Annotated in this window: 57 protein-coding genes (2 of these 57 running past the window's edge); 30 read left to right on the top strand and 27 right to left on the bottom strand. The window is 72.1% G+C overall.

What is annotated here, in order from left to right; all coding sequences use genetic code 11:
* The 3 genes from scpB to AB0B66_RS26580 form a co-directional block, all read left to right on the top strand.
* Positions 1-922: the 3' portion of an SMC-Scp complex subunit ScpB gene (scpB, locus tag AB0B66_RS26590; RefSeq protein WP_360534986.1), read on the top strand. It extends 227 nt beyond the left edge of the window; only the last 922 of its 1,149 coding nucleotides appear in the window; its start codon lies off the left edge, out of view; its stop codon occupies positions 920-922.
* On the top strand, positions 909-1,715 hold the full coding sequence (locus tag AB0B66_RS26585; protein ID WP_360534984.1) for a pseudouridine synthase: 807 nt from the start codon (positions 909-911) through the stop codon (positions 1,713-1,715). Before scpB ends, AB0B66_RS26585 begins: the two co-directional genes overlap by 14 nt.
* A gap of 79 nt (positions 1,716-1,794) precedes the next feature.
* On the top strand, positions 1,795-2,568 hold the full coding sequence (locus AB0B66_RS26580; RefSeq protein ID WP_360534982.1) for a TIGR03089 family protein: 774 nt from the start codon (positions 1,795-1,797) through the stop codon (positions 2,566-2,568).
* 4 nt (positions 2,569-2,572) lie between these two features.
* On the opposite strand, the gene AB0B66_RS26575 is transcribed toward AB0B66_RS26580, so the two are convergent.
* Positions 2,573-2,938: a nuclear transport factor 2 family protein gene (locus tag AB0B66_RS26575; RefSeq protein ID WP_360534980.1), complete on the bottom strand. Its 366-nt coding sequence runs from the start codon at positions 2,936-2,938 to the stop codon at positions 2,573-2,575.
* Between the two features lie 133 nt (positions 2,939-3,071).
* On the bottom strand, positions 3,072-3,932 hold the full coding sequence (locus tag AB0B66_RS26570) for a hypothetical protein (RefSeq protein ID WP_360534978.1): 861 nt from the start codon (positions 3,930-3,932) through the stop codon (positions 3,072-3,074).
* A gap of 207 nt (positions 3,933-4,139) precedes the next feature.
* On the opposite strand from AB0B66_RS26570, the gene AB0B66_RS26565 reads away from it, so the two are divergent.
* From AB0B66_RS26565 to mscL, 8 genes are all read left to right on the top strand, one after another.
* On the top strand, positions 4,140-4,682 hold the full coding sequence (locus AB0B66_RS26565; protein WP_360534976.1) for an NUDIX domain-containing protein: 543 nt from the start codon (positions 4,140-4,142) through the stop codon (positions 4,680-4,682).
* A gap of 68 nt (positions 4,683-4,750) precedes the next feature.
* Positions 4,751-5,371 (top strand): endonuclease V, encoded by a 621-nt coding sequence (locus tag AB0B66_RS26560; RefSeq protein WP_360535020.1) that lies wholly within the window; start codon positions 4,751-4,753, stop codon positions 5,369-5,371.
* 212 nt (positions 5,372-5,583) lie between these two features.
* A complete protein-coding gene (cmk, locus tag AB0B66_RS26555; protein ID WP_360534974.1) occupies positions 5,584-6,252 on the top strand; it encodes a (d)CMP kinase in 669 nt (222 codons plus the stop codon).
* A complete protein-coding gene (gene der / locus AB0B66_RS26550; protein ID WP_360534972.1) occupies positions 6,249-7,673 on the top strand; it encodes a ribosome biogenesis GTPase Der in 1,425 nt (474 codons plus the stop codon). Before cmk ends, der begins: the two co-directional genes overlap by 4 nt.
* A gap of 170 nt (positions 7,674-7,843) precedes the next feature.
* A complete protein-coding gene (locus AB0B66_RS26545) occupies positions 7,844-8,926 on the top strand; it encodes a type III polyketide synthase (RefSeq protein WP_360534970.1) in 1,083 nt (360 codons plus the stop codon).
* Positions 8,927-8,930: 4 nt separating this feature from the next.
* The gene (locus AB0B66_RS26540) at positions 8,931-9,443 is read left to right on the top strand and encodes an isoprenylcysteine carboxyl methyltransferase family protein (protein WP_360534968.1); all 513 of its coding nucleotides are present in this window, start codon (positions 8,931-8,933) and stop codon (positions 9,441-9,443) included.
* A gap of 87 nt (positions 9,444-9,530) precedes the next feature.
* The gene (locus AB0B66_RS26535) at positions 9,531-10,562 is read left to right on the top strand and encodes an NAD(P)/FAD-dependent oxidoreductase (RefSeq protein ID WP_360534966.1); all 1,032 of its coding nucleotides are present in this window, start codon (positions 9,531-9,533) and stop codon (positions 10,560-10,562) included.
* Between the two features lie 60 nt (positions 10,563-10,622).
* Positions 10,623-11,057: a large conductance mechanosensitive channel protein MscL gene (gene mscL, locus AB0B66_RS26530; RefSeq protein WP_360534964.1), complete on the top strand. Its 435-nt coding sequence runs from the start codon at positions 10,623-10,625 to the stop codon at positions 11,055-11,057.
* Positions 11,058-11,099: 42 nt separating this feature from the next.
* Here the strand turns inward: mscL and AB0B66_RS26525 are convergent, their stop codons facing one another.
* Positions 11,100-13,247 carry a protein kinase gene (locus AB0B66_RS26525; protein ID WP_360534962.1) on the bottom strand — a complete coding sequence of 716 codons (2,148 nt, stop codon included), beginning with the start codon at positions 13,245-13,247 and terminating at the stop codon, positions 11,100-11,102.
* A gap of 221 nt (positions 13,248-13,468) precedes the next feature.
* On the opposite strand from AB0B66_RS26525, the gene AB0B66_RS26520 reads away from it, so the two are divergent.
* On the top strand, positions 13,469-14,101 hold the full coding sequence (locus tag AB0B66_RS26520; protein ID WP_360534960.1) for an alpha-ketoglutarate-dependent dioxygenase AlkB: 633 nt from the start codon (positions 13,469-13,471) through the stop codon (positions 14,099-14,101).
* A 14-nt stretch (positions 14,102-14,115) separates the two neighbouring features.
* On the opposite strand, the gene AB0B66_RS26515 is transcribed toward AB0B66_RS26520, so the two are convergent.
* The gene (locus tag AB0B66_RS26515) at positions 14,116-14,355 is read right to left on the bottom strand and encodes a hypothetical protein (protein ID WP_360534958.1); all 240 of its coding nucleotides are present in this window, start codon (positions 14,353-14,355) and stop codon (positions 14,116-14,118) included.
* Positions 14,356-14,651: 296 nt separating this feature from the next.
* On the bottom strand, positions 14,652-15,443 hold the full coding sequence (locus AB0B66_RS26510) for an alpha/beta hydrolase (RefSeq protein ID WP_360534956.1): 792 nt from the start codon (positions 15,441-15,443) through the stop codon (positions 14,652-14,654).
* Between the two features lie 75 nt (positions 15,444-15,518).
* Between AB0B66_RS26510 and AB0B66_RS26505 the strand changes: the two genes are divergently transcribed.
* Together AB0B66_RS26505 and AB0B66_RS26500 are read left to right on the top strand one after the other, a co-directional pair.
* The gene (locus tag AB0B66_RS26505) at positions 15,519-16,748 is read left to right on the top strand and encodes a threonine/serine exporter family protein (RefSeq protein ID WP_360535018.1); all 1,230 of its coding nucleotides are present in this window, start codon (positions 15,519-15,521) and stop codon (positions 16,746-16,748) included.
* 30 nt (positions 16,749-16,778) lie between these two features.
* The gene (locus AB0B66_RS26500) at positions 16,779-17,174 is read left to right on the top strand and encodes a RidA family protein (protein WP_360534954.1); all 396 of its coding nucleotides are present in this window, start codon (positions 16,779-16,781) and stop codon (positions 17,172-17,174) included.
* Positions 17,175-17,237: 63 nt separating this feature from the next.
* Here the strand turns inward: AB0B66_RS26500 and AB0B66_RS26495 are convergent, their stop codons facing one another.
* The 5 genes from AB0B66_RS26495 to AB0B66_RS26475 all read right to left on the bottom strand — a co-directional run bounded on the left by AB0B66_RS26495 (position 17,238) and on the right by AB0B66_RS26475 (position 24,710).
* Positions 17,238-19,718, bottom strand: coding sequence for a DUF3516 domain-containing protein (locus AB0B66_RS26495; protein ID WP_360534952.1), 2,481 nt, complete (start codon positions 19,716-19,718; stop codon positions 17,238-17,240).
* A 225-nt stretch (positions 19,719-19,943) separates the two neighbouring features.
* Positions 19,944-20,204 (bottom strand): hypothetical protein, encoded by a 261-nt coding sequence (locus AB0B66_RS26490; protein ID WP_360534950.1) that lies wholly within the window; start codon positions 20,202-20,204, stop codon positions 19,944-19,946.
* 123 nt (positions 20,205-20,327) lie between these two features.
* Positions 20,328-20,900, bottom strand: a complete 573-nt coding sequence (locus tag AB0B66_RS26485) for a TIGR03086 family metal-binding protein (RefSeq protein WP_360534948.1) — start codon at positions 20,898-20,900, stop codon at positions 20,328-20,330.
* 29 nt (positions 20,901-20,929) lie between these two features.
* Positions 20,930-22,945 (bottom strand): PIG-L family deacetylase, encoded by a 2,016-nt coding sequence (locus tag AB0B66_RS26480; protein ID WP_360534946.1) that lies wholly within the window; start codon positions 22,943-22,945, stop codon positions 20,930-20,932.
* Position 22,946: 1 nt separating this feature from the next.
* The gene (locus AB0B66_RS26475; RefSeq protein ID WP_360534944.1) at positions 22,947-24,710 is read right to left on the bottom strand and encodes a stealth family protein; all 1,764 of its coding nucleotides are present in this window, start codon (positions 24,708-24,710) and stop codon (positions 22,947-22,949) included.
* Between the two features lie 25 nt (positions 24,711-24,735).
* Between AB0B66_RS26475 and AB0B66_RS26470 the strand changes: the two genes are divergently transcribed.
* Positions 24,736-25,566 carry an inositol monophosphatase gene (locus AB0B66_RS26470; RefSeq protein WP_360534942.1) on the top strand — a complete coding sequence of 277 codons (831 nt, stop codon included), beginning with the start codon at positions 24,736-24,738 and terminating at the stop codon, positions 25,564-25,566.
* Positions 25,567-25,572: 6 nt separating this feature from the next.
* Here the strand turns inward: AB0B66_RS26470 and AB0B66_RS26465 are convergent, their stop codons facing one another.
* Positions 25,573-26,742, bottom strand: coding sequence for a nucleoside 2-deoxyribosyltransferase domain-containing protein (locus tag AB0B66_RS26465; RefSeq protein WP_360534940.1), 1,170 nt, complete (start codon positions 26,740-26,742; stop codon positions 25,573-25,575).
* Positions 26,743-26,799: 57 nt separating this feature from the next.
* On the opposite strand from AB0B66_RS26465, the gene AB0B66_RS26460 reads away from it, so the two are divergent.
* Positions 26,800-27,432: a uridine kinase gene (locus tag AB0B66_RS26460; RefSeq protein WP_360534938.1), complete on the top strand. Its 633-nt coding sequence runs from the start codon at positions 26,800-26,802 to the stop codon at positions 27,430-27,432.
* Between the two features lie 64 nt (positions 27,433-27,496).
* On the top strand, positions 27,497-27,928 hold the full coding sequence (locus tag AB0B66_RS26455) for a CBS domain-containing protein (RefSeq protein WP_360534936.1): 432 nt from the start codon (positions 27,497-27,499) through the stop codon (positions 27,926-27,928).
* 51 nt (positions 27,929-27,979) lie between these two features.
* Here the strand turns inward: AB0B66_RS26455 and AB0B66_RS26450 are convergent, their stop codons facing one another.
* From AB0B66_RS26450 to AB0B66_RS26440, 3 genes are all read right to left on the bottom strand, one after another.
* The gene (locus AB0B66_RS26450) at positions 27,980-29,623 is read right to left on the bottom strand and encodes a cation acetate symporter (protein ID WP_360534934.1); all 1,644 of its coding nucleotides are present in this window, start codon (positions 29,621-29,623) and stop codon (positions 27,980-27,982) included.
* Between the two features lie 67 nt (positions 29,624-29,690).
* Entirely contained in the window at positions 29,691-30,047 is a 357-nt protein-coding gene (locus tag AB0B66_RS26445) for a DUF485 domain-containing protein (protein WP_203699202.1), read from the bottom strand.
* A 231-nt stretch (positions 30,048-30,278) separates the two neighbouring features.
* Entirely contained in the window at positions 30,279-31,160 is an 882-nt protein-coding gene (locus tag AB0B66_RS26440) for a LysR family transcriptional regulator (protein WP_360534932.1), read from the bottom strand.
* Positions 31,161-31,349: 189 nt separating this feature from the next.
* Between AB0B66_RS26440 and AB0B66_RS26435 the strand changes: the two genes are divergently transcribed.
* The 4 genes from AB0B66_RS26435 to AB0B66_RS26420 all read left to right on the top strand — a co-directional run bounded on the left by AB0B66_RS26435 (position 31,350) and on the right by AB0B66_RS26420 (position 34,479).
* Positions 31,350-32,153, top strand: a complete 804-nt coding sequence (locus AB0B66_RS26435) for a GNAT family N-acetyltransferase (protein WP_360534930.1) — start codon at positions 31,350-31,352, stop codon at positions 32,151-32,153.
* Positions 32,154-32,366: 213 nt separating this feature from the next.
* Positions 32,367-32,795, top strand: coding sequence for a hypothetical protein (locus tag AB0B66_RS26430; RefSeq protein WP_360534928.1), 429 nt, complete (start codon positions 32,367-32,369; stop codon positions 32,793-32,795).
* The gene (locus AB0B66_RS26425; protein WP_360534926.1) at positions 32,792-33,733 is read left to right on the top strand and encodes an ATP-binding cassette domain-containing protein; all 942 of its coding nucleotides are present in this window, start codon (positions 32,792-32,794) and stop codon (positions 33,731-33,733) included. Before AB0B66_RS26430 ends, AB0B66_RS26425 begins: the two co-directional genes overlap by 4 nt.
* Positions 33,730-34,479 carry an ABC transporter permease gene (locus AB0B66_RS26420; protein WP_360534924.1) on the top strand — a complete coding sequence of 250 codons (750 nt, stop codon included), beginning with the start codon at positions 33,730-33,732 and terminating at the stop codon, positions 34,477-34,479. Before AB0B66_RS26425 ends, AB0B66_RS26420 begins: the two co-directional genes overlap by 4 nt.
* 91 nt (positions 34,480-34,570) lie before the next feature.
* Here the strand turns inward: AB0B66_RS26420 and AB0B66_RS26415 are convergent, their stop codons facing one another.
* The 8 genes from AB0B66_RS26415 to AB0B66_RS26380 all read right to left on the bottom strand — a co-directional run bounded on the left by AB0B66_RS26415 (position 34,571) and on the right by AB0B66_RS26380 (position 42,598).
* On the bottom strand, positions 34,571-34,876 hold the full coding sequence (locus AB0B66_RS26415; RefSeq protein ID WP_360534922.1) for a hypothetical protein: 306 nt from the start codon (positions 34,874-34,876) through the stop codon (positions 34,571-34,573).
* Positions 34,877-34,973: 97 nt separating this feature from the next.
* Entirely contained in the window at positions 34,974-35,546 is a 573-nt protein-coding gene (locus tag AB0B66_RS26410; RefSeq protein ID WP_360534920.1) for a hypothetical protein, read from the bottom strand.
* Positions 35,543-37,354 carry a M91 family zinc metallopeptidase gene (locus tag AB0B66_RS26405; protein ID WP_360534918.1) on the bottom strand — a complete coding sequence of 604 codons (1,812 nt, stop codon included), beginning with the start codon at positions 37,352-37,354 and terminating at the stop codon, positions 35,543-35,545. Before AB0B66_RS26405 ends, AB0B66_RS26410 begins: the two co-directional genes overlap by 4 nt.
* Before the next feature lie 17 nt (positions 37,355-37,371).
* Entirely contained in the window at positions 37,372-37,701 is a 330-nt protein-coding gene (locus AB0B66_RS26400; protein WP_360534916.1) for a hypothetical protein, read from the bottom strand.
* Between the two features lie 114 nt (positions 37,702-37,815).
* Positions 37,816-39,180: a hypothetical protein gene (locus AB0B66_RS26395; protein WP_360534914.1), complete on the bottom strand. Its 1,365-nt coding sequence runs from the start codon at positions 39,178-39,180 to the stop codon at positions 37,816-37,818.
* Between the two features lie 25 nt (positions 39,181-39,205).
* Positions 39,206-40,561 carry a TerB family tellurite resistance protein gene (locus AB0B66_RS26390; protein ID WP_360534912.1) on the bottom strand — a complete coding sequence of 452 codons (1,356 nt, stop codon included), beginning with the start codon at positions 40,559-40,561 and terminating at the stop codon, positions 39,206-39,208.
* A gap of 22 nt (positions 40,562-40,583) precedes the next feature.
* Complete coding sequence (locus AB0B66_RS26385; protein WP_360534910.1) at positions 40,584-41,366, bottom strand: LytTR family DNA-binding domain-containing protein; 783 nt, start codon at positions 41,364-41,366, stop codon at positions 40,584-40,586.
* Positions 41,363-42,598, bottom strand: a complete 1,236-nt coding sequence (locus AB0B66_RS26380; protein WP_360534908.1) for a histidine kinase — start codon at positions 42,596-42,598, stop codon at positions 41,363-41,365. Before AB0B66_RS26380 ends, AB0B66_RS26385 begins: the two co-directional genes overlap by 4 nt.
* Positions 42,599-42,704: 106 nt before the next feature.
* Between AB0B66_RS26380 and AB0B66_RS26375 the strand changes: the two genes are divergently transcribed.
* The 6 genes from AB0B66_RS26375 (at position 42,705) to AB0B66_RS26350 (ending at position 49,642) form a co-directional block, all read left to right on the top strand.
* Positions 42,705-43,349, top strand: a complete 645-nt coding sequence (locus AB0B66_RS26375) for a hypothetical protein (protein WP_360534906.1) — start codon at positions 42,705-42,707, stop codon at positions 43,347-43,349.
* A 99-nt stretch (positions 43,350-43,448) separates the two neighbouring features.
* Complete coding sequence (locus AB0B66_RS26370) at positions 43,449-44,393, top strand: aminoglycoside phosphotransferase family protein (protein WP_360534904.1); 945 nt, start codon at positions 43,449-43,451, stop codon at positions 44,391-44,393.
* A gap of 123 nt (positions 44,394-44,516) precedes the next feature.
* Complete coding sequence (locus AB0B66_RS26365) at positions 44,517-46,028, top strand: cation acetate symporter (protein WP_360534902.1); 1,512 nt, start codon at positions 44,517-44,519, stop codon at positions 46,026-46,028.
* A 10-nt stretch (positions 46,029-46,038) separates the two neighbouring features.
* Positions 46,039-46,434, top strand: coding sequence for a hypothetical protein (locus AB0B66_RS26360; RefSeq protein WP_360534900.1), 396 nt, complete (start codon positions 46,039-46,041; stop codon positions 46,432-46,434).
* A gap of 74 nt (positions 46,435-46,508) precedes the next feature.
* Complete coding sequence (locus AB0B66_RS26355; RefSeq protein WP_360534898.1) at positions 46,509-48,071, top strand: AMP-binding protein; 1,563 nt, start codon at positions 46,509-46,511, stop codon at positions 48,069-48,071.
* The gene (locus AB0B66_RS26350) at positions 48,068-49,642 is read left to right on the top strand and encodes an MFS transporter (RefSeq protein WP_360534896.1); all 1,575 of its coding nucleotides are present in this window, start codon (positions 48,068-48,070) and stop codon (positions 49,640-49,642) included. Before AB0B66_RS26355 ends, AB0B66_RS26350 begins: the two co-directional genes overlap by 4 nt.
* Here the strand turns inward: AB0B66_RS26350 and AB0B66_RS26345 are convergent.
* Complete coding sequence (locus AB0B66_RS26345) at positions 49,605-49,835, bottom strand: hypothetical protein (protein WP_360534894.1); 231 nt, start codon at positions 49,833-49,835, stop codon at positions 49,605-49,607. The genes AB0B66_RS26350 and AB0B66_RS26345 overlap by 38 nt on opposite strands.
* Before the next feature lie 295 nt (positions 49,836-50,130).
* Here AB0B66_RS26345 and AB0B66_RS26340 point away from each other — a divergent pair, with 295 nt between their 5' ends.
* Both AB0B66_RS26340 and AB0B66_RS26335 read left to right on the top strand, forming a co-directional pair.
* Positions 50,131-50,352 carry a hypothetical protein gene (locus tag AB0B66_RS26340; RefSeq protein ID WP_360534892.1) on the top strand — a complete coding sequence of 74 codons (222 nt, stop codon included), beginning with the start codon at positions 50,131-50,133 and terminating at the stop codon, positions 50,350-50,352.
* A 99-nt stretch (positions 50,353-50,451) separates the two neighbouring features.
* Positions 50,452-51,705, top strand: coding sequence for a Clp protease N-terminal domain-containing protein (locus AB0B66_RS26335; protein ID WP_360534890.1), 1,254 nt, complete (start codon positions 50,452-50,454; stop codon positions 51,703-51,705).
* Positions 51,706-51,729: 24 nt separating this feature from the next.
* Here the strand turns inward: AB0B66_RS26335 and AB0B66_RS26330 are convergent, their stop codons facing one another.
* On the bottom strand, positions 51,730-52,047 hold the full coding sequence (locus tag AB0B66_RS26330; RefSeq protein ID WP_360534888.1) for a hypothetical protein: 318 nt from the start codon (positions 52,045-52,047) through the stop codon (positions 51,730-51,732).
* A 92-nt stretch (positions 52,048-52,139) separates the two neighbouring features.
* On the bottom strand, positions 52,140-52,292 hold the full coding sequence (locus AB0B66_RS26325) for an SHOCT domain-containing protein (protein WP_360534886.1): 153 nt from the start codon (positions 52,290-52,292) through the stop codon (positions 52,140-52,142).
* Positions 52,293-52,462: 170 nt separating this feature from the next.
* Between AB0B66_RS26325 and AB0B66_RS26320 the strand changes: the two genes are divergently transcribed.
* Positions 52,463-53,629, top strand: coding sequence for an endonuclease (locus tag AB0B66_RS26320; RefSeq protein WP_360534884.1), 1,167 nt, complete (start codon positions 52,463-52,465; stop codon positions 53,627-53,629).
* A gap of 12 nt (positions 53,630-53,641) precedes the next feature.
* Here the strand turns inward: AB0B66_RS26320 and AB0B66_RS26315 are convergent, their stop codons facing one another.
* Together AB0B66_RS26315 and AB0B66_RS26310 are read right to left on the bottom strand one after the other, a co-directional pair.
* A complete protein-coding gene (locus tag AB0B66_RS26315; RefSeq protein ID WP_360534882.1) occupies positions 53,642-54,322 on the bottom strand; it encodes a DUF1345 domain-containing protein in 681 nt (226 codons plus the stop codon).
* Positions 54,323-54,358: 36 nt separating this feature from the next.
* Positions 54,359-55,762: the 3' portion of a GGDEF domain-containing protein gene (locus tag AB0B66_RS26310; RefSeq protein ID WP_360534880.1), read on the bottom strand. 54 nt of this gene lie beyond the right edge of the window; only the last 1,404 of its 1,458 coding nucleotides appear in the window; the start codon falls outside the window, past its right edge; it ends in the stop codon at positions 54,359-54,361.

Here is a 55,762-nt window from a genome sequence, read left to right as displayed (position 1 = left end):
CATCGAGGCGGAGGACGCGGTCGAGCCGGAGGACGCCTTCGAGACGCGCGACGCGGTCGAGGCGTTGGACGCTGTCGAGGACGTCCCGGAGCACGAGGCGGCGGACACCGGGGGGCAGGCCGACGCGTTCGACGCGCAGCCCGCAGACCCGGCCGAAGAGGCGGCCACTGCCGCGGACGAACCGGTGGCGCAGCCGGCACCGGACGCGCCGGACGAGGACGACGTGGCGGAGATCGTCGCCGTCGACGACCTCGCCGCGGCCCTTGGCCTGGACGAGCCGACCATGCCGCGCTTCGACGTGGACGGGCCGGACGACAGCGGCGAGGCCGCCGTCGGGTACGCCGGAGCCAAGCTCGCCACCCCGCCGCCCGGCCTGGCCGAGGCCGACCTCGTGCCGACCCTGGAGGCGATCCTGCTGGTCGTCGACGAGCCGGTCAGCGAGCTGACCCTCGCCGAGGTGCTGGAGGTGCCCGCCGAGCTGATCGCGGGCACGCTGATCGACCTGTCGGCGTCGTACACCCGCCAGAACCGCGGCTTCGACCTGCGCCGCGCCGCCGGCGGCTGGCGGCTGTACACCCGGGCCGAGTACGCGCCCTACGTGGAGCGCTTCGTGCTCGACGGGCAGCAGCTGCGGCTCACCCAGGCGTCCCTGGAGACCCTGGCCGTTGTCGCGTACAAGCAGCCGGTGACCCGCTCGCGGATCTCGGCGATCCGCGGCGTCAACTGCGACGGCGTCATCCGTACCCTGGTGACCCGAGGCATGATCGAAGAGTGCGGCACCGAGCCCGAGTCGGGCGCCTTCCTCTACCGCACCACCAGCCTGTTCCTGGAGAAGCTGGGCCTCGACTCCGTCGACCAGCTCCCGCCGCTGGCCCCGTTCCTACCTGACAACGTCGAGGAGATCGCTGATGAGCAGCGCTGAAGTACGAACTGAAGGCGCTGAGAGGCTGCAGAAGATCCTGGCCCAGGCCGGTGTCGCCTCCCGCAGAGCCAGCGAGGACCTGATCGCCGCGCGGCGGGTCACCGTCAACGGCAAGGTCGCCAAGCTCGGCGACAAGGCCGACCCGATCGCCGACGTCATCCACGTCGACGGCCAGCGCATCGTCACCGACGCGAACCTGGTCTACCTGGCGATGAACAAGCCGCGCGGCGTGGTCTCGACGATGGCCGACGACAAGGGCCGCGAGGCCGTCGCCGACTACATCGGCAACATCTCGACCCGGGTGTACCACGTGGGCCGGCTCGACGCCGACTCCGAGGGCCTGCTGCTGCTCACCAACGACGGCACCCTCGCGCACAAGCTGATGCACCCGTCGTACGAGGTGCCCAAGACGTACCTGGTCGAGGTCGTCGGGCCGCTGCCGCGGGTGGTCGGCCGGGAGCTGATGGCGGGCGTGGAACTGGAGGACGGCCCGGCGCGGCTGGACGACTACCGCCTCAAGCAGGCCATCGACAAGCAGGCGCTGATCGAGGTGGTGCTGCACGAGGGCCGCAATCGTATCGTGCGGCGCATGTTCGACCACGTCGGCTTCCCGGTGCAGCGGCTGGTGCGTACGGCGATCGGCCCGATCAAGCTCGGCGACCTGAAGGCCGGCCGGCACCGCCGCCTCAACGCCGGCGAGGTGGCCGCGCTTTTCAAGATCACGGACCGCAAGGGCCGCGGCGCGGCGCAGGAGGAGACGATCCGCGAGATCCCCGAGGTGTACGAGGACTAGGCCGCGTCGCCGGTCCGGGTCCCCCCGCGTGGGTATGGTGGTCGGGATCGCCGCACGCCAACCGCCAGGGAGCCGCCTGATGCAGCCGACGACCGTCACCGACCTGCCTGCCCTGCTCGCGGGGGACGCGGTGGTCGGCGCCGACCGGCCGCTGCTGACCTATTGCGACGACGCCACCGGCGAACGCGTCGAACTCACCGCGGTCGAACTGGGCGGCCTGGCCGCGCGTACGGCCGGGCTGCTGCGCGAGGACTGCGGGCTCGACACCGGTTCCCGGGTCGCGGTGCTGCTGCCGCCGCACTGGCAGACGGCCGCCGTGCTGCTGGGCGCGTGGTCGATCGGGGCCGCCGTGTCGTTCCGGCCCTGGGCCACCGCGGGGCTCGCCCCGGTCGGCCAGGGCGAGAACGATCCACTGGACGCGCTGTTCGTCAGCCGTCAGCGGCTGGACAGCTGGCTGGAGCAGGTCCCGCAGGCGCGGCACCGCTACGTGCTCGGTCTCGCGCCCGGCGGTGCACCGCTAGACGAGGTGCCGGACGGCTACCGGGACTTCGCCGCCGACGCCTCCCGCCACCCGGCGAACCTGCCCGCGTACGGGTCGTTCGGCAGCACGGACGCCGCGAGCCCCGACGGCACCACCTACCGGCAGTGGGGCGGCCTGGCGCAGGGCGTCGCCGACCAGCTCGGCCTGCGCGCGGGCGACAGGCTGCTGGTAGACGTCGCAAAGCACGAGCAGCCCGTGATGTGGCTGCTGACCCCGCTGGCGGCGGGCGCGTCGGTGGTGCTGTGCGCGAACCTCGACCGGGCCAACCTCGACGCCCGGATCGCCGCCGAGGGCGTCACCCGGGTCATCTGAGCGGTCAGGCGTCCTGGCGCAGGTAGGTGGCGTGGCCTTCGCGGACGAGGCCGCCGTCGAAGACGAGGACCTCGTTGACCAGCTGGCCGCGGTGGTTGCGGTAGTTGATGACGACGGTGTCGATGCCGGCGTACACGGCCTCCACCGTGAAATGAAGGCCCGGCAGCCGCTTCAGGCCTTCGCCCCAGTACTCCCGCAGCGCGTCCTTGCCGCGCACGACCCCGCCGGTCTCCGGGAACAGCTGGGCCGCCAGCGGTGAGGAGAACACGACGTCGTCGTGGAAGTGCTCCAGCACCGCCGCCACGTCACGCGCGTTCCACGCCGCGACCCAGCGCCGGCTGTACTCCGTCGCATCCAGCTCGTTCGGCATCGGCGTCCCCGTCCACGCAGTGGGCCCCGCCCGCCGGGACCCGACGCCTGAAACTAACCCGAACCGCCGGCCGGACCCGGGCCGTGTCCGCTCCGTGGAACAGGCCGCGCGGCGGCCCGGTGATCCGCCGGGTTCAGTTCAGCAGCGCGTTGACGATCAGGGTCGCGTTGTCCTCGTGCTTGGCGTACGCGTCGGGGAACGCCGAGATCTGCACCGACTGCGCGGCGCGGGTCAGCGACATGTCCTCCCAGCCGTCGATCTGCACGAGGCGGCGGTAGAACGCGCCGGCCGCGTACGACGGCTGCATGATCTCCTCGACGGAGCCCCAGCTGCCGCTGGCGCGCTGCTGGAACAGGCCGATCGAGTCGTGGTCGGAACCGGTGCCCTGGTGCGGGTAGTTCAGCGACTCGGGCACCACGTGGCTGGCCACGTTGTAGAGGCGGCTCTCCTGCATGGCGGTGGCCACGCCGACGATCATCGCCCACTTGGTCAGGCCCATGGACTGGGCCTTCTTGACGATCGCGGCGGCGTTGTCCATCTGCTGGCGGTCCATGCCGGCGACCAGCTTCACGACCCGTACGACAGGCTTGGGTTTCGGCTTGGGCTTGGGTTTCGGCTTGGGCTTCGGCTTGACCGCGGGCGTGCCTGGCTTGGCGGCCCGCAGCTGCGGCAGACGGTGCAGCAGCGCGCTGCTGGTCACGTCGCCGGCGGCGAGCATGGCGGGGGAGGCCACGGCGTTGCCGGGCAGCAGCCCGGCGGCGGTCGGCGGCTCGACGACGGCGGGGCGGCCGGCGCCGGAAAGGATGGCGACGGCGCCGACTCCGGCGAGCGCGGCGGTGGTGAGCAGGGGAGCGAGCAGGCGTTGCGCCCGGGACCGCTCGCGGCGGTGCCGAGCTTGCCAGCCGTCGTCACGGCGGTGCCGGCCGGAGGCGGGGGAGCCTTCGGTGTTGGCGGTGCGGCGGTCTTGCTGATCACGGGGGGTATGCGGGGGCATTGGCCGATATTAAGAAGGCATAAGCCCAGGTAAAAGGGGGTGCTATCAGATTTCTCCCAGGGTGGTGCTGATTTAGCCCGAATTGCTCGGACTTGTTCTCAAGATTGTTTCTGAACAGGGGTTTTGCGAAGCCCTCTCGCGCTTCGAGCGCCCGTCGACCGCGAGCCTGCGCCCGCGCCGGGAGCGCCGGGCACTAGCATCGGGCGGGTGACACAGACCCTGCATGCCGACGCCGTACGCCTGCTGACCGGCTGGCGCCCGCCCGCCGACGCGGCGGCCGACTGGACCGAGACGATGGCACTGCTGGAGCAGGGTCCCCGGGTGATGGGCAAGCCGCACCCCGACGGCCACGTCACCGCCAGCGCGATCATCGTCTCCCACGACCGCACCCGCATCCTGCTCTGCCTGCACGGCAGGCACGACATCTGGTGCCAGCTCGGCGGGCACCTCGAACCCGAGGACGGCGACCTCGCCGCGGCCGCCCTGCGCGAGGCCACCGAGGAGAGCGGCATCGCGGGCCTGGTCGTCGACCCGGTGCCGGTCGACGTGGACGTGCACCACGTGAACTGCGCGGGCAGCCCCAACCGGCACCACGACGTGATCTTCCTGGTGCACGCGCCCGCGGACGCGGTGGCGCAGGTCAGCGAGGAGTCGCACGAGCTCGGCTGGTTCTCCCCGGACGCGCTGCCCAGCCCGCTGGGCACCGACACCGCCCGCGTGGTGCGCAACGCCATGGCCCGGCTGGGCTGAGCCACGTGAGGGTGCCGCACGAGCCCTGGCCGGCCGACGAGGCCGAGGCGCTGCGCCAGCAGCTCGCCCTGCGCGAGCGGGTCGAGCCGGCCGCGCCGCTGCCCCTCGTGCGGACCGCGGCCGGGCTGGACGTGTCGTACGACAGGGAGACCGGGCGGGCCGTGGCCGCCGTCGTCGTGCTGGACCTGGCCACGCTGACCGTCGTCGAGGCGGCCACCGCGGCCGGCGAGGTGAGCTTCCCGTACGTGCCGGGCCTGCTGGCGTTCCGGGAGCTGCCCGTGCTGGTCGACGCGCTGGAGCGGCTCACGGTCACCCCGGACGTGCTGGTGTGCGACGGCTACGGGGTCGCCCATCCGCGCCGCTTCGGGCTGGCCTGCCACGTCGGCGTGCTCACCGGGCTGCCCGCGTTCGGGGTGGCGAAGACGCCGTTCACGGCGGCGCACGCCGAACCGGGGCCGGGTCGGGGCGACTGGTCGCCGCTGACCGAGGACGGTGAGGTGCTCGGCCGGGTGCTGCGTACCCAGCCGAAGGTCAAGCCGGTGTTCGTCTCCGTCGGGCACCGCGTCGACCTCGACACCGCCACGGCCCTCACGCTGGCGCTGTCGCCGCGCTTCCGGCTCCCGGAGACCACCCGGCACGCCGACCAGCTGTCCCGCCGCCTGCTCGGCGGGCTGCCCGCCGCCCGGTGACGGCCGCCGGGGCGTGACACGGCTCACCAGGCGCTGGGATGAGCACGTCGGCGCAGCAGAGCAGGCCAGGTTAGGCCAGGTCAGGGTGGGAGAGGCGGGCCGGATGGGGCCCGTGGGACGTGTTCTGCGCCGCCTGGAGCCCCTCTGCCTGATCGGCGTCCGGACGGACCGGGCAGAATGGGAGCATCAAACCTAGGGGCGGAGGATGGGTCGTGGCTGAGTTGCGCTGCGTGGTCGCGGTGGACGGGCCCTCGGGCTCGGGCAAGTCGACGGTGTCGCGCCGGCTGGCGCAGCGCCTGGACGCACGCTACCTCGACACCGGCGCGATGTACCGGGCGCTGACCTGGGCCGTGCTGCAGGCCGGGGTGGACCTCACCGACCCCGACGGCATCGCCAAGGTTGCCGTCGACTGCGAGCTGATCATCACGACCGACCCCGAGCGGCCCTCGATCAGCGTGAACGGCGAGAACGTGGACGGCCCGATCCGCGGCGGCGAGGTCACCTCCGCCGTCTCCGCGGTCTCGGCGGTGCCGTTCGTCCGCCAGGTGCTCACCTCCCGCCAGCGCGCGATCATCGAAGAGTCGGCCCGGATCGTCGTCGAGGGCCGTGACATCGGCACCGTCGTCGCCCCCGACGCCGACCTGAAGGTCTTCCTGACCGCCTCCTCCGCCGAGCGGGCGCGCCGGCGCAGTGCCGAGAACGCCGTCGACCACGCTGCGACCGAGGCCGACCTGGCCCGTCGCGATCACCTGGACTCCACCCGCAAGGTCAACCCGTTGCAGCAGGCCGCCGACGCGGTCGTGCTCGACTCGACCGAGCTGGGCATCGATGAGGTCGTCAGCGAGCTGCACCGGCTGCTGACGGCAAGGAAGGCAGTATGAGTAACACGGAATGGACCGAGCTGGAGGTCGTCGACCAGCCGAAGCCGGAGGAAGCTCCGGTCACGCCTGTCGTCACGCCGCAGCCGGTCCTTGCGGTGGTGGGTCGCCCCAACGTGGGCAAGTCCACCCTCGTCAACCGCATCATCGGCCGCCGCCAGGCGGTGGTCGAGGACATCCCCGGCGTGACCCGCGACCGGGTGGCGTACGACGCGACGTGGTCGGGCCGCAAGTTCACCGTCGTGGACACCGGCGGCTGGGAGCCCGACGCCAAGGACCGCGCCGCGGCCATCGCCGCGCAGGCCGAGGCCGCCATCGCCGCCGCCGACGTGGTGCTGTTCGTGGTCGACTCGTCCATCGGCGCGACCGACGAGGACGCGGCCGCGGTGAAGATGCTGCGCCGCAGCTCCAAGCCCGTGCTGCTGGTGGCGAACAAGGCCGACAACCAGAACATGGAGTACGAGACGCACGCCCTGTGGTCGCTCGGGCTGGGCCAGCCGTGGCCCGTGTCGGCGCTGCACGGCCGCGGCTCCGGCGACCTGCTCGACGCGGTGCTGGAGGCGTTCCCGGAGCAGGCCCCGCTGGAGGACCACGTGCCGGGTCCGCGCGGCCCGCGCCGCGTGGCGCTGGTCGGCCGCCCCAACGTCGGCAAGTCCAGCCTGCTCAACCGGCTCGCCCGGGAGGAGCGCTCGGTCGTCGACTCGGTCGCCGGCACCACCGTCGACCCGGTCGACTCCCTGGTCGTCATCGGCGGCCAGACCTGGCAGTTCGTCGACACGGCGGGCCTGCGCAAGCGCGTCGGCAAGGCCAGCGGCACCGAGTACTTCGCCTCGCTGCGCACCGCCGCCGCGATCGAGACCTCCGAGGTAACGGTCGTGCTGCTGGACGCCAGCGAGGTCATCAGCGAGCAGGACCAGCGCCTGCTGTCGATGGTGTCGGAGGCCGGCCGCGGCGTGGTGCTCGCCTTCAACAAGTGGGACCTCGTCGACGCCGACCGGCGGCACTACCTGGACAAGGAGATCGACCGGGAGCTCAAGCGCATCCCGTGGGCGCTGCGCGTCAACATCTCCGCGCTGACCGGCCGCGCCGTGGAGAAGCTCGCCCCGGCGTTGCGCACCGCGCTGGCCAGCTGGGAGAAGCGCATCCCGACCGGGCAGCTCAACCAGTGGCTGACCGCGCTGGTGCAGGCGACCCCGCACCCGGTGCGCGGCGGCCGGGCCCCGCGCATCCTGTTCGCGACCCAGCCCAGCGTCTCGCCGCCGAAGTTCGTGCTGTTCACGACGCAGCCGCTGGACCCGGGTTACGTCCGGTTCGTGGAGCGCAAGCTGCGCGAGGAGTTCGGCTTCGAGGGCAGCCCGATCGACATCGCGGTCAAGCCCCGCAAGGAGAAGGGCCCCGGCGGTCGGGGCCGGACCCACGGCTGACCGTCCACGAAGCTCCGCCCGCCTTCCCGGCGCGCGGAGCTTCGTCGTATCCGGCCCCGCGGCTGATCGCGACCGTGGTCAATCGGCAGTGCCGGATCCATTCCGGACGGCGACGGCGCGGCCTCGCGGCGTTCGTGGGCAGACGGAGCTGCGACCGGTACTGTCGGTACATGATTCACATCGATGCGTCGGTGCCGCAGGTGGCGGCGGTGCGGCTGGCGTTCCCGGCGCATCGGTACCGCCAGGAGGAGATCGTCGCCGAGTTCACCGCGATGTGCCTGCCCGGCGAGCATCCCGGGCGGGAGGTGTTCGCCCGGTTCGGACGGACGACCGGGGTGCAGACCCGCCACCTGGCGCTACCGCTGGACCAGTACGCCGGGCTGACCGGGTTCACCCAGGCCAACGACGCGTTCATCGAGGTGGCCCAGGAACTGGGCGAGGCCGCCCTGCGCGCGGCGCTGGACGCCGCCGGAGTGCGGCCCGACGAGGTCGATCTCGTCGCGACCACCAGTGTCACCGGGTTGGCCGTGCCGTCATTGGACGCGCGCCTGGCGGCGCGGGTGGGTCTGCGACCGGACGTGAAGCGGCTGCCGCTGTTCGGCCTGGGCTGCGTCGCCGGCGCGGCGGGCGTGGCCCGGCTGCACGACTACCTGCGCTCGTTCCCGGACCAGGTCGCGGTGCTGCTGGCGGTCGAACTGTGCTCGCTGACCGTGCAGCAGGAGGACACCACGCCCGCCAACCTGGTCGCGTCCAGCCTGTTCGGCGACGGCGCGGCCGCGGTGGTGATGGTCGGCGGGCAGCGGGCCGAGCCGGTGCCGGGCCGGCCCCGGGTGCTGGCCACCCGCAGCCGCCTCTACCCGGACACCGAACAGGTGATGGGCTGGCGGATCGGCTCCAGCGGCTTCCGGATCGTGCTGTCCAACGAGGTCGCCCCGATCGCCGAGCGTTTCCTCGGCGGTGACGTGCGCGGCTTCCTGAGCGACCACGGCCTGGACTCCACCGACGTCGCGACGTGGATCTGCCATCCCGGCGGGCCGAAGGTCATCGACACCATCGAGAAGGTGCTCGGCCTGCCCGGCGACGCGCTGACGCCGACCCGCCGGTCGCTGGCCGGCCGGGGCAACCTGTCGTCGGTGTCGGTGCTGGACGTGCTGCACGCGGCGATGGCCGGCCCGCCGCCCGAAGACCAGCCCGGACTCATGATCGCCATGGGGCCGGGGTTCTGCTCCGAACTCGTCCTGCTGAGGTGGTGACAGCGTGCTCGCGTACACCCTGCTGATCCTGGCGGTGGCCGCCGAACGGCTGGTGGAACTGGTGGTGTCCAAGCGCCACGCGGCCTGGGCGCTGGCCAACGGCGGCCGCGAGTACGGCCGTGCCCACTACCCGTACATGGTCGCCCTGCACACCGCCCTGCTGGTCGGCTGCCTGGCCGAGGTGTGGCTGCTGGACCGCCCGTTCCTGCCCGCGCTCGGCTGGACCATGCTCGCCCTGGTCGCGGCGAGCCAGGCCCTGCGCTGGTGGTGCGTGACGACCCTGGGCCGCCGCTGGAACACCCTGGTCATCGTGGTCCCCGGCCTACCCCTGGTGGACCGCGGCCCTTACCGCTGGCTCAAACACCCCAACTACCTGGCCGTCGTCATCGAAGGCTTCGCCCTCCCCCTGGTCCACACCGCCTGGCTCACCGCCCTCACCTTCACCCTGCTCAACCTCGCCCTCCTGGCCGTCCGCATCCGCGTCGAAAACACCGCCCTCGCGGAGGCCACCGCGTGAGCCCCGTCGATCATGAACTTACGGACGTGTTCACCGGCGTGTCCCTACCCTGCGGCCGTGATCATCCGATGAGGCCGGGGCGGCGGCGTGGGGTTTGACGCCGACCTTCTGATCGCGGGCGGGGGGCCGGCGGGGCTGGCGACCGCGCTGCTGGCGCGGCGGGCGGGCATGTCGGTGGTGGTGGTCGAACCGCGCGCCGACCCGATCGACAAGGCTTGCGGCGAAGGGCTGATGCCCGGCGGGCTGGCGCGGCTGCTGGCGCTCGGCGTCGACCCGGCGGGGGTGCCGTTCCACGGCATCGCCTACCGGGCGGGGCGGCGGCAGGCCCACGCCCGCTTCGCGGCCGGGCCGGGCCGCGGGGTCCGGCGCACCACGCTGCAGGCGGCGCTGCGCGAGCGCGCCGCGCAGACCGGGGTCGAGTGGTCGCGCGGGCGCGTCGCCGGGTTGCGGCAGGACTCCCACGGCGTCGAGGCGGCGGGGATACGCGCGCGCTGGCTGGTCGGCGCCGACGGACTGCACTCGCGGGTACGCCGGGAGGCGGGTATCGCCTCGGCGGCGGGCGCCCCGGCGCGGTTCGGGCAGCGCCGGCACTACGCCGTCGCGCCCTGGTCGGACCTGGTCGAGGTGTGGTGGTCGGCGCACGCCGAGGCGTACGTGACCCCGGTCGCGCCCGACCTGGTGGGGATCGCGATCCTGCACCGGCGGGCCGGGCTGGGCTACGAGCCGCTGCTCGACGGGTTCCCCGAGCTGAGGGCACGCCTGCGCGGCGCGGAGCCGGCCGGTCCGGTGCGCGGGGCGGGCCCGCTGCGCCGCACCGTGCGGGCCCGGGTCCGGGGCCGGGTGCTGCTCGTCGGCGACGCCGCCGGGTACGAGGACGCGCTGACCGGCGAAGGTGTCAGCCTGGCCCTCGACCAGGCCGAGGCCGCGGTGTCCGCGCTGGCCGGCGACGACCTCGCCGGGTACGAGGCGCAGTGGCGACGCCGCACCCGCACCTACCGCCTGCTCACCCGGGGACTGGTGCTGCTCACCGCCGCCCGGCCGGTGCGCGGCGCGGTCGTGCCGCTGTGCGTCGCGGTCCCGCCGCTGTTCCGCGGAGCGGTGAACGTGCTGGCGGGATAGGGGTCAGATCACGGTGTCGCGTCCGTGGCGCGGGCCGCGCCCTCGGATACGGTGTGGGACATGCTGAACGGCTTCAAGAACTTCATCATGCGCGGCAACGTCGTCGACCTGGCGGTCGGTGTGGTCATCGGCGCGGCTTTCACCACCCTGGTCAACCAGTTCACCAAGTCCTTCCTGGAGCCGGTGATCAAAATGGTCGGCGCGGGCGAGGGCAAGATCGGCGGCCGGACGAAGATCGGCACCGAGAACTTCATCGACTGGGGCGCGTTCATCAACGCGACAATCACGTTCGTGCTCACCGCCGCGGTGCTGTACTTCCTGGTCGTGCTGCCGATGAACAAGCTGGCCGAGCGGCGCAACAAGGGCAAGGAGCCCGAGCCCGCACCGGTGACCGAGGACATCCGCCTGCTCACCGAGATCCGCGACGCACTGGTCGCCGCCCGGGTGCCGGCCCAGGCCACCCGCCAGGAGACCGAGCACTCGACCGAGCGCTGAGCCTCGCGGCCGCCGCGCCGGCCGCCGTCACCGAGTCAGGCCCTATCGCGGCCCGGCGGTGAGCGCGATCGCGAGCACGTCGGGCACCTCGGTGTCCTGGAACGGCGGCGGCCGCAACATGATGAACGCGGTCGGGTGCCGCACCACCAGCCCGCTGACGTTCTCCTCCCGCGCGACCGGCGGCAGCGCCTTGGACCAGGCACTGCCGCCGGTCACCGGATCGATCGCGGCGAAGTTCTGCTGGGCGACGGCGTAGCAGTGCTTGCCGTCCGGCGACGCCGCCAGGCGCGCACCGCGCGCGGGGACCTTCCATTTCTCCACGCCCGTGTCGATACGGAACCCGTAGATGCCGTCGGCGGCCATCACCACGGTGTCGCCGATCATCTCGATGGCGGAGACCGGCTTCTGCCAGGGCTTGTACCATCGCCTACTGCCATTCGACAGTCGGAGCAGGCGCAACTCGCCACCCTCGCGCAGCAGCAGATGCTCGGTGCTCAGCCGGGCCTCGACCGCCTCCCAGGCGTTGTCGGGCGGGCCGCCGCCGGGTCCGCCGGGGCCTCCTCCCGGTGGAGGTCCGCCGCGTCCCTGATCGGCGGGTGGCGGGGCGAGCTGGTGCGACACCTGCCACTGCTGTTCACCGGTGGCCGCATCACGCAGCGTGATCCGCACCGTGCCGTTGCGCTCCTGCCTGGTGACCAGCCAGGTCATGTCGGCGATCAGCGGAGACTCGATCACTTCCTGCCGCCACACCAGTGCGCCGACCCGGTTGAACGCGCGCACCGAGGACGGCAGCCCGACGAACGCCCGGTCGGTGGCCAGCGCGACATCGCCGACCGTGCCGCCGGTGTCGACGCCCTCGAAGCCGACCCGACCGGTCGCGTTCTCCACCCGCCACAGGCGGCTGTCCGCGGTGACCAGCACGGCCGGGCCCCAGTCGCGGACGGCGAGCGGCTCGGCGTCGATGCGTACGCTCCAGGCCTGGTTCTGGCCCGGGCCGGGCGGGTCGGTGGCGAACACACGCCGCCCGTCGGTGCCGATCAGCCGCCCACTGTCGCCCACTACGAGGTTCATGGGGCCCGGGACGGTCTGCGAGTTGATCTGCCAGCGCACCGACCCGGGCTGCGCAGGGCCGGTCGGGCTCGGCGAGGCGGTCGGTTCCGCGGTGGCCGGCGCCGGCCGGCCGGGCGGGGTGGCGCTGCCGCCGCCGCGGGTCGCCGCCCACACGCCGCCCGCCGTGAGGCCGAGCGCGCCCAGCACGGCGCCGGCCAGGACCGGCCGCCGCTGCCACAGCTTCGGGGTGCCCCAGGTCGGTGCCGGGGGCTCGAGCGGCTGCGCTTCGCCGCTGGGCAGCGCGATCAGCGGCTGGAACCAACCCGGCGACGGCGTCGACACTCCGGTGCCGATGAGGATGCGCGACAGCTCCTTGGCGGTGGGCCGGTCGTGCGGGCGCAGGCTGATGCACCGCACCACGAACGGGCGCAGCTGGATCGGCAGGATGCTCAGGTCGAACCGGCCCTGCGTCACCTGGTTGATCTGCTCGAACATGCTGCCGCCGCTGATCAGCGTGCGGCCGGTCGCGGCGAAGTACAGGGTGGCGCCGAGGGCGAAGATGTCGCCCGGCGCACCGGCGTCCTCGCCCTGGATGCGTTCGGGAGCCATGTACGACGGGGTGCCGACGTTGACGCCGGTGGTCATGCGCTCGGCGTCGGTGGCCAGCGCGATGCCGAAGTCGATGATGTGCGGGCCGGTGTCGTCGAGCAGGATGTTGGCCGGTTTGAGGTCGCGGTGCACCAGCCCGGCCCGGTGGATCGAGGCCAGCGCCTCGGCCAGCCCGGTGGCCAGGGTCAGCGCGGCGGTCACCGACAACGGGCCGCTGGAGCGCACCCGCTGCTCCACGCTCGGTCCCTCGATGTAGGTGGTGGCCAGCCACGGCGACTCGGTCTCGGTGTCGGCGTCGACGACCGCTGCCGTGAAGAGCGGGTTCACCAGGCGCGCCGCGGCCACCTCACGGGTGAACCTGCGGCGGAACATGGGGTCGGCGGCCAGCTCCGGGCGGATCACCTTGATCGCGACGTAGCGTCCGCTCGGTGACTGTCCGAGGTAGACCCGCCCCATGCCGCCGCCACCGAGCACGCCGACCAGGCGGTACGTTGCTACGGAGTGCGGGTCGGTGGTTCCCAGCGGCCTCATACGACACCCTCAGTCGGCTCCCAGTTGCGCTCCCGCGCGGCATACTAGCTCGTCCATCCGCGACGGGCGGTTCGACACCACATACAACAGTCGTGATTGGATGTGCCGTCTGGGAGCGCTTCGGCAGTCATCATGCCCTGCCGTCCGGTTGGCTGCCCACCCAGGGTAGCGAGTCCCATGGATTGGTACCCCTGTTCGAAGCGGGTATAGAATCCCTGCTCATGGCGCACGCACACCAACCATCGATGTTCGATCTTGATGAGCGGGCGGCCCTGGGCCCGCTGGCCGGGGCGGTGAACCGGCACCCGCTCACCCGCGGCGCCTGGGTCGACCACCTGCCCGGCTGGGTGCACGGCTCCGAGCAGATCCTCGACGTGCTGCTGGAACAGGTCGACTGGCGGGCCGAACGGCGCGAGATGTACGAGCGCGAGGTCGATGTGCCCCGCCTGCTGCGCTGGTACGGCCCCGACGAGGCGCTGCCGCACCCGGTGCTCGACCAGGCCCGCGCCGCACTGTCGGATTTCTATGCCGAAGAGCTGGGTGAGCCGTTCGTGTCGGCGGGCATGTGCCTCTACCGCGACGGCCGCGACAGCGTGGCCTGGCACGGCGACACCATCGGCCGCGGCAGGCACACCGACACCATGGTCGCCATCGTGTCGTTCGGCGAGCCCCGGCCGCTGCTGCTGCGCCCGCGCGGCGGCGGCGAGCCGAGCATCCGGTTCCCGCTCGGCCACGGCGACCTGGTGGTCATGGGCGGCTCCTGCCAGCGCACCTGGGAGCACGCCATCCCGAAGACGACCCGCCATGTCGGGCCACGGGTGAGCGTGCAGTTCCGCCCGGTCAACGTGGCTTGAGCGCCTGGGGCCGGCTAGCCCTCCGTGCCCAGGCCGAGGCGTTCGCGGAGCTTGCCACGCCGGTCCTCCAGCACTGCGACCAGCGCTTCCTGCTCCTCCGCGCTGCTGATCAGCAGGGTGGTGTCGCCGGGATCGCCGGGACCGTCCTCGCGGTTGCCTACCTCCTGCCGGATCTGGTCCGCCTGGCTGCGCAACTCGGCGATCATCGCATCGACCTGCTCCAGCTCGCGCTGCATCGCATGCTCGTCCGTCATGGGTACATTGTCGGCTTCGTCGCGCCCGGCTCGTCCGAGTTCCGCCCAACAGGCGACATGGCGTGCGGCTTCGCCTCGCCTCGCCTCGCCTCGCGAGGGTAGGACCGAGCCGGTATACATCTATTTTGATGTGGCCACATCAAAATAGACGTAGGACCGGCGGACAGGCGTGCCGCCAAGCCGGCCATCTCGCACCAATGCGACGACGGGCCGACCGCGACGACGGGCTGACCGCGACGACGGGCTGACCGCGACCACGACCGGGACGGCGACTGGGCCGGGTGCCGGGCCGCGGACTACGCGATGGGCGTCCGGCCGTCCAGGTAGGCGCTGATCGCCGCCGCCGTCGCCGCAGGCTGGTCCAGGTGCACGTCGTGGCCCGCGTCGAGCACGGTCACCAGGGTGGTGTCCGGGCGCGCCGCCATTCGGGCCACCTCCACGTCGGTCATGATGCCCCGCTCGCCGCGCACCACCAGCACCGGCCCGGTGAGGCTCTCCCAGGCGGTCCACGAGGGCGCGCCGACGAGCGTGGCGATCGTGTCCACCATGGCGTCGCGAGCGAATCTCGGCCACAACCCGCCGTCGCGCTCGACCAGCCCGCCGGCCCAGCCCGCGCCGACCGGTCCGCCGCCGAAGAACGCCGCGGCCTGCTCCCGGGACGCGAACGGGACCGGCCAGGAGTCCAGCCAGCCGCCGATCTCCGCGGGCAGGTCGGGGCCGTCGGCCTCCGGACCGGCCTCGATCATCACGAGGCCGCGGACCAGGTCCGGGCGGGCGGCGGCGGCCAGCATCGCGGTGTGCCCGCCCAGGGACTGCCCGACCAGCACTACGGGTGCCAGGCCCAGGTGCTCGACCAGGAACACGACGTCCTGCGCGTACGCCGCCCGCGACAGGTCCGTGGGCACCGGCTCGCCGGGCACGTGCGCGCGCTGGTCCACCGCCACGCACCGCAGGCCGGCCGGCAGCGAGCGCCGCAGCTCGGTGAACTCCCCGGCGTGGCCCGCCAGGCCGTGCAGCAGCACGATCGCGGGGCCGTCGCCACCCGAGTCGTGGCAGTCGATCCGGACTCCGTCGCGTACCACCCGCATGTTTCTTCCCCCGTCCCACGGTCCGCAACAGGCCTTCTCCCGCGCGCCGCGGTGATCCATACTGCCGCAGTGACCATGCCGCCCGACAACCTGCTCGAGTTCCTCCGCAAGTGCGGGGTCGCCCTGTGCCTGGCTGGGGAGACCGCCAACCGCATCCCGGACGAGCTGGTCGCCATCGCCGACGCGTACGGCGTGGGCGATGTGGAGTTCCTGGTCGTGCCGACCGGGGTGTTCGTCCGGGCCGGTGCGGAGGGCGGTGTCACCGTCGACTTCGCCAACGCCGACGGGCCGCCGCTGCGCCTGGACCAGGTCGATCGGCTGTACAAGCTGTTCGAGCAGGTCAAGGCCGACCCGATCCCGCCCGCCGAGGGCATCGAGCGGGTGCAGGACATCCTCGATGCGCCGCCGCGTTTCGGCGCGGTGGTCACGGTGCTCGGCCACGGCGTGCTGACCGTCGGCATCGGGCTGCTGTTCGTCCGCGACGGCCGGGCGCTGCTCAGCCTGGCCCTGCTCGGGCTGCTGGTCGGCGTGCTGCGGCTGCTGGCCGAGCGGGTGCAGGTGCTGTCGCTGGCGCTGCCGGTGGCGGCGGCGATGCTGGTCACGGTGCTGGCCTACCGGTACAGCCCGGAACTGGGCGCGGATCCGGCGAGCCTGCTGATTCCGCCGCTGGCCACGTTCCTGCCCGGGGCGGCGCTGACGCTGGGCGCGCAGGAGATGGTCACCCGGTCCATCATCAGCGGCGCGAGCCGCCTGGTCTCCAGCGTGTACGTGCTGCTCCTGCTCACCTTCGGCATCTATGCCGGGATGCAGATCGCCGGGCCCGCGCAGGCGGTCGCGCCGAGCGAGCCGCTGGGCGTGTGGGCGCCTTGGGTCGGCGTGCTGGTGTTCGGCTTCGGCATCTACCTCAACAGCTCCGCTCCGTCGCGCTCGCTGCCGTGGCTGCTGGTCACGCTCCTGCTGGCGTACGGGGGCCAGTACCTGGCCGGGCAGGTCGGCGGCGGCGTCTTCGCGGCGTTCGTCGGCGGGCTGCTGATCGTGCCGCTGGCCAACGCGGTGCAGCGGCTGCACGGCCCGCCCGCGCAGGTCGTGTTCCTGCCGTCGTTCTGGTTGCTGGTGCCCGGCGCGCTCAGCCTGGTCGGGGTGACCGGCCTGACCGGGCTGGTCGAGCTGTCCGGCACCGGCCGGTCCAACCTGGTCACCGCGTTCCTGACCGTGGTCGCGGTGTCCCTGGGCGTGCTGGTCGGCTCCAGCCTGCTGTCCAACGTCACCGCGAGCTCCCGCCTGCTGACCTCCCGCTCCGCCTGAATCCGGCCGGGCCGCGGTTAGGATGCGGCGGTGACGGTGCGGCGGGTGATTCTCAGCGGGTCGACCTTCGAGGAGCAGATCGGGTACGCCCGGGCCGTGGTCGACGGCGACCGGGTGTATGTGTCCGGGACCACCGGATTCGACTACGCCACGATGACGATCTCCGACGACGTGGTGGAGCAGGCCGAGCAGTGCCTGCGCAACATCGAGGCGGCGCTGGCCGAGGCCGGCTGCGGCTTCGCCGACGTGGTGCGGGTGCGTTACCTGCTGCCCGACCGCGCGGACTTCGAACCGTGCTGGCCGGTGCTGCGCCGCCGCTTCGCCGACGTCCGCCCAGCCGCGACCATGCTCGTCTGCGGCCTCGCCGACCCTCGCATGAAGATCGAAATCGAGGTCGACGCCCACCTCCCTCGCCGCGTCTCTTAAAAAGTCGCGGCCCCGGCGGGTGCCGGTGGCCGCGACTCCTTAAGAGTTGCGCAAGGGGGAGGGTCAGGAGCCGAGCTGGCCGACGTCGGTGATGGTGATGACGGCCTGGCCGTGTTCGTCGGAGGCGGCCAGGTCGACCTCGGCGGAGATGCCCCAGTCGTGGTGGCCGTCGGGGTCGTCGAGGATCTGGCGCACCTTCCAGACGTCCTTGCCCTGCTCGATGATGATCCGGGCGGGGCCACGGGCGTCGGGGCCGATGCCGATCTCGTCGTACAGCTCGAAGTACGGCTCCAGCGCGTCGCGCCACGCCTCGCTGTCCCAGCCGTCGGCGGCGTCCAGCTCGCCGAGCGCCTCCCAGCGCCTGCGGGCGGCCAGCTCGACGCGGCGGAACAGGGCGTTGCGCACCTGCACCCGGAACGCGCGCACGTTGCGGGTGACAGCGGGCGGGGCGGCCTCGACCGGGGCGTCGCCGGGGTTGCTGAGCTGCTCCCACTCGTCGAGCAGGCTGGAGTCGACCTGGCGGACCAGCTCGCCGAGCCACTCGATGACGTCGTGCAGCTCCTCGGTCTTGCTGTCCTCGGGCACCGTCTGGCGCAGCGTGCGGTACGCGTCGGCGAGGTAGCGCAGGACGAGGCCCTCGGACCGGGTCAGACCGTAGAAGCTGATGTACTCGGTGAAGGTCATGCCCTGCTCGAACATGTCCCGGACCACGGACTTCGGGGACAGCCGCTGGTCGTCGACCCACGGGTGGCCCTTGCGGTAGGACTCGAACGCGACCTCCAGCAGCTCCTCCAGCGGCTTGGGCCAGGTGACGCCTTCGAGCAGCGCCATGCGCTCCTCGTATTCGATGCCGTCGGCCTTCATCTGCGCGACGGCCTCGCCCTTGGCCCGGTCCTGCTGCGCGTAGAGGATCTGCCGCGGGTCCTCCAGCACCGCCTCGATGATCGACACCACGTCCAGCGCGTACCCGGGGGACTGCGCGTCGAGCAGTTCGATCGCGGCGACGGCGAACGGCGACAGCGGCTGGTTGAGCGCGAAGCCGAGCTGCAGCTCGTCGGTGACCCGGATGCGGCCGTCGTCGGTCTGCTCGACGATGCCCGCCGTACGCAGCGCCCGGTAGATCATGACGGCGCGGCGGATGTGCTTGCGGCGCGCGGCCGGGGTCTCATGGTTGTCGGTGAGCAGGTGGCGCATGTTGGCGAAGGCGTTGCCGCCGCGCTCGATCACGTTGAGCACCATGGCGTGGCTGACGTTGAAGCTGGAGGTCAGCGGCTCGGGCTCGGCGGAGACCAGGCGTTCGAAGGTCGGCTGCGCCCAGCCGACGAAACCCTCCGGCGGCTTCTTGCGCACCAGCTTCTTCAGCTTCTTCGGGTCGCCCGCGGCCTTCGCGACGGCCTTCTCGTTCTCGACCACGTGCTCGGGGGCCTGCACGATCACGGTGCCGAGGGTGTCGTACCCGGCCCGGCCCGCGCGCCCGGCGATCTGGTGGAACTCGCGCGCCTTGAGCAGGCGCATGCGCTGCCCGTCGAACTTGTTCAGGCCGGTGAACAGCACCGTGCGGATCGGCAGGTTGATGCCGACGCCCAGGGTGTCCGTGCCGCAGATGACCTTCAGCAGGCCGGCCTGGGCGAGCTGCTCGACCAGGCGGCGGTACTTGGGCAGCATGCCCGCGTGGTGCACGCCGATGCCGTGGCGGACCAGCCGGGACAGGGTCTTGCCGAAGCCCGCGGTGAACCGGAACGTGCCGATCAGCTCGGCGATGGCGTCCTTCTCCGCGCGCGTGCACATGTTGATGCTCATCAGCGCGCTGGCCTGCTCCAGGGCCGCGGCCTGGGTGAAGTGCACGATGTAGATCGGGGCCTGCTTGGTGGACAGCAGCTCTTCGATGGTCTCGTGCAGCGGCGTGGTGACGTACGAGTGGATCAGCGGGACGGGCCGCTCGCCGGAGCTGACCACGGCGGTGGCCCGCCCGGTGCGCCGGGTCAGGTCGTCGACGAACCGGGTGACGTCGCCCAAAGTGGCCGACATGAGCACGAACTGCACGTCGGGCAGCTCGATGATCGGGACCTGCCAGGCCCAGCCCCGGTCGGGCTCGCTGTAGAAGTGGAACTCGTCCATGACGACCTGGCCGACGTCGGCGTCCGCGCCGTCGCGCAGGGCCAGGTTGGCCAGGATCTCGGCGGTGCAGCAGATGATGGGCGCGTCCGGGTTGACCGCGGCGTCGCCGGTCATCATGCCGACGTTGTCCGGCCCGAACGCCGCGCACAGGGCGAAGAACTTCTCCGACACCAGCGCCTTGATCGGCGCGGTGTAGAAGGTGCGCCGGTTGTCGGCCATCGCGGCGAAGTGCGCGCCGAGCGCGACCATGCTCTTGCCGGAGCCGGTCGGGGTGCTCAGGATCAGGTTCGCCCCGGAGACGATCTCGATGAGCGCTTCCTGCTGCGCCGGGTACAGCGAGAAGCCCTGCTCGGCGACCCAGCCGGAGAAGGCGTCGAAGAGGGAGTCGGGATCGGTGTCGCGGGGGAGGTGATCAGTGAGCGTCATGGTCCGTAAATAGTCTCACGTCGCCGACCCGCGGCCCGCCTGCCGGGCCCGCGGCCCCTCCCGCGCGTGGCGCACCCCACATCCGCCCGCGATCAAGAGCACCGCCCGGCGCGACGATCATGAAGTTAGGGCAGCGACACGCCGTCGAACCCTGCCATAAGTTCATGATCAACGCGAAAAGCGGCGGCGGGCCGCTGGTGTGGCGGCCCGCCGTCGTGCCCAGGGCTAGCGCTTGGGCTGGTTGTGCTTGGGCTGGTTGCCCTTCTTGGACTTCATGGAGGTCGGCGAGTTGCCCGCCTGCTCCTTCTTTTGCTGCTGCTGCTGCATGGTCGCCGTGGACGCCGCATGTTCATGGTCGGCCTCGGCGTGGTTCGTGGAATGCGCGTTCATGCCGCCGGCCGCGTGGTTCTGCTGGCTGCCCGCGTGCTGGGCGTCCTCGTGTCGGGGTGCGCGCGGGTCGCGGTCGGGTCGGTTGTTCTTCGCCATGCTGACGTGCCTCCTCGGGCCTGGGTTTCAGCTACCTGCTGACACCCACGGCCCACGCTAGAAGAGCGGCGGTCGGCCCTGCGGCAGAATGGACAATCTAGGCGTACCGGCCGGTAACGAAGGTCAACCTGCATCCCGCCCCAGGTACGCGGCCAGCCGGTCGGCCTCGGTCGCGCTCGCCGGGGCGGGCCGCTCGGGGCCGAACGGTTCGCCGTCGCGGGGTAGACCGTCCAGAAAGGAACGCCAGCTCGCCAGCACTCGCGGGGCCAGGCCGGGTGCGACGTCGGTGCTCGTGCCGAGCGCGCGGGCCAGGTCCCAGCCGTGCGTGGTCAGCTCGTTGACGACGTGCTGCACGGTGACCGCGCCCGGCTGCGGGCCGATCGGCGTCGGCGCGACCTCGGTCAGGTAACCCGGTCGGCCGAACGCGGCCCGGGCCCGCGCCGCGTGCTCGCCGAACGCGGCCACCGGGTCGGCGTAGCCGGGCTCGTCCTCGGGTATCGGCGCGCCCTCGGCCAGGGTGGCGTAGCGGTCGTTGATGAACGCGAGGTGGCACAGCAGCCGCCGCACCGTCCAGCCCTCGCACGGGGTCGCGCCGCCCAGCCGCTGCGGGGTGACCGTGCGCGCCAGCGTCGCGACCTCGGCGGTGATCGTGTCGTACGCGGCCAGGGGGTCGTCCAGCGTCAGATAGCCGTCCATGCCCCGATCCTGCCCGCTCCCGGTGACATTCACGCCTGAGCGGAGCGCAGCGTGGTCGGGGCGGGCGCGTTCTGCCAGCGGGTCTCCTTGGCGGTGCCGTCCAGGGCGCACGCCCACAGCCGGCCGTCCGCGCCGACGACCGCCGCGTACGCCCGCCCGCGCGCGTCCACGGCCACCGCGGGCGCGCCGGTGAACAGCGCCCCCGACGCCGTCCACACCGGAGTCTCGCCGGGTGGGTGCGCGCCGGTGATGCCGACCCGGCCCGCGTCGTCGCGGCGCAGCAGCTGCAGGCGCCCGTCGCGGAACAGCCCGGCCAACGCGCCGGTGCCACCGCCCGCCGGGACCGTGGTCGCGACCCCGTCCAGCAGCACCGTCATTGTCGCCCCGTCGGCATGCCCGACCAGCACCGGTCCCTGGCCGCCCCCGACGGTGCGGGCGGCCGACAGGGTGCCGTCCATCGCCTCGCGCAGCAGCGACCGCGGCTCGCCGAAGCGGCCCGCCGGGCTGTCCCGGCTCCAGCACAGCAGCTCGTCGTCGGTCACCGCGTACAGGTCGGTGCGCGGGCCGGTCGACACCGCGACCAGCGCGTCGCGGATGCCCTTGCCGCCCAGGCGGATCCACGGCCCCCAGTGTCCGCCCGCGGGACGGGTGCGCATCGCGGCCCCGCGGTCGAAGTCGCGGGTGAACACGCTCAGCCCGCCGTCGGCGTCGGCGACCGCGACCGGCATGCCGAGTTCGCGGGCCCGCAGCGGGTCGCCGCCCGCGTCCGGGTTGCCCAGCTCCGCCCACGTGACCGGGCCGCCGGGCACGGCCTGCTCGCCGTGCACCACGGCCAGGCGCGGACCGGCGACCGCCAGATCCTGGCGTACACCGAACAGGTGCACCCGCCCGTCCGGCGTGGACACCACCGACAGGCACGGCAGCAGGTTCTCGCCGCCGACCGGCTCCGGAGCCGACCACGCGCCGGGGTCCGTGCCCCGCCGCCACCTCAGCGCGGTGCCGCCGAACACCGCGTACGCGGCCAGCCCGGTCGCGTGCGGGATCAGCCACGTGGTGCCGCCCGGGTGCCGGTGGGTCTGGCTGCGGCCGTAGCGTTTGGCCCGCGCGCGGGTGCCGACCTGCAGGTCGCCGCAGCCGTAGGGGACCGCGCAGGCGTGCCCGTCGGCCCAGCCGTAGATGTCCAGGTAGGAGAACTTGCGCTCGTACACGGCGGGGCTGAGGTTGCGCGGCCAGTACTTGTTGAAGTAGCCGCGGTAGCTCTGCACCTGCACCGCCTCGCCGGCCCGCCGGTGGCGGCGCACCGCCTCGAACGCGAACCACGCCGCGTACAGATGGTCGGTGTGGTCGGAGTACTCGACGTCGCCCTCGGCGTATTTCAGGTGCTCCGGGGCGGGATCCAGGGTGCGGACCACCGTCGGCTCGGCGGTGTCCAGCAGCGACGCAAGGATGCCGAGCACCTCGTCGCGGGTCAGCCGGCCGGCCGCGGGCAGGGGGCTGTCGGTGGGCCGCAGGTAGGGCTGGGCGTCGCGGCGGCCGTCCCAGAGCCACTCCAGCCGGTTGGCGCCGGGGCCGTCGACCGGTGCGCGCAGGTTGAGGAACGCCAGCGTGACGTGCGGGGCGGCGGCGAGCGTGGCGGTCTCGTACACCGCGTCGCCGAGGTGGCGGACCTCGCGCCGCCACGCGCTGTCGGGGTCGCCGGTCGCCATCGCCGCGTACGCCGAGCGGATGCCGTACTGCCGCGCCGCGGCGTACCCCTCGAAGTCAGGTTTCGGTTTGCGGCCCCCGCCGAGCTGCGCGTTGACGCCGTTGGCCTCCCCGGCGGTGAGGTAGACGCTGGTCACCGCGTTGCCGCCGTCGAGGGCCTGCATCACGTCGGGGTTGAGGAAGTACAGGTCGTCGTCGGGGTGCGCGCAGATGTTGAGGAACGCCGCGGCGCGCGGCGGCGCGCCCGCCGACCAGACCCGTTCCCAGGGCCGGGTCAGGCCAAGTCCGACCACCCCGCCGCCGGCCAGCAGCAGGGCGCGCAGCGCCGTGCGCCGGTGCAAGTCAGCCGTCCTGTCGCGCGGCGTCCGGCCCCGGCAGCTCCCACGGCGCCGCCACCGGGAAGTACGCCGACAGGAAGTCCCGCAGCAGCTCTTGCCGGCCCTGCCGCTGCTCGGGTGTCCCGTCCTCGTCGTTGACGCAGAACACGTCCTGGTCACGGCGGGCGAGCACCCCCGCGAGCTGCCGTTTCGTGTCGGACGCGGCCAGGCTCACATACGTGCTGGTGATCCGGTCGATGGCGGCCCGTCCGGTGGACAGCGCGTAGTAGTGGTACGCCGAGGACACCAGCGAGACGTCCGACGGGTCCCGGAACGGGTTGCCGGCGGTGCGCTCCAGCTCCTGGGCGTACCGGTCGGACATCTCGGCGAGCACGTCGCGGCGCAGCGCGTGCGGGACGTGCTTCATCTTGTAGGTCAGGTGGCGGCCGAAGTCGCGGGCGATCAGCGCGCGGTTGTTCTTGCCCGCCGCGGTCGGCGCCAGGTCGGCGGCGTCCGCCGGGCCCAGGGCGACCTTGCCCTTCGACGGGAACGACTTCGACAGCCCGTTGGGCTGGAAGAACTTCAGCGCGTTGATCGGCCGGCCGACGAACACGTCGTCGTTGAAGTAGACGAAGTGCTCGCTGAGCCCGTCGATGTGGTGCAGGCGGCTCTCGATGGCGTGGGAGTTGAAGGTCGGCAGGCGGCCGTGGTCGCCGAACAGCTCCTTGTGCGTGACCACCCGCACCCGGTCGTGGCAGGTGTCCAGCCACGACGGCACCTGGTCGTCGGTGACCAGCCAGATCCGGCGCACCCACGGCGCGTACAGGTGCAGCGAGCGCATCGAGTAGCGCAGCTCGTCGTGGTTGGCGAAGCGCGACGTCCCCGTGGCGTGGGCTGCCGGCGGCCGGTCCTGTGCGGCCAGCGCGGCGTCGCGGCGGGCCTGCCAGGCCGGGTCCTCGTCGTCGACCCAGGTGTAGACGACGTCGACGGGGAAGGTGATGTCGTCGAGCAGGGTGCCGGCGAACTCCGGCCGGGTGGGGCGCTGCGCCTGGCCGGGCACGTGCGCCGACGTCATCCGGGTGAAGACCGCCTCGTCGAGCTGAACCGCCGGGCCGGTGGCCGGGACCAGGTCGGCGGCCCGGTTGGGCCGGGGCGCGTGCAGCGGCCCCTGCGGGGTGCGCGACCACACCTCCAGGTCGCAGCCGTGCGCGGTGCCGAGCAGCAGCGAGCCCGACGGGTCGCAGACGTACTGGATCAGCCGGATAACCCGGTGTCCGGCCAGCGTGCGCCAGGCGTGGTGGGAGGTGGCCGGCATCGGCGTCTGCACGCCCTGGTCGGTGACGGCCGCGACGAACAGCGGCCGCCGCAGCGCCTCGCGCCGCAGCGCCTTCCACGCCTCACGCCGCCCGCCGGACCCGATGGCGACCGCCGACGCCTTGTCGTCGTAACCCCGCACGCAGAAGTGGTCGACTCCCGCGTCGCGCAGCACCGTCAGCACCGTCTCCAGGTTGAGCCGCCGCGCGGCCAGCGGCGTCGCCTCGGTCAGCGGCCGGGCCAGCGCCGGGCCGTGCGCCGTCGGCACCAGCCGCAGCTCGCTCGTGTCGTACCGGCTGGTCAGATGCCACCGCACCGCCGAACGCGCCCACCGCTCGGCCGGCCCCCCGGCCCGTCTGACACGCGGCAGAAGCAGGTCCACCGACCTGCGGGACAGCGCGGCCATCGCAGCGGAGCGGCCCGGCACCTGGAAGATCACGCCGTAATAACGATCCAGCCCCGGAAAAGGCGACACCTCGGTGTGGTGGCAGGCTGGGTGGGTGCTGGACGCGACAGATGTGGCCGAGGTCGAGCGCGCGGTCCGCCGCGTCGCCGAGGAGCAGATCCTGCCCAGGTTCGGCCGCCTTGCCGCGGCCGACATCGGCTACAAGTCCTCCGAGACCGACTACGTGACCGTCGCCGACCGGGCCGCCGAGGAGGAGCTGGCAAAGCACCTGACCGCGCTGGTGCCCGGCTCGGTCATGGTCGGCGAGGAGGCGGTCGCGGCCGACCCGGGACTGCTCACCGCGGTCGACGGCGACGCCCCGGTGTGGATCGTCGACCCGATCGACGGCACGCACAACTTCGTCAGCGGCAGCCCTCGGTTCACCACCCTGGTGGCGCTGGCCCACCGCGGGCGGCTGCTCGCGTCGTGGACGTACGCCCCGATGATGGACCTGATGGCGGTGGCCACCGCGGGCGGTGGGGCGTACGTCGACGGGCAGCGGGTGCGGGTGCGGCCCGTCGAGCCGACCCTGCGCCACCTCGACGTCAGCGTCTCGCCGCCGATCTGGTGGAAGCCCTCGGAGCGCGCCGGGTTCCACGAGCTCAGCAGGCACGGGGTGGCACTGTCGTTCTTCGACACCTCGGGCCTGGAGTACATCCAGCTCGCCAGCGGGCGGCGCACCGCGATGGTGCTGACCTGGGAGCTGCCCTGGGACCACGCGGCCGGGCTGCTGCTGCACGCCGAGGCCGGGGGAGTGGCCATGGCCGCCGACGGCAGCCCGTTCCGCATCGGCGGCGGCAACCCGATGCCCTTCCTGGTCGCCCCGGACGCCGACACCGCCCGGCTGGTCCTCTCGGCCCTCCAGCCGACCCCCGACAAGCCCTGACGCCCGTCAGCCGGCCGACAGGGCCGCGGTGATCAGGCCGACGGTGGTCCAGTCGACGTCAGGGTCGGCCAGCAGGCGGGAGTAGGTGGTGAACTCCAGGGTCGTCTGCTCGCCGTCGGTGGCGACGCCGTGGCGCTGGGGGCCGGTCTCCAGCGCGTCCAGCTCGGCTTCGGTCAGTTCGAGGCTGAACAGGTGCACCCGGTGCGCCGACACGGTCGCGGCAGGCTGGCGTACGCCGTGCGAGCGCAGTCGGGCCGCGTCGACCTCCAGGCCGGTCTCCTCGGCCAGCTCCGCGAGTGCTACCAGGCGCGGGTCGGCCGCCCCCGGCTGGGAGCCGCCGGGCAGCTCGTGCACGTACCCGTCGGTGGTGACGGCGCTGGAGCGGAACTCGCGCACCAGCACGATCCGGGTCTCGGGCAGGCTGCCGCCGGGCAGGTAGGCCACCACCGCGCTGACGTCCGGGCGGCCGATGACGACCTCGTTGTCCTTGACCCGGCCCTCGGCGGCGACCTCCACGCCGACGTGCGCGGCCCACCAGAACGCCCGCCCGTCGGGGCCGGGCCAGGTCCAGGCGACCCGCGCCGAGCGCAGCCGGTTGCCGGCCGCCTCCTGCCCGGCCAGCCACGTCCGCACGCCTTCGACGTGCCACAGCGCCAGAGGCAGCTCGCGGTGCGCGCCCGCCCGGTGGGACCCGCCGCCGAGCAGCGCCAGCGCCGCGGACAGGGTGTCGTCGAGGGTGTCGGCGACCGGCGCGCCGTGCAGCTGCGCGTAGTGGGACAGGTAGCGCAGCCCCGGGGCGTCCGGCGGCGCGCCGAGCACCACCCGGCCGCTGGACTCCCAGCGCCCCCACTCGACGTTGGTGGTGAACCCGGGCAGGGTGGCCAGGTCGCGCGGCACCCAGAAGACGACCGCGTCCGACAGGTGCAGGCAGGTGTCCTCCCACTGGACCTGGCGCAGCCAGCCGTGCGGCATGCCGCCCTCGGGCCGCTCGGGCACGAACACCACCAGCCGGCCCGGTCCGGTCCAGAGCTGTGCGAGCAGGTCCAGGGCCTGCGGCCGCCAGGACAAGACGTCGGGCGTACGGGGCGTCGGCCCGGCCAGGAACAGGGCCGCGTCCCAGGAGTCCGGGGGCTGCTCGCCGGCGTACACGGTGACGACCTCGCGCGGGCTCTCCATGCCGATGATCGTCGCACGCGTGGCCGCGACCACGGCGGCCGTCGGTAGGGTGGGTGGATGCGAGTGCGGCCGGTGACGCCCGAGGGACTGGTGAGCGAGCTGGTCGAGCGGATCGGCAAGGTCGCCGACCCGGACGGGTGGACCCGGGTGGCGTTGGACGGCGCGCCCGCCGCCGGGCCGGACCGGCTCGCGCAGGCGCTGGTGGACCCGCTGCGCGAACTCGGCCACGAGGTGCTGCACGTGCGCACCGCCGACTTTCTGCGCCCGAAGTCGGTGCGGTGGGAGTTCGGCCGCACCAACCCCGACGCGTACTACGAGGGCTGGGCCGACGAGGCCGGGCTGCGCCGGGAGGTGCTCGACCCGCTCGGGCCGGGCGGCACCGGCCGGGTGCTGCCGACGTTGCGGGACCCGGTGCGCGACCGGGCCACCCGGGCCGCCTACCTGACCCTGCCGCCCGGCGCGGTGCTGCTGGTCAGCGGAGACCTGCTGCTCGGCTCGGGGCTGCCGTTCGAGCTGGCCGTGCACCTGGTGATGTCACCGGCGGCGCTGGCCCGGCACACCCCGCCGGAGGAGGCGTGGGTGCTGCCCGCGTACGCGCGCTACGCGGACGAGGTGGCCCCGCAGACGTTCGCCGACCTGGTGGTGAAGGTCGACGACGCCCGCCATCCGGCGATCATGTCCATCGATTAGGGCGCGCGGCCGGTGGCCGGAGGCGCACGATGACCCCAGGGGACTGGCTACAGGGGGGTTGATCATGACTACGGCCAAGCAGATCATGCACCTGGGCGCGCAGTGCGTGCCCGAGAACGAGACACTGGCCCGCGCCGCGCAGCTGATGCGCGACATGGGCGTCGGCTCGCTGCCGATCTGCGGCAGCGACGACAAGCTGCGGGGCATCATCACCGACCGCGACATCGTCATCAAGTGCATCGCGGCGGGCGGCGACCCGAACACCACGACCTGCATGGAGATGGCCAAGGGCACGCCGATCTGGGTCGACGCGAAGGCCGACGAGGACGAGGTGCTCAAGACCATGGAGCAGCACAAGATCCGCCGGGTGCCGGTGATCGAGGACCACCAGATCATCGGCATGATCAGCGAGGCGGACCTGGCCCAGCACCTGTCGAACGAGAAGCTGGCCCATACCAACTCCCCCAACACGGCCGCCCCGCCGACGGGGGGCTGAACACAGGAGACGGGGCCCCCCGGCCGGGGCGCCCCTTCTCCTGTGCTTGCGTCAGTGCGCGCCGACACCCGTCAGCGACCGCACCTCCAGCTCGGCGTACTTCTTCGGGTCCGCGGGCTCGCGGGACAGGATCGTGCCCAGCCAGCCGCAGAGGAAACCGACCGGGATCGAGATGATGCCCGGGTTCGACAGCGGGAACCAGTGCCAGTCCGAGTTCGGGAACATCGCGGTCGGGCTGCCGGACACCACCGGGGAGAAGAACACCAGCACCACGGCGGTGATCAGGCCGCCGTAGATCGCCGCCGTGGCGCCGGCGGTGGTGAACCTCTTCCAGAACAGCGAGTACAGGATCGCGGGCAGGTTGCCCGAGGCCGCCACGGCGAACGCCAGCGCGACGAGGAACGCCACGTTGAGGCTCTGCGCGAAGATGGCCAGCACGATCGCGACCGCGCCGATCGCGAACGCCGAGATCCGGGCCACCCGCACCTCGCTGCCCTCACTGACCTGGCCCTTGCGGATGACGCTGGCGTAGATGTCGTGCGCCAGCGAACTGGACGAGGCCAGGGTGAGACCGGCGACCACCGCCAGGATCGTGGCGAACGCGACCGCCGCGATGATCGCCAGCATCGCCGCGCCGCCGGTGGCCCCGCCGAGGAACTTCTCGCCGAGCACCTGGGCCAGCTGCGGGGCGGCGGTGTTGCCGCCCTTGTCCTGGGCGGTGATCGCCTCGCTGCCGACCAGCGCCGCCGCGCCGAAGCCCAGCGCCAGCGTCATCAGGTAGAACGTGCCGATGATGCCGATCGCCCACAGCACGCTCTTGCGGGCGGCCTTGGAGTTGGGCACGGTGTAGAAGCGGATCAGGATGTGCGGCAGGCCGGCGGTGCCCAGCACCAGGGCGATGCCCAGCGACAGCAGGTCCATCTTGTTGTAGAAGGTCTGCGCCGCGTCCCCGGCCACCTCCTTGCCGTAGCGCAGGCCGGGTTCGAGGAACGCCGCGCCCTTGCCGGACTTCGCCGCGGCCTCGCCGAGCAGGCCGGACAGGTTGAACTTGAACGCCGCCAGCACCAGCAGGGTCATCACCGCGGCGCCGACCATCAGCAGGAAGGCCTTGACGATCTGGACGTACGTGGTGCCCTTCATGCCGCCGACGGTCACGTACACGATCATCAGGATGCCGATGAAGATGATCGTGGCGATCTTGGCGGTGTCGGCGTCCATGCCCAGGAAGTGCGCCCCGGGCTTGATGCCCAGCAGCAGCGCCACCAGCGCGCCCGCGCCGACCATCTGGGCCAGCAGGTAGAAGATCGACACCACGATGGTGGAGATCGACGCGGCCACGCGTACCGGCGTCTGGCGCATCCGGAACGCCAGCACGTCGGCCATCGTGTACTTGCCCGAGTTGCGCAGCAGCTCCGCGACCAGCAACAGGGCCACCAGCCAGGCGACCAGGAAGCCGATCGAGTACAGGAAGCCGTCGTAGCCCGACAGCGCGATGATGCCGGCGATGCCGAGGAAGCTCGCCGCCGACATGTAGTCGCCGCCGATCGCCATGCCGTTGGAGAAGCCGGAGAACGACCGGCCGCCGGCGTAGAAGTCCGTCGCGGTCTTCGTCTGCCGGCTGGCCCAGATCGTGATCGCCAGCGTGAACAGCACGAAGACCACGAACAGGACGATGGTCAGGGTACGGGCGCTCATGCCTTCTCCTCGCTTCGCTCGTCGGCGGCACGAGTGGCCGACGACATGATTCGCTCGCTGCGCTCGCTCATGCCACGACCTCCTTCGGCTGCTCGTCGGCGTCGAACTCGCCGGCCTGGATGCGGGCGTTGAGGTCCTCGGCGACCGGGTCGAGCTTGCGGTCGGCGTAGCGGGCGTACAGCCAGGCGATCAGGAACGTGGTCACGAACTGCAGCAGCCCGAAGACCAGCGCCACGTTGATGTTGCCGAACAGGACCGTTCCCATGAAGTCGCGCGCGTACGCCGACAGGATCACGTACAGGGCGTACCAGCTGAAGAACGCGATCGTCATGGGGAACACGAATCGCCGCAGCGCGCGGCGCAGCCCCGCGAACTCGGGGTTGTCCGCGATGCGCTCGTAGCGGTCCGGAGCGTCGGTGCTCATGAATCACCAGCCTCGGTGGGGAGAGGGAGCAACGTGGCACGTCGCCGGTGTGTGCGACGGGTCACAGTGCGGTTGCCCGCAGGCTAGGGACCGGCATGTCGATCTGTGAACCAGCCGAAGCGGACATGCGCGGCGTACGCGCCGAGCGGTCGCCAGTACGCGCCCAGCGGCGCATGCCCGCGCGCCGAACGGCAGCGCTCCCACTCGCGGCGGGTGATCGGGCGCCGCCCGTCAGAGCCGGTGGGTCCGAGCCAGCTGGACGAAGGCGCGGACCAGGGGAGTCTCCCCGTCACTGCGCCACACCGGGGCGTACCGCAGCACCGGTCCGTCGGTGATGGGCAGGAAGGCGATGTCACCTCGCTGCCGGGTGGCGGCCACGTCCGACCCGATCGGGGACACGACGCCGCCGGCGGCGATCGCCCTGAAGGCCTCCTCCAGGGTGGCCACCAGCAATCCGCGCGGGACGGGCCGGCCGGCCGGTGTCACGGCCGGGGTGTGCGCTTCCCACACGTAACCGGGGATGGGGCCGTCCGGAACCACCACCGGATGATCGCCGAGGTCCTCCATCTCGACGCTGTCCCGCTCGGCCAGCCGATGGCCGGCGGCGACGGCCAGCACCAGCTTCTCGGTGTGCAGCACCGGGCCGACGACCAGGTCGGGCTCGCGGATGGGCAGCCAGAGCATGCCGATGTCGACCTGGCCCGCCCGCAGCGCGGTGAGCGGGTCGGTGGGCAGGATCTCGCGCAGGCGCAGTTCGCATTGCGGATGCCGCTGCCGGAACAGGTCGAGTACGGCGGTGATCGACTGGTAGTGGGTGGCCATCGTGCCGACCGTCAGCACACCGGTATGCCCGCGCGCTACGGCGGCGGCCTCGTCGATGCCCGACATGATCTCGGCGTAGCCGGTGCGGAGCCGGTCGCGCAGCCGCTCACCGAGCGGGGTGAGCCGGACGCTGCGGCTGGTCCGCTCGAACAGGGCGCCCCCGATCCGGCGCTCCTGCTGTTTGATCGACTGGCTCACCCGCGCCTGGGACACGTGCAGGCGTTCGGCCGTACGCCCGAAGTGGAGTTCCTCGGCCAGCGCCAGGAAGATCTCGATATCGCGCAGCTCCACCAGGCTCTCCCTCCCGCCGGTGACCGGCCTTCCGAATCCGGCAGTCTACGGCCGCAGCCAGGGCTCGTCGCACGGGCATGATCCGCGCCGACCGCGGGGGCGCTTGCCGTCGAACGATAACCGGTGGCTTATGCGGCGGTGCGTTCTTCCACGTTGTTCGGCAACGGGTGGCCGGGTGATCGTGGTGCCATGAGCGAGCGCTTGATCGACATCGTGACGGTGCCGGACCATCCTGGGATCGCAGGGTGGCAGGCGGTGGCACCACCCGGCCTGGTGGCCGGGGTGGCCTGCCTGCGTCCGATCATCCCGTTCGAGCACGGCCTGCTGCCGTCGGCGGCAACCGCGCAGCCGGACGCCGTCGAGCTGAGCCTGTACGTGGAACCGCAGTGGCGGCGGCGCGGGATCGGCTCGCGGCTGCTGGCCGCCGTCGGCGCGCAAGCCGCGCGGCAGCGCCTGGTCGCCGAGGTCGAGAAGGGTTCTGCCGGGGAGGCGTTCTGTGCCCGGCATGGCTTCCGGCGCACCGGATCCAGGCGGCATGACCTGCTCACCTACTGCGACGTGCACCGTGCCTGGCTGGGTGAGCTGGTCGACGTCGAACACGCCGGATACCGGCTGAGCCACTGGACCGGCGAGCTGTCCGACGCGACTCGGGTCGAGGAGCTGCTGCGACACCCGAGCCGCCCCGGCAACGCGGTGCTGAGCGCCGCCGAGGCGGACGGCGGCCTGGTGGCGTACGCCGTGGCGGCCGTGGGCGGGCTGCCGCAGCGCCGTGCCCGGCAGTACGGACCGTCCGTGCTCGCCGGCCATCGCGGGCAGGGACTGGGCCTGTGGGTCAACGCGGCCCTGATCCAGCGACTGCGCGAGATCCACCCACACGTCGACGAGATCGAGGCGCGTACGGGCGAGGACGACCCCGGCCTGCTCGCCTTACACCGCCACCTCGGCTTCCGTCACCTTCGGCGAACGCGGCTCTACGAACTCGCATTGCCGTAACCCCGACCCGACCCATGGACCAGGCGGCACCCGGAGCCAACCCGTGCCACTACAGGAAGGTTTGTCATGAAAAGTCAGGTAGGTCGGCGAGCCCGCAGCGGTCCAGCCGGGGCCAGGGGTCCTCCAGACAGGACCCGCTCGCCAGGGAAGCGACCCCCCACGAACTGTTGCGCTCAGTCCTGCTCCCACCTATGTCCAAGGAGTTCACCCCTCATGTCCGTCACTTTCTCTGACCAGGACAAACTCACGTTGCGGACCGCCGCGTACGGTGCCGTCGCGCTGCTGTCGGCAGCCGGGGCCGCCGGCGGCTCGCCCCACCGGATCGCCACCGACGGGTCCATCGCCCTGTCCTCGGCCACCGGCCCGATCGGGCACGTGCTCGCCGAGAAGTCCGGCGCCGTCGACCTGGGCGGCAAGTCGGTGGCCGAGATCGCCGACCGGGTGCTGCCCGCGCTGACGGAGGCGATTCGGCTGCTGGAGAAGCAGGCTCCCGCCGAGGCCGGCAACTTCCGCCGGACGGTCGTCGTCGCCCTCGAAGCGGCCGTCCGGCGTGGTGAGCCCAGCCCCACCGTGTCCGACATGACCAACAAGATCATCGCAGCGCTCGACGCCGCTCCGGCCGCATCGGAGGTGACCGCATGACCACCCCGGCGATCGAGGCTTCGGGACTGCGGAAGGCGTACCAGGACAAGGTCGTGCTCGACGGCATCGGCTTCGAGGTCGCCGCGGGCACGGTGTTCTCCCTGCTCGGCCCGAACGGGGCCGGCAAGACCACCACGGTCAACGTGCTGACCACGCTGATGCGGGCCGACGGCGGCACGGTCCGCGTTGCCGGCCACGACATCGCCACCGAGGCCAAGGCGGTGCGCGCCGCGATCGGCGTCACCGGCCAGTTCGCCGCCGTGGACGAACTGCTCACCGGGCAGGAGAACCTGCGGCTCATGGCGGACCTCCACCGTGCGGTCAACGGCGACGGCGAGCGGATCGTCGCGGAGCTGCTGGAGCGGTTCGAGCTGGCGGAGTCGGCGGACAAGCCCGCCGCGACCTACTCCGGCGGTATGCGCCGCAAGCTCGACCTGGCGATGACCCTGGTCGGCAACCCGAGCATCATCTTCCTCGACGAGCCGACCACCGGCCTGGACCCGCGCAGCCGCCGCACGATGTGGTCGATCGTGCGGGACCTGGTCGCCGACGGCGTCACTGTCTTCCTCACCACGCAGTACCTGGAGGAGGCCGACCAGCTCGCCGACCGCGTCGCGGTGCTCGACCAGGGCCGCCTGGTCGCCCAGGGCACGCCCGACGAGCTCAAGCGCCAGATCCCCGGCACCCACATCCGGCTGCGGTTCACCACCGCCACCGAACTCGACGCCGCCGCGCGGGCCTTCCCCGACGCGACCGCCGACCCCGAGGCACTGACCCTGCGGGTGCCCGGCGACGGCGGCACCAAGTCGCTGCGAGTCCTGCTGGACCGCCTCGACGACCACTGCCTCAGCGCCGAGGAGTGCACCGTGCACACCCCGGACCTCGACGATGTCTTCCTCGCCCTGACGGGCCACACCACGGAGGTGGCCGCGAAATGAGCGCCAAACCGCAATCGCTGGTCATGCTGCGCCGCAACTTCAAGCACATCACCAGGAACCCGACGTCGGTGTTCAACGCCGTGCTGATGCCGATCATCATCATGCTGATGTTCGTGTACATGTTCGGCGACGCTTTCGACGTCGGGGTCGACTACATCGACTACGCGACACCGGGACTGATCCTGCTGGCCGTCTGCTACGGGCTGGGCGGCACCGCGACGTCGGTGAACTCGGACATGACCAAGGGCATCATCAACCGGTTCAAGGTCATGGACGTGTCCCGCGGCGCGGTGCTGACCGGCCACGTCGTGGCCAGCGTGCTGACCAACCTGATCGCCATCGCGGCCCTGGTCGGGGTCGCGTTCCTGCTCGGCTTCAGCCCGGCGGCGAGCCCGCTGGACTGGCTCGGCGTGGCCGGGGTCGCCGTGCTGCTCGCGTTCGCGGCGGGCTGGTTCACCGTCGCGCTGGGGCTGTCGGCGAAGTCGCCGGAGACCGCGGGCATGGCCGCCGTGCCGCTGGTCATGCTGCCGTTCTTCAGCAGCGCGATCGTCCCGGCCGAGAAGATGGGCCCCGGTCTGCGGCAGTTCGCCGAATACCAGCCCTTCACCCCGATCATCGAGACCATGCGCGGACTGCTGAACAGCGCACCCGACACCACCGACGCGGCCGTGGCCGTCGCCTGGTGCGTGGCGATCGCGCTCGTCGGCTACCTGTGGGCGCGCTCCACGTTCACCAAGCGCGCATGACCTCGACCGGCTGACACCCGGCCGACGCCGCCTCGGCAAGGCCGCCGAGGCGGCGTCACGGGTCTGCCGGGGCGGAGTGGATCAGAGCGGCTCACTGACGCTGCAGCACGGTCCCCACGCTCTCGGCCGCCGCCGCGCGCTCGCGCCGCCGCGCCCGCGTCCCCAGCACGATGAACAACGTCGCGACGGCGCCGAGCACCGCGCTGGCGACGACGGCTTGGAGCAGACGCGCGGACGTCTGCTCGACGGCGGCCGCTTGCGCCGCGGCCACGGCCGGCGTCGGGTCCTGCGGCGGGATGGACGTGCCGGCGTAATCGGCGAAAGCGATCAGGATCAGCACCACCGCGGTGAGGTCCAGCGCGACGGCGGCGGCGAAGAACAGGTGGATGCGGCGCACGCCGCGAGTGTGCCAGCCCCCGTCCAGCCACGCCACAGCACGGCCACCGGTCCCGGCCCGTCAGCGGTGATGTGCCGCCCGGCGCGTCACCGCCGTCTCACGGCACCTGCAACGGTTCGCCGCAGACGACGGTCTGCGGGCTGGCGGGCGGGTAGAGCCCGCCGGCCGCGGGCGGGTCGTCGCCGGTCACCTCGGTGAACCCGACGCAGAAGACCACGGTCCGGCCGCTCAGCGGGATCGGCGTGCGCTGGGCGGACGCAGGATGATCGGGCTCCACCTGGAGCGGCACCCGCAAACTGTCCGACCTGCGAGCACCCGGTTCGAGCACGGAGCCGCGGATCCGCACGGTGGGCACGCGTACGCCACCGCAGTCGCTGGTGTCCGGGGTCTGGCAGGGGTGGATGATGCGCTTCGACAGCTCGATCACCCCGTCCTCGCGGACGCTGACCTCCACCGGCCCGCGCGACCAGCCGGGCCGCTCCGGATCGGTCCAACCCCCGTCGTAGACCACCATCGGCGTTGCGGACCGGTTGGCCAGCGTGTACTCGACCGCGATGTCGCCGCCGGCGACCGAGGTCCGCACCGTCAGATCCAGGTCGGGGTCGCCCGAGCAGGCGGCCAGCGCTGCGGTGACGAGCAGCAGCCCGGCGACGCTGCGGAGACCGGTCACCAGCCGTCCCCGGAGTAGGTGGCGTAGGTGTCCCGCTCGCGCATGCCCATCTCCCGGCGCAGCCCGTTCTCGGTGTACTGGATCGGGTGGTCGGGGTCGAGCTGGTCCGGCGTCGACGAGTCGTCGTCGTGGTCGAAGGGCAGCCCCGTCGCCTGCCGCTCGCCCTTCTTGATGCCGTCGTCGGGCCCGCCCGCGATCAGGTCGGATTCGAAGGTGTCGTTCCAGTAGTCGTACACGTGCCCGAGCTCGTGGTAGAGCACCACCGACGGCCGGCCGCGCTCGGCGTCGAAGGTGAAGGCGGGGTTGTACTGGATGACCGAGTCGGAGTTGGCGAGCTTGTGGCCCTTGCTGGCGTAGCCGTTCTCGTCGTCGAGCTCCTTGATGGTCAGCGTGTTCTCGCCGAGCCAGAAGTTCGGGTCGCGCTTGTCCTGGAGGTTGTCCAGCATCTGCTGGCCGGTCGGCGAGGCGCGGTACATGTCGAGGTCGGCGAGCACCCGCTCCTTGAACTCGTCGGAGCCCTCGATCTTGATGAACTGCGCCTTGTCGCTGATCTCCACCTTGACGTCGGAGGCCACGCCGTCGACGGTGTCCTCGTCCTGCCGGTACGCGGTGTCCCGGCCGCCGCCCGCGGTGATGCTGTCCTTGCCGTGCCCGCCGTAGTAGACGTCGTCGCCGGTGCCTCCGGCGAGCTTGTCGTCGCCGTGGCCACCGGACACGACATCGTTGCCCGCGCCGCCGTGCAGCGAGTCGTTACCCTTCGCGCCTTCGAGGTAGTCGTCGTCCTCGCCGCCGGACAGCTGGTCGTCACCGCCCAGGCCGTACAGCGTGTCCTGGCCCGCGCCGCCGGACAGCACGTCGTCGCCGTCCTGGCCGTCGATGTAGTCGATGCCGGCGCCGCCGGAGACGTAGTCGTCGTTGCGGCCGCCGTAGAGGTCGTCCGTCCCGCGCCCGCCGAAGATCTGCTCGGCGCCGTCACCGCCGCGGATGGTGTCGTCGCCCGCGCCGCCGAGCAGCGTGACGCTGATGTTGGAGCCCTTCGGGACCTCGATGGTGTCGTTGCCCTCACCGCCGCGGATGGTGACCGGGGTGCCCGGCGGGTACCAGTAGTCCGCGCCGTTGACCGAGACGATGACGTCGCCGGTCTTAGGATCGATCCTGACCTTGACGTCGTCGTCTCCGGTTCCGGTGTTCACGACCGCCCGGCCGTCCACCATGATCACCGAAACGCCGTCGGTCGCCTCCGCGGGCAGCGTGAACGGGTCGGTGGAGCCGGTGGCGATCGCGCCCCAGTCGGCGGCGACGGCGTCCCAGCCGGACTTGTCGAAGCCGCTGAGGTTCTGGCCGAGCGCCTGCTCCAGCTCCTTGCGCAGCGTGGCGGCCTCGGCCACGGCGCCGCTGATCAGCTTCTGCTCTTCCTCGCTGCGCGGGTAGAACGTGCCGCCGACGTCGCGGAACTTCACCTTGGCGTACTCGGCGTCGAGCAGTCCCTGGTAGCGCTGCAGCAGATCGGCGACGCCCTCAAGCTGGCCGGCCAGCTTGTCCGCGTTCGTCTGCAGCGCGTCCACGCCGGCCGTCAGCTTCGTCTTGTGGTTGACGTAGCTGTCGCGGGCCGGGCCCGACCACTGGGAGCCGACCAGCTTCTTGGCATCGGCGTCGATGTCGTCGCCGAGAGCCGTGGCCGACTTGGCGAACCGCCGCCACGCCGACGCGGCGCTGTCGATCCGCCCCGGGTTGGCGTGCAGCTGCCAGGTCGATTCGGCCGCCGTGATCGGCGGGAAGTGCTCCTGGTCCTCCGGTGGAATCCCCATCGGCGACCTCCCCCTGGTCAGATCGGAATGTTGCGGTGCTTCTGCCGCAGCTTGCGCTCGGCTTCCTCGTCCGCCTGCTGGTAGGCGAAGGCCACCCGGAGCAGGCTCTCGTTGTCCACCTCGAGCACCGTGACCAGCCGCTCCGTCGCCGTGCCCGCGCTGCCCTCGACGCCGTGGTAGGCCTCGCTCTGCTTGCCCGCGTTCGACACGTTGCCGAAGTCGGACGTGGACAGCACCGCGTCGGCCCGGACGGCGCGCAGCGCCGCCGCGAGATCCTGCGAGCCGTCCAGACAGGACTGCGCGACCCGCGCCAGCTCGACAGGATCGGCCCGTACCTCCCCGCTCATGGGTGGCACCCTACAACGCGGCGGCACCGCGCTCCACCCGAGCTTTCCCGCGGGACAGCCGTGACTCGGTCGATGGACCGCAGCGAGTCCCGCCGATGCGCGGGGAGGTCAGCGTCACCGTCCTTCGGCGGATTCGGCGAAAAGCAGCTCCCACTCCTTGTCCAGGGCCTGAGTGATCCGGTGGTCGCGGGCGACGGCTTCCTTGAACCAGGCCATGGTGGCAGGTCCCATGGCAAGGATCTGGTTGTAGTTGAGGGCCGCCGGGTTCATGCCGAACACCACCCCGGTCTTGAACAGCGTTCCCGACGTGGCGATCGTGTGCCCGAGCAGCAGCATCGACGTGAGCTTGGCGTGCTCCAGCTTCCGCTGCGCCGCGGTGCCGCCGGTGGCGTAACTCCTGAGCAGCCAGTATCCGCGAATGACCGCGGACACGACGCCCGGAGTGATGCCCATGGTGAAGAAATGCCGTAGGTCGTAGCCGTTCTTGTACATGTCGGCGGCGACTTCGGCCCAGGTCGCCTTCTCCTTGGAGCGGCCCAGCGAGAAGGGGGAAGCAACCGGACCGAGCTGGAGCAGGCTGAAGAGCGGGGGCGGCAGACCCGCAGGGGTGTAGACGTCCGAGAGCAGATGGCGCACCTGCGTGAGGAAAGCGGTGATCAGGCCGACGTGGTCGGCACCGGTGGGGATCTGGATCAGTCCTCCAGCCTCGACATAAGTGCCGGTGCCACGCATGATGTCCGCCACCCCGAAGATGAAACCCAGCACCGGATCGTGGCCGGGGCTCCGGAGCCGATGGGTGCTGGGCGTCATGCCGCTGACCCGCTCTATGCCGGTGACCGGATCTCTGGTCGCATACGAAGTGGGGTCGTCGTAGGGCACCTTGGCCTTCTCGAACCGCTTGAGGTAGCGGTCCTGGATGTTCTTCGCCCGGTCTTTCTCCTTGAGCCACTTGGTGAGGGGCGATCCGTCATCATCGAGCTTCATGCCCTTGGTGGGGATGCGGACGAGGACAATGTCGAGGAGTGTCGCCAGGAGGCCCGCGGTCAGGACGACTGCCCAGTCGGCCTCGTCCCAGCTGATGTCGCCGTGTTGCTCGGCGTAGCTACGCAGGCTGCGTGCCAGCTCGCTGGAGGGTAGGACCTGCTGGAGCGGGTCTCGGGTCAGATCGATACCCAGCGAATCCAACCGGGCCTGGGAAAGGTTCACCAGTTCGCCGTAGTCACCGCCGACGGGGACGATCGGCACGTTGTAACGGGGTCGGCTCGGCGCTTCGACAACCACGGGTGTCACGGGGCTCGGCTGGGCCGGGACGACGATGCCCATCGCCTGAAGGCGGGCGCGTACCACGTTGAACTCGGATTCGACGGAGTCGAGGGATTCGCTGACGCGGCGTTCGCGTTCGAGGACGTCCCTGAGGTCGAAGTGCACCTGGTCGAACAGGCTGCGCAGCTCGGTCAGCGTGACGTCCTGGTATGCCACGACCGCGCCGGCCGCCGACAGCTGGTCACTCGACACGCAGCGGCTCCCGCCGCTCGAATGCCTCCTGGCTGGTCTGCAGATTCGTCAGGGCCAGCTGGAAGGCGGCCAGCTCGGCCCGGAGCACGAGGAGCCGCTCCTCGTTCCGCGTGGTCTGGGCGAGGGACACCTCCATCCGGTGCGCGAGCCCCGCGATGTCGTCGGTCAGCTCGGCCATCGCCTGCTGGTGGTTCTTGATGACCTGCTGGATCAGATGCTCGCGCCGCTTCTCGCGCTCACGTTCGTTGACGGACAGCACGTAACGCGTGCCCTGGTGCACCGCGACCCCGAGGATCACCACCGTGCCGATCCCGGTGGCCATCGCGCTCAGGCCCAGCAGGCCGCCGAATCCCAGGGCCGCCAGGCCCGAGGTGATCCCCGCCCCGCTGAGACCGGAGACGCTGCCGGCGAGGCTGATCGCGGTGATCGGGGCGCCGAACGCGGCCGCCTTGGCGGCGATGTCCTTGGTGGTGGTCTCCAGTTGGCTGGTCGTGATCTTACCGGAGGCGAACTCCTCCTCCGTGCTCACCAGCCGTTCGGTCGCCTGCACGACCTTGTCCGCCGACTCCGGGAACACGAGCGCCGCGACCTGCGCGATGCGCTCGCGCTCGACGTCGGCGGCGTGCCTGTCGGCACGCGAGATCCGTACCAGATCGCGCACCAGCAAGGTGAAGACGGGCTCACGCTGATCCTCGTCGAGCAGGTCGCGCAATTGCCGGGTCAGCTCCACCGCGGTGTCGCGGACTTCCGCGTTGCTAGCCGCGTCGCGTTGCGCTCCGGTGATTTCGGCGCGCAACCCCGTTCGAGCTTCGCCGTCCAGGCCGATCGTCGATGCGAACAGATACAGATTGGCGATCTCCCGTGGATCGAGCGAGTTGTCGACCATCGCCAGGCTCACCAATATCCGGCAATAGAGCAGTTTCGCCTCGACGCTGAGCGCGGACAGGTCGGCGGCGGTGTCGCGGCGTGCGGCACGCGCGGCCAGGCTGTCCTTGACGTCCACGACCTTGGACTTCACCTGCTCGGCGGACTGCTTCGCCTTTTCCTGGGCGTCGCCGGCGACCTCGGCGACACGCTGCCGTGCGGCACTCGTGCTGTCGGCCAGCTTACGGCCGGCCGCGCCGGCCGCGTCCTTCAGACGTCCGAGACCGAATTCGCGAGGATCCATTGCCATCTCTTTCGCATCCCCATTCAAGGTCGATCGCCGGGTGGCCCACGCGTTGATCCAGCGGGTGTGGGCTTCGCCATTTCCGGCCTCGCCCATCGGGGCAACAATACGGACGATTGGCGCTCCGGCGATGCCGCCGGTGATCCAGAAACCGATCATCCGAATGGACTGACGCACCTCGGCGATGTGAACCGAGCCGTCAGCCCCAGTGCTGCTTGGCCGGGCGGATGAGGCGGTCCTTGAGCACACGGGTGTGGCGGCGGGCCACCGGCAATTGGTGTCCACCTACGGAGACGACGTAGCCGGAACCGGTCAGGCGCAGTTCGGTGACCAGGTCCAGGCGTACCAGGTAGGAGCGGTGGATGCGCAGGAAACCGGCGTCGGTCCAGCGCTCCTCCAACTGGGTCAGCGACACGCGCACCAGATGCGAGCCGTCGGTGGTGTGCAGGCGGGCGTAGTCGCCCTGCGCCTCCACCCAGCACACCGACGAGCGGGGCAGCAAGCGCACCACGCCGCCGAGCTCGACCGGGATCATCGGGTCCCCGCCCGCGGGGGCGGCCTCGGGTGGCGCCGCGGGCCGGTCCTCGACGGCGGCGCGCTCGGACAGCACCCGGCGCAGCGATTCGGCGATGCGCTCGGCGCGCACCGGCTTGCGCACGTAGTCGACCACGCCCAGGTCGAAGGCGTCGGCGGCCCGGTCGTCGTACGCGGTGACGAAGACGACGGCGGGGGAGCGGGCGAAGCGCTGCAGGACCCGGGCCAGGTCCATGCCGTCCAGGCCGGGCATACGGATGTCCAGGAACGCCACGTCGACGTCGTTCTCGTGCAGCACCCGCAGGGCTTCGGCGGCGTCGGCGGCGCTGTGCACGTACTCGACGCGGGGGTCGTTGCGCAGCAGGTAGAGCAGCTCGTCGAGGGCCGGGGGCTCGTCGTCGACGGCCAGCACCCGCAGGCGCGGCGGCGTCGCGGGCCGGCCGGTCATGCCCGCCTCCCGTCGCGCCCGGCAGCGGGACGGCCGCCCGTGGCCGGCTCGCTCATCACAGCGCCGCCGCGGAACTTGGGGATGCGCAGGCTGACCCGGGTGCCGGCCTGCGGGGCGGTCTCGACGACCAGGCCGTACGCGTCGCCGAACACCGCGCGCAGCCGGTCGTCGACGTTGCCCAGGCCGACGTGCTGGCCGCCGTCGCCGTCGGCGGTGCCGTCGCCGTCGAGCAGCACCGCCGGGTCCATGCCCACGCCGTCGTCCTCCACGATGATCTCGCAGTCCGCGCCCGCGTCGGCGGCGATGATCCGGATCGTGCCCACCCCGGGCTTGGGGTGCAGCCCGTGCCGGACCGCGTTCTCCACCAGCGGCTGCAGGCACAGGAACGGCACCTCCACCGGCAGCACCTCGGGCGCGACCCGCAGCCGCACCTGGAGGCGCTCGCCGAAGCGGGCCCGTTCGATGGTCAGGTAGCGGTCGATCGAGCGCAGTTCCTCGGCCAGGGTGGTGAACTCGCCGTGCGCGCGGAAGGAGTACCGGGTGAACTCGGCGAACTCCAGGATCAGCTCGCGGGCGCGCTCGGGGTCGGTGCGGACGAACGACGCGATCGCGGTCAGGGCGTTGTAGACGAAGTGCGGGCTGATCTGCGCGCGCAGCGCCCGCACCTCGGCGCGGGCGGACCGGGCCCGCTCCTCCTGCAGTTCGGCCAGTTCCAGTTGCAGCCCGGCCCAGTGCGCGGTTTCGAGGACCACGCGGACCAGGCCGGGCGTGGGCCGCGCCTCGGTGACGGCGATCAGCGCCGCACCCGTACCCCCGTCGGGTTTGGAGACCGGGGCGGCGACCGCACCGCGCACCGGGCAGTCCAGGCGCACGCACGTCAGCTCCTGCGGCCGCAGCAGTACCGGCCGCCCGCTGGACAGGGCCCGCTGCGCCGCGGCCAGCAGCGCCTCGCGGTGGTGGCCGCCAGCGCCGTCGTGGGCCAGGAAACCGCTGCCGTCGGCCAGGGCCAGCCCGGCCGCGCCGACCAGGGTGCGCAGGTGCCGCAGCGCGGCGGCCGCCGTCTCGTCGCGCAGGCCCTGCCGCAGGGGTTCGCTGGCCAGCGTCGCCAGGTGCAGCACCTGGTACGTGGCGCGCTCCTCCGGGGTGACGACCCTGCGCCGCCCGCGCATCATCACCACCGCGGTCGCGGCGATGACGGCCGCCACGGCGGCGGCGCCCAGCGCTGGGTACATGGCAGCGATCGTGCCACGCCCCGCCCCTGTGCTCCACCCCGCTGCCGCCGTGGTGCCCTGAACACGCCCGGTTCCGATCAACACCGTCGATGCCGAGAATGTCGGGATGACCTTCACCCTCGGCATCTTCGAGTTGTTCACGTATGCGGTTCCGGGCGCGATGCAGTTGGGGGTGTTCCTGTACCTGGCCCTGCGGCTCGATCTCGTCCAGCCCACGGATCTGGCCGCCGTGCCGGGGCTGCTGCTGGCCGTGGCGCTGGCGGTGGCGAGTTACCTGCTCGGCTATCTGACCTACACGGTGGGCATCCTGGTGGACAAGGCGTACACCAAGCGGAAGGACGGCATGGACGCCTGGGCGGCCGTCGCGGCGGACGCTGCGCAGGTCGGCGACCGTCGGGTGCCGCGGATGAATCCGAGCCTGCTGCTGGCCGGGGTCGAGTTGCGCGACCGGGAGGTCGCCCAGGAGGTGGGCCGATTCCGCGCCACCGGGCTGATGCTGCGCGGCGCGGTGGTGCCGAGTTTCCTGGGCATGCTGGTCGCCCTGGGCGAAGCCGTGACCGGGCCGCACCATTGGCTCGGCGGCGCGGTGGCCGTCCTGCTGGGCGGTGCGGTGCTCGCCTTCGCCCGACACGGTCAGGAACTGCGGTTCTGGGCCAACACGAAGACGTACCAGCTCGCGTACTGGCTGGAACTGCCCGCCGGCGAGCCGGAAACCGCCGCCCCCGCGCAGGACGCCGCCGTGCGGGAGTGATCGCGCACCGCCGGGCAGCCCGACGCCGTTGTGGCAGCAGCGGCCGATCCCCGCGAAACCAGGCTGCGGCGCAGCTCACGTCGGTGCGACGATCTGCCGATGACAGTGGCAAGCGGGGTACGCATCGGGTGGGCGGACGTGCCGGAGCACGTCCGGGCGCAAGTGGAGGCGATCCTGGGCGACCGGGTCGTGGCGGCGGTGACGCAGCAGGGCGGCTTCTCGCCGGGCACCGCCGACCGCGTCCGCACCGCGGGCGGCCGTCGCGCCTTCGTGAAGGCCGTCAGCACCGCGCAGAACGAGCGCTCGGTCGAGTTGCACCGCCGCGAGGCGCTGATCACGGCGGCGCTGCCGCCGAACGTGCCGGCGCCGAGGCTGCTCGGCTGCGTCGACGACGGCGACTGGGTCGCGCTCGTGCTGCAGGACGTGGAGGGCAGGCACCCGGTGACGCCGTGGGCGGCCGCCGAACTCGACGCCGTGCTCGCCACCTTGGGCGCGCTCGCGGTGGGCCTGACGCCGTGTCCGATGCCGGACCTGCCGACGGTGGCCGCCTCGCTCGGCGAGGACCTGTCCGGTTGGGAGCGCCTGGCCGCCGATCCGCCGGACGACCTCGACCCGTGGGCGGCCGCGCGGCTGCCCGAGCTGGTCGAGCTGGGGGCCGCGGGAGTGGCGGCCCTGGACGGTGACACCGTCGCGCACACCGACATCCGCGCCGATAACCTGCTGATCGGCCCGGACGGCACGGTTACCGTGGTCGACTGGCCGTGGGCCTGTGTCGGCCCGGCCTGGCTCGACAGCATGATGATCATGGTGAACGTGAACCTGTTCGGTGGCCACGATGTGGACGCGCTGGTCGCCGCGTACACCGCCCCGCTGGGCGCGCGCCCGGCCGAGGTGACCGGTGTGCTGGCCGGGATGACCGGCTACTTCCTCGACGCCTGCCGCCGTCCCGCGCCGCCCGGACTGCCTACGGTGCGCGCGTTCCAGCGCGCCCAGGGCGACGCCTCACTGCGCTGGCTACGCGCGCGCCTCTCCACCCACCGCTGACCACCCTCCCCCAACGCCCCCCGTCGCCATCCTGCGACTTCACGTCGCCAGGGTTATGAAGGTGCCCTTCCTCTACTCATGGCGTTAAGAAGGTGCCCTTCCTTCGGGTACGATCCTGCGGCTGTGAATGCCTACGCGCTGTTCGCGATCGCGACCGTCACCGTGGCGACGGTCGCCATCGGCGCGTGGGGGATACGGCTGGTGCGGGGCACGTCGGATCTGCTCGTGGCGTCGCGCATGGTGAGCCCTACGCAGAACGCGGCGGCGATCGGCGGGGAGTACCTGTCGGCGGCGAGCTTCCTCGGTGTCGCCGGGCTGATCCTGGCGTACGGGGCGCAGATGCTCTGGTATCCGGTCGGGTTCGCGGCCGGGTACCTGGCGCTGCTGCTGTTCGTGGCCGCGCCGCTGCGGCGGTCGGGGGCGTTCACGCTGCCGGACTTCTGCGAGGCGCGGCTGGCCTCGCCCCGGCTGCGGCGGCTGGCGACGGCGTTCGTGCTGTTCATCGGGTGGTTCTACCTGCTGCCGCAGCTGCAGGGCGCGGGGCTCACGTTCCGGATCGTGACCGGTGCGCCGAGCTGGGTCGGGGTGGTGCTGGTCGGCGCGGTGGTCACCGGCAACGTGGCGTTCGGCGGGATGCGCTCGGCGACGTATGTGCAGGCGTTCCAGTACTGGCTGAAGCTGACCGCGATCGCGGTGCCCGCGTTCTTCCTGCTGGCCCGGTGGAACGACGACGGGCGGCCGGCGATCCCGGTCGACGACGCGTGGCTGGCCCCGTCCGGCGGCATGGTCGCCACGTACTCGCTGATCCTGGCGACGTTCCTGGGCACCATGGGGCTGCCGCACGTGCTGGCCCGGTTCTACACCAACCCCGACGGCGGCTCCGCCCGGCGCACCACCACGATCGTGCTCGGCCTGGTCGGGCTGTTCTACCTGTTCCCGACCGTGTACGGGGTGCTCGGCAGGGTCTACACGCCCGAGCTGGCCACCGGGCGCAACGACACCGTCGTGCTGCTGCTTCCGGCGGCCGCGCTCGGGCCGGGTCTGGCTGCCGACGCGCTCGGCGCGCTGGTCGCGGCGGGCGCGTTCGCCGCGTTCCTGTCCACCTCGAACGGGCTGCTCACCAGCGTCGCCGGGGTGCTCGCCAACGACGTGCTCGGCCGGGGGCGGCTGGCCGTCTGGGGGCCGCTGCCGCTGTTCCGGGCGGCGGCGCTGTTCGCGGGCGCGGTGCCGATGGGCCTGGCGCTGGCCGTGCACGGGCTGAACGTGTCGCAGGTGGTCGGGCTGGCGTTCGCCGTGGCCGCGTCGAGTTTCTGCCCGATGCTGGTGCTGGGCATCTGGTGGCGGGGGCTGACCGCGGCGGGTGCGGCCGCGGGCATCCTGGCCGGGGGCGGCAGCGCGGTCGTGGCCGTACTGTGGACGATCTTCCTGCCGCCCGCGCCGGGCCTGGCCGCGGACCTGCTGGCGCAGCCCGCCGCGTGGACGGTGCCGCTGGCGTTCGCGGTGATGGTGTCGGTGTCGCTGGCGACCCGGCGGCGGGTGCCCGGGGCGGTCGGCGCGATGCTGCTGCGCCTGCACGCGCCGGAGACCCTGCACACCCCGCAGACGCAGCGCGAATCCGAAACATCGCGGTTGTAGCGTGGCTGCCGTGGGTGATCGGGTACGGGTCGACCTCGCCGCGCACCGCCGCGTCCGGCCGCGCCCCGGGGCGCACGACGAGCTGGTCGAGCAGACCCCGATGGGTGACGCGCTGGTGCGGGAACTGATGCGGGTGCAGCTCGGCCTCGCGCTGCGGCTGGCCGCGGTCGTCGCGGTCGCGCTCGGCGGCCTGCCGCTGCTGTTCAGCCTGTGGCCCGCCGGCACCCACGTCTCCGTGGCCGGGATGCCGCTGCCCTGGCTGCTGCTGGGCGTCGTGTCGTTCCCGTTCCTGGCCGGGGCCGGCCTGGTCTACACCCGGCTCGCCGAACGCAACGAGGCCGACTTCGCCGCGCTCGTCGGCCGCCCGGTCGATCGTGCCACCGGCTCCGAGCTGTCGTCGCCGTGACATCGAAAGATCTAGACGCGCTGACTCACCGCCGCTAGTGTGACCTTTCTGACCTCTCAGAAGGGGCCTCGGCTGTGGACAACGACGTGGCAGCCCGCAGTTATGTGTGGCGTGCGCTGGACCAGTTCGCCGGTTACTCAGACGCCGAGGCCATCCGTGCCCCCGGCCGCACCCTGACCTATCAGGAGCTGCGCACCGCCGTGCTGACCATGGCGAACGCCCTGCACGAGCAGGGGGTGCACGCGGGCACGTCGGTGGCGATCCTGGTCGGCAACCCGCACGAGGCGATCTTCCTGCAGCTGGGTCTGCATCTGCTGGGCTGCCGTTCGGTGTGGATGATCCCGTCGGCGCCGCACCGGCACCGGGTCGAGTTCCTGCGCCTGGCCGAGGCGGACGTGTTCGTCTACGACGCCCGCACCCACGACCAGCTCGGCCGCGAGCTGCTGGCCGAGGTGCCGCACCTGTCGGTGCTGTGCTTCGGCGGCGGCGGGCTCGGGCCCGACCTGCTCGCCCGCCCGCTGTCCGACGAGCCGCCGATCGGCCGGGACGGCCCGGACGCCGAGCCGCACTCGCTGTTCCAGACCGGCGGCACGACCGGCACACCGAAGCTGGTGCTGCACCGGCACTCGTTCTTCCGGACCCTGATGCTGTTCTCCGACCATTGGACCGCCTCCGGCGGGCACCACCTGCGCCACCTCGCCGTGTCGGCGTTCTGGCACGTCAGCGCGCAGGTGCCGGTGCTGATGACGCTGTTCACCGGCGGCACCCTGGTCATGCACGACCGGTACGACACGCAGCCGTTCCTCGACGCGATCACCCAGGACCGGATCACCAGCATCCTGCTTCCGCCGCCGCTGCTCTACCAGCTGCTCGACGACCCGCGCCTGGCCGACACCGACACCAGCACCCTGCAGATGATCTCGTGTGGCGGCAGCGCCGCCGCGCCCGCCCGGCTCGCCCAGGCTGTCGAGCGCTTCGGGCCGGTCCTGCGCCCGGTGTACGGCATGACCGAGGCGCCCTTCATCACCGCCCAGCCCAACCTCACCGTCGACCCGGCGCACCCGGAACGGCTCGGCTCCTGCGGCCTGCCGTTCGGCGACATGCGCGTGGAGATCCGCGCCGCCGACGGCAGTGTCCTGCCCGCCGGGGAGACCGGCGAGGTGTGGATCAGCGGCAGCCTGATGATGGACGGCTACTTCGGCGAACCCGGACTGACCGCGCAGACCCTGTCCGGCGGCTGGCTGCGCACCGGTGACGTCGGCCGCCTCGACGCCGACGGCTACCTGTTCCTGGTCGACCGCCTCAAAGACATGATCATCACGGGGTACGGGTCCACGAACATCTACACCCGCCCCGTCGAGGACGCGCTCGTCGCGCACCCGCAGGTCCGCGCGGCGGCCGTCATCGGCGTGCCGGCCGACGACACCGGCGAGGCCGTGCACGCGTACGCCGTCGTCGAACCCGGCTCCGGCGTCACCCCCGGCGAGGTGCGTGACTTCGTCATCGGCGAGCTCAACGAGATGTGGGCGCCACGCACCGTCGAATTCGTCGACAGCCTGCCGCTGACCGCCATGGGCAAGATCGACAAGAAGGAGCTGCGGGCCCGTTACCTGGCCACGGCCCCGGCGACGGCGTGACCGCCGAGGCCGTCCCGCGCCGCCGCGGCGGCCTCGTCGGCGTCCTGCTCGCCGAGACGATCTCCCAGGTCGGCACGAAGATGACCTTCGTGGCGCTGCCGTGGCTCGTGCTCGTCGAGACCGGCAGCCCCACCATGATGGGCCTGGTCGCCGCCGCCGAGATGGTCCCGTACGTGGCCGTCGGCGTGCTCGGCGCGCCGTGGATCGACCGGCTCGGCGCGTGGCGGGTCACCGTCGACGCCGACCTGCTCAGCGCCGTCGCGCTGATGGGCCTCGTGCTCGGCTACCGCGACCTCGGGTTCGCGGCGCTGCTGGTGCTGGTCGCCGTCGCGGGCGGGCTGCGCGGGCTCAGCGACCGGGCGCGGGCCGTGTTGCTGCGGCCGATGATCGAGCAGGCGGGGGCGGAGACGACCCGGATCACCGGCCTGTACGACGGCATCGGCCGGTTGACCACGCTGATCGGGGCACCGGTCGGCGGGCTGCTCATCGCGTGGACGGACCCGCTGACCGTGATGGGCCTGGACGCGGCCACGTTCGCGGCGTCCGGGCTGATCGTCGCGGCACTGGTGCGGATGCCGCCGCCGGTGGCCGCTGCGGACGAACCCGGCCCGCGGGAGCCGTACCTGGAGTCGCTGCGCGGCGGGTTCGGCTACCTCAGGCACGACCGGCTGATCCTGGGCGTGCTGGTGATGCTTTTCGTCAGCAACCTGGCCACGCAGGCGCACCAGGTGGTGTTCGTGCCGCTGTGGGTCAGCCAGCGACTGGGCACACCGGCCGGGCTGGGTGTGGTGTTCGGGTCGTTCGCCCTCGGGGCCGTGGTCGGCAACATCGCGTTCACCGCCATGGCCAAGCGGCTGCCCCGCTACCTGACGCTGACGGCGGGATACCTGGTCGGCGGCGCGCCGCGGATGCTGGTGCTGGCGTTCGCCGACGAACTGCCCGTGGTGGTGACGGTGCTGTTCCTGTCGGGCGTCGGGCTGGCGGCGGTGAACCCGATCATCGGGGCGGTGCTGTACCAGCGGGTCCCGGTGGCCTACCAGGCGCGGGTGTTCGGGCTGGCGGCGGCGTTCGCGTACGCCGGACTGCCGGTCGGGAGCCTGGTCGGCGGGTGGCTCGCGCAGGGGGCGGGGCTGACCGCCGGCTTGGTGGTGTGCGGGCTGGTGCTGCTGGCCGCGACGTTGAGCCCGGTGTTCGGGTATCGGACGTGGAAGCAGCTCGACGACACCAGCACCGCGTTCGATGTGCCGGAGACGGTGCCGCCGTTGACGGTGACGCTGGCATACGCCGACGGGACCTGGCGGGTCCTGGCGACCCGAGGGCGGACGGAGCTGGCCGCGCCGCGCGAACTCGACACGGCCACGGCGCTGCGTACCGTGGGCGCGCTGGAGGTCCCCGAGGCGTACGCCGCCGCGGAGCGCATCGTCGCCGGCGAGCGCGAGCAGGCCAAGGCGGAAACCGACCGGCTGCGGGCACTGCTCGCCGACGCGCAGGCGAGACTCGCCAGGCTGGACGTCGGGTATCCGGCCCCCGAACTCACTGCGCCCGGTGAGCCACGACCTCCCCAGCGCTGATCTGGGGCGGGTTCGGCAGCAGTGACGCCAGGTTGTCCTTCACCCAGTCGGCCGCCATCCGGTTCGACTCGTCCGCGCCGTCCCGGCTCGCGAAGACGCTCGTCGAGACCATCACGCCGTTTCCGGCGTCGACCCAGTAGTAGGCGAGCAGACCCGGAACGGCGCTGATGATCGGGACGAACCCCTCCGCCACGCGTCGTGCCGCCTCACGGGGGTCGGTCACTCCTTCGTAACGACGTACGGTCGCATACATATGAACCTCCCTCCTGAGTTCGATTCTGGCATGGTGCGATCCCGGATTCTGGTGCATAGACGCTTGTCAGATCGTGGCTGCCTGGCGTTTCTGCAGGTCAATGGGTTGCGTCGCATCGCCTCGCGCCGCGGTGCGCCAGCCGTTCCGGGCCGATCGGCAGCGCCCACGACGGTGGTGAAAGGATCTCGGGGTGGGTCCGGCTCCCCATCGGACCACTGACGACGAAGGAGTTGCCATGCCGGTTTCCGCCGACCTCGCCAAGCTGCTGGACAAGGAGTACCAGGACAAGCCCCTGGAGGAGATCGTCAACGCGCCGGTCGCCGCGCTCGCGGGTGTGAGCGAGCGTGCCGCCGCCGCGATCAAGGACGCCCTGGGCGTCAAGACGATCGGCGAGCTGGGCCGCAGCCCGTACTTCCGCGCTGCCCGGGCCATCGTCGACCTGACCGACGCCAAGTAGTCGCGTCGCGGGCCGGCCGCCGGTGACGGTGGCCGGCCCACGCCTACCCCCGGGCCTTTCGCGACTGTGGCAGGATGCGCGGGACCCAGGGGAGGGGCCATGCTCAACCGTTTGACCGAGGAGGCGCGCCAGGCGCTGGTGATGGCGCAGCAGGCGGCACGCGGCCTGCGCTACGACAGCCTCGACAGCGGCACACTGCTCCTCGGCCTGCTCACCGACCACGCCGACGCCGCGATCCGGGCGCTGGCGCAGCAGGGCATCACCTTCGAGGCGGTACGCGGCGAGCTGCAGTCCCGCCGTCCGCCGGACCATCCCGCCGAACGTAAGGGCGCGGTGCCCTACACCGCCGATGCGAAGGCGTTGCTCGACGCCGCCTTCGGGCACTCTCATCGGCTCAAGCACGAGGGCGTGCTGCGCACCGGGCACCTCGTGCTGGCGATGACCCGCCGGCCGGAATGCGCGGCGGCGCAGATCATGCGGGCTCTGGGCGCCGACTTCGCCGTGATCGAACTGGCGGTGACCGCGAACCACGTGCCATCGCTTCCCGAGCCTGACCTGGAGCTCTCGGACGAATTCCGGGCGATGCTCGTCCATCAGGCCGGCCTCGCCTGGCCGAGGCCACGGATCCACCTGCTGTCGGGCCTCATCACCATGCTCTGGTATCTGGGCACCCTGGCGCTGCTCGTCGCGGCGAGCCCTCCGTGGCTCGGCCCGGAACTCGTCATCGGTCTGACCGCCGTCATCCTGTTGCCGGTCTTGCTGGTGCATGCCATCCGCCTGCGGTGGGCGCGCCGCTCGATGCCCGCAGGCGTAGGCGTGGTGCCGTGCCCGCCGGAGCTGACCGCGCTGGTGGCGACCTGGGGCATCACCGACTTCGCGATCTGGCTTCGCGACGACTACCGCCTCGACGACCACGCGATCCGCATAGGCTCCTGGGCGCGCATCGGCGTCTCGCGCGAGGTCTTCCACCGGCCCGCCGAATCCGGCTACGTGATCGCGCACGAGCTCGCCCACCTGCTGCGCCACGACCCGGCCCGGGGCGCGGCCGCCCGCTGGCTGGAGCGCAGCCTCATCCTGCCCGCCGTCCTCGCCTTCACGCCGTGGATCTGGGGCGTCGCCGCCGCGAGCATCCTCCTGCACCGGGTGGTGAACAACTGGACGGCCGAACTCGGCAGCGACCACATCGCGGTGACGCTCCACGGTCATGGGCAGATGGCGTCGTGGGTGAAACGTACCTTCACGTCGACCGCCTGGCCGTCGACCACCCACCCGCCCTATGCCTGGCGGCTGTGGCTGGCCCGGCGAAGCCGCGGCACGGTGTACGGACCGAGGCCCGACCTCCTCGAACCGTGACCATGGTGATCACTACTCGTGGCGTCAAGGCGGCGACACCGGTCTGACGATCATGATCCTGCCGTGGCGGCGGAAGCGGGGTGCGCGGTACTCCACGACCGTCTGCGCGCCCAGCTCGACGACGGCGCTCGCCTCGGCCTGGCCGAACGGCTCGCCGTTTCTGCGGACCACCCGTACCTCGACCCGGTGCGGACCTGCGGCGACGGCCACGGTGTGAGTGCCCCAGCTCTGGACGAGCTGGTCCACCCCGTCGACGCACAACCGCGGCGTGCTCGTCCGGTACACCCGAGTGAGGTGCGGGTGGGCCAGCGTCACTCGCAGCGTTCCCTGCCCGATCGACACGATCACTCCCCTCCGGCACCATTGTCTCCTCGACCGGCCGATCGCGGGCCCGATCGCCGCCGTCGCCGGGCGAGCGGCGGGAGACGGCGGCGTCACGCGCCCAGGATGCGCGCCTTCTGGGCCTCGTACTCCGCGTCGCTCAACGCGCCGGCCTGCTTGAGCCGGTGCGGCTTCTCCAGCAGGACCACTGGATCCTCGGGAGTGGTCCGGCCCACCGGGGCACGCCCCCGCACCTCTTCGCCCACTCTCTTCGCCAACCAAGGGGGCGTCACCGCAGCGGGTGGGCCCCTCATCACGCTATGACCAAACTGGAATGAATCCCGGACCAGTGCGAACGCGTTCCGGGAGAGTGAACTGTCTTGATGCGACAGCTCGGCTCTTCTGCCCGTGCGCCGCGACCCATAGCATTCTGGCCATGAATATGTCGAAGCTGACTTCCGTCGGCGGCAAGCGGCTCGTCGCCGCGCTGGCCGCCGCGGTCGCCGTCGCCACGGGCGTCGCCACGATGTCGGCTTCGGCGGCGGCCCCGCTGACCGTGGCGGCGGCACTGTCCGCACAGGACGGACGCTCCGCCACCGTGCTCGGCTACATCGTCGGGCAGCCCACCGCGACGAATACGGTGATCAAGTCCGGGTTCACCGGCGACACCGCGATCGCGATCGCCGACTCGGCCGCCGAGTCGAGCACCTCGCGCATGCTGTACGTGCAGGTCACCGCTGCCTACCGCAGTGCCTTCGGGCTGCAGAGCAACCCCGGGCTGATGGGCCGGCAGGTGACCGTCACCGGGACGCTGACGGCGTACTTCTCCCACGGCGGGCTCAAGGACCCGACCGCGATGAGCCTCGGCGGCGGCTCGACCCCGTCGCCAGCGCCCAGCACGTCGAGCGGACCGTACGACCCGACGTACTACGCGAGCGCGCTCGGCAAGACCGGCCCGGCGCTGCGCACCGCGCTGCACAACATCATCAAGGTGCAGACGAAGATCACGTACGCGCAGGTGTGGGACGGGCTCAAAGCCACCGACCAGGACCCCAACAACGCCAACAACGTCATCCTCATCTACAGCGGGCGTTCGCAGAGCAAGACCACCAACGGCGGCGGGGTGAACGACTGGAACCGCGAGCACGTCTGGGCGCAGTCGCACGGCGACTTCGGCACCGCGACCGGACCCGGCACCGACCTGCACCACCTGCGGCCCGAGGACGTGACGGTCAACTCCACCCGCGGCAACAAGGACTTCGACCTCGGCGGCTCCGCGGTGGGCGAGGCGCCCGGCAACTACACCGACACCGACTCGTGGGAGCCGCGCAACGCGGTCAAGGGCGACGTCGCCCGGATGCTGATGTACATGGCCATCCGGTACGAGGGCGAGGACGGCTGGCCGAACCTGGAGCTGAACAACTCGACCAGCAACGGTTCGGTGCCGTACATCGGCAAGCTGTCGGTGCTGCTGCAGTGGAACCTGCAGGACCCGCCGGACGCCTTCGAGAAGCGCCGCAACCAGGTCATCTTCGACAGCTGGCAGGGCAACCGCAACCCGTTCATCGACCACCCGGAGTGGGCGACGGCGATCTGGGGCTGACCGCCGGGGTGGTCAGCGGACCAGGCCGGCGATGAGGTTGATGGCGCCCGCCACGATGACCACCCCGAACAGGTACGCCACCAGCGCGTGCACCAGCACCGTCCGCCGTACCCGCCGGTCCCGCAACGTCGTGTCCGACACCTGGTACGTCATCCCGATGGTGAACGCCACGTACGCGAAGTCGCGGTAGTCGGGCTGGTCGGACTGCTCCGAGCCGAACTGGATCGCGCCGCCCGGCGAGCGGAAGTACAGGTGCGCGTAGCGCAGCGTGAACACCGTGTTGACCACCACCCACGACACCAGCACCGTCGACCCGGCGATCGCGACGTACAGCCCGCGCAGCGAGCCGCTGGACAGCCCGGCCAGGCGCAGCGCGACGAACACCCCGGTCAGGCTGGCCACGCTGGCGGCGAGCAGCAGCAGCGTGGCGGAGCCGCGGGTCTCGTCCTCCCGTACCGCGAGCTTGCGGGTGGCAGCGCCGTTCGCCCGGAGAATCATCGGCCAGGTCGCGATCAGGAAGGTCAGCGCCATCACGTTCCAGCCGCCGATCGCCGCCAGCTCCCAGGTCGTGGTCATCGCCAGCCCCGCCCCCGCCAGCAGCCCGAGGCAGGCGACGACGGCCGCGCGCCGCAGCGCGGGGGCGTGCCAGCCGAGCCAGCGGTGGTAGAACGTCGGGGACGGTATGCCGGGCATGCGTCCAGTCTCCACGGTCGGCGGTGCTCGCGCCGGTCACTCGGCGGGCCACACCGCGTACTGCGGGTCCTGTTTGGCCGTGTACATGGCCAGGTCGGCGCGGCGCAGCGTGGCCTCGGCGGGCTCGTCGGGACGGCGCAGCGCCACCCCGACGCTGACCGCGCTGCCGCTGTCCCGGGCCGCGGCGACCAGCCGGTCGGCGACCCGGATCGCCTCGGCGTCGTCGCGTACCTCCAGGACCGCGACGAACTCGTCGCCGCCGACCCGGAACAGCTCGTCGCGCTGGCGCAGGCAGTCGCGCATGCCCGTGGCCAGGTCCACGAGCAGCCGGTCGCCAGCGGCGTGCCCGAGCCGGTCGTTGACCTGTTTGAAGTTGTCCACGTCGATGACCAGCAGCGCGGTGCGGCCGGCCCGCGCGGCGGCGAGCCGCTCGGTGAACGGGCCGACGTGGCGCAGCCCCGTCAGCGGGTCGGTCTCGGCCAGGGCCTGCATCTGGTGCAGCGCCCCGAGCCGGTCGTAGCACTCGGCGGCGTTGGCCATGAGCAGCTCCAGCACGGTGACCGTGCCCGCGTCGACGCGCACCTGCAGCTCGTCCATGACCAGCATCGCCACCTCCAGCCGCGGATCAGGGGCTGTTCCGCGTACGGGGAAGGCGAGCAGCGTGCGGACCCCGGCCTGCACGAGCGGTTCGAACCCGCGTACGTCCTCGCCGGACGGGTCGCCGAGGGTGTGCGAAGCCCCGTGCCGACACACCGCGTCCACGAGCGCCGACAGCACGTCGGGCGGCAGCTCGGCGACGCGGGTCGGCAGGTCGGCTGCCCCGGCGGCGGTGTGCACGGCGGTCTGGCGCAGCGGGTGCTGCGGCTCGCCACGCGGGGTGGCGCGCCGCGTGAGCACCGTCGCGCCGCCCAGGCCGGTGAGTTCGACCGCGGCGCGGCAGGCCATCTCGGCCAGCTGCACGCCGCTGTGCGCGGTGGCGAACATGAGGGTGTGCCGCAGCAGCAGCTCCGCCCGGGACTCGGCGGGCAGGCCGCCCAGTTCGTCGATGCGCCGCCGCAGCCGCAGGCCGACCTCGGCCAGCTCCTCCGCCCACTGCACCGGGTCGGTGACGACGTGGTCGAACTCGATGTTGACCACGCCGATGGGCGGGTCGGGCCGCTCGCTGAGCGGGGCGCAGACCACGGAGCCGACGGGACGTCCGGCGTGCAGGCCCGAGTACGCGATCGAGGCGTCGTCGATCGCCGCCGGGCGGCCCGTGGCCAGCACGTGGCCGACGACGCCGTAGTGGCTCGGCACCGCCGCCGGGGCCTGCCAGGCGCCGCTGAACGCGACCACCGACAGCTGGCCCGGACCGAGCAGCAGCACGTCGACGGCCGCGCCGGTGTGGCCGTGCAGCACCGACACCGCGGCGTTGCAGGCCCGCGCCACCGAGTCGCAGCC

The sequence above is a fragment of the Catellatospora sp. NPDC049111 genome (assembly GCF_040648615.1).
GTDB lineage: Bacteria > Actinomycetota > Actinomycetes > Mycobacteriales > Micromonosporaceae > Catellatospora > Catellatospora aurea.
This window is presented reverse-complemented; position numbering and strand designations above follow the sequence as displayed.

Excerpts from the sequence above, each read along its gene's own strand:
- AB0B66_RS26510 (WP_360534956.1), bottom strand. The coding sequence starts at position 15,443 with ATGCGGGTGGTACGCGACGGAGTCCGGATCGACTGCCACGACTCGGGT.
- AB0B66_RS26445 (WP_203699202.1), bottom strand. The coding sequence starts at position 30,047 with ATGAGCACCGACGCTCCGGACCGCTACGAGCGCATCGCGGACAACCCC.
- AB0B66_RS26370 (WP_360534904.1), top strand. The coding sequence starts at position 43,449 with ATGACAGTGGCAAGCGGGGTACGCATCGGGTGGGCGGACGTGCCGGAG.
- AB0B66_RS26405 (WP_360534918.1), bottom strand. The coding sequence starts at position 37,354 with ATGGGGATTCCACCGGAGGACCAGGAGCACTTCCCGCCGATCACGGCG.
- AB0B66_RS26495 (WP_360534952.1), bottom strand. The coding sequence starts at position 19,718 with ATGACGCTCACTGATCACCTCCCCCGCGACACCGATCCCGACTCCCTC.
- AB0B66_RS26575 (WP_360534980.1), bottom strand. The coding sequence starts at position 2,938 with ATGCCGAACGAGCTGGATGCGACGGAGTACAGCCGGCGCTGGGTCGCG.
- AB0B66_RS26435 (WP_360534930.1), top strand. The coding sequence starts at position 31,350 with ATGAGCGAGCGCTTGATCGACATCGTGACGGTGCCGGACCATCCTGGG.
- AB0B66_RS26315 (WP_360534882.1), bottom strand. The coding sequence starts at position 54,322 with ATGCCCGGCATACCGTCCCCGACGTTCTACCACCGCTGGCTCGGCTGG.
- der (WP_360534972.1), top strand. The coding sequence starts at position 6,249 with ATGAGTAACACGGAATGGACCGAGCTGGAGGTCGTCGACCAGCCGAAG.
- AB0B66_RS26385 (WP_360534910.1), bottom strand. The coding sequence starts at position 41,366 with ATGACCGGCCGGCCCGCGACGCCGCCGCGCCTGCGGGTGCTGGCCGTC.
- AB0B66_RS26520 (WP_360534960.1), top strand. The coding sequence starts at position 13,469 with ATGGCGCACGCACACCAACCATCGATGTTCGATCTTGATGAGCGGGCG.
- mscL (WP_360534964.1), top strand. The coding sequence starts at position 10,623 with ATGCTGAACGGCTTCAAGAACTTCATCATGCGCGGCAACGTCGTCGAC.
- AB0B66_RS26545 (WP_360534970.1), top strand. The coding sequence starts at position 7,844 with ATGATTCACATCGATGCGTCGGTGCCGCAGGTGGCGGCGGTGCGGCTG.
- AB0B66_RS26335 (WP_360534890.1), top strand. The coding sequence starts at position 50,452 with ATGCTCAACCGTTTGACCGAGGAGGCGCGCCAGGCGCTGGTGATGGCG.
- AB0B66_RS26460 (WP_360534938.1), top strand. The coding sequence starts at position 26,800 with ATGCGAGTGCGGCCGGTGACGCCCGAGGGACTGGTGAGCGAGCTGGTC.
- AB0B66_RS26525 (WP_360534962.1), bottom strand. The coding sequence starts at position 13,247 with ATGAGGCCGCTGGGAACCACCGACCCGCACTCCGTAGCAACGTACCGC.
- AB0B66_RS26425 (WP_360534926.1), top strand. The coding sequence starts at position 32,792 with ATGACCACCCCGGCGATCGAGGCTTCGGGACTGCGGAAGGCGTACCAG.
- AB0B66_RS26400 (WP_360534916.1), bottom strand. The coding sequence starts at position 37,701 with ATGAGCGGGGAGGTACGGGCCGATCCTGTCGAGCTGGCGCGGGTCGCG.
- AB0B66_RS26515 (WP_360534958.1), bottom strand. The coding sequence starts at position 14,355 with ATGACGGACGAGCATGCGATGCAGCGCGAGCTGGAGCAGGTCGATGCG.
- AB0B66_RS26585 (WP_360534984.1), top strand. The coding sequence starts at position 909 with ATGAGCAGCGCTGAAGTACGAACTGAAGGCGCTGAGAGGCTGCAGAAG.
- AB0B66_RS26430 (WP_360534928.1), top strand. The coding sequence starts at position 32,367 with ATGTCCGTCACTTTCTCTGACCAGGACAAACTCACGTTGCGGACCGCC.
- AB0B66_RS26320 (WP_360534884.1), top strand. The coding sequence starts at position 52,463 with ATGAATATGTCGAAGCTGACTTCCGTCGGCGGCAAGCGGCTCGTCGCC.
- AB0B66_RS26340 (WP_360534892.1), top strand. The coding sequence starts at position 50,131 with ATGCCGGTTTCCGCCGACCTCGCCAAGCTGCTGGACAAGGAGTACCAG.
- AB0B66_RS26505 (WP_360535018.1), top strand. The coding sequence starts at position 15,519 with ATGCCGCCCGACAACCTGCTCGAGTTCCTCCGCAAGTGCGGGGTCGCC.
- AB0B66_RS26450 (WP_360534934.1), bottom strand. The coding sequence starts at position 29,623 with ATGAGCGCCCGTACCCTGACCATCGTCCTGTTCGTGGTCTTCGTGCTG.
- AB0B66_RS26490 (WP_360534950.1), bottom strand. The coding sequence starts at position 20,204 with ATGGCGAAGAACAACCGACCCGACCGCGACCCGCGCGCACCCCGACAC.
- AB0B66_RS26570 (WP_360534978.1), bottom strand. The coding sequence starts at position 3,932 with ATGCCCCCGCATACCCCCCGTGATCAGCAAGACCGCCGCACCGCCAAC.
- AB0B66_RS26380 (WP_360534908.1), bottom strand. The coding sequence starts at position 42,598 with ATGTACCCAGCGCTGGGCGCCGCCGCCGTGGCGGCCGTCATCGCCGCG.
- AB0B66_RS26375 (WP_360534906.1), top strand. The coding sequence starts at position 42,705 with ATGACCTTCACCCTCGGCATCTTCGAGTTGTTCACGTATGCGGTTCCG.
- AB0B66_RS26485 (WP_360534948.1), bottom strand. The coding sequence starts at position 20,900 with ATGGACGGCTATCTGACGCTGGACGACCCCCTGGCCGCGTACGACACG.
- AB0B66_RS26465 (WP_360534940.1), bottom strand. The coding sequence starts at position 26,742 with ATGGAGAGCCCGCGCGAGGTCGTCACCGTGTACGCCGGCGAGCAGCCC.
- AB0B66_RS26580 (WP_360534982.1), top strand. The coding sequence starts at position 1,795 with ATGCAGCCGACGACCGTCACCGACCTGCCTGCCCTGCTCGCGGGGGAC.
- AB0B66_RS26455 (WP_360534936.1), top strand. The coding sequence starts at position 27,497 with ATGACTACGGCCAAGCAGATCATGCACCTGGGCGCGCAGTGCGTGCCC.
- AB0B66_RS26420 (WP_360534924.1), top strand. The coding sequence starts at position 33,730 with ATGAGCGCCAAACCGCAATCGCTGGTCATGCTGCGCCGCAACTTCAAG.